The 56124-nt window shown below is 69.7% G+C and carries 54 protein-coding genes, 2 tRNA genes and 1 pseudogene (1 of these 57 only partly in view); 26 read left to right on the top strand and 31 right to left on the bottom strand.

From position 1 onward, the window contains the following. Positions 1-1570, bottom strand: the 5' portion of a protein-coding gene (locus tag ACIBHY_RS20855) for an ABC-F family ATP-binding cassette domain-containing protein (RefSeq protein ID WP_397251803.1). Its footprint begins 239 nt before the window's first position; 1570 of the gene's 1809 nt are visible here — the first part of the coding sequence; it begins with the start codon at positions 1568-1570; its stop codon lies beyond the left edge, outside the window. A gap of 456 nt (positions 1571-2026) precedes the next feature. Beyond that, a complete protein-coding gene (locus tag ACIBHY_RS20850; protein WP_397307492.1) occupies positions 2027-2929 on the bottom strand; it encodes a 4-(cytidine 5'-diphospho)-2-C-methyl-D-erythritol kinase in 903 nt (300 codons plus the stop codon). A 136-nt stretch (positions 2930-3065) separates the two neighbouring features. Between ACIBHY_RS20850 and ACIBHY_RS20845 the strand changes: the two genes are divergently transcribed. Beyond that, positions 3066-3881 carry an arginase family protein gene (locus tag ACIBHY_RS20845; RefSeq protein ID WP_397307491.1) on the top strand — a complete coding sequence of 272 codons (816 nt, stop codon included), beginning with the start codon at positions 3066-3068 and terminating at the stop codon, positions 3879-3881. Positions 3882-4222: 341 nt separating this feature from the next. Here the strand turns inward: ACIBHY_RS20845 and ACIBHY_RS20840 are convergent, their stop codons facing one another. Together ACIBHY_RS20840 and rsmA are read right to left on the bottom strand one after the other, a co-directional pair. After that, positions 4223-5029: an NlpC/P60 family protein gene (locus ACIBHY_RS20840; RefSeq protein WP_397307490.1), complete on the bottom strand. Its 807-nt coding sequence runs from the start codon at positions 5027-5029 to the stop codon at positions 4223-4225. A gap of 252 nt (positions 5030-5281) precedes the next feature. Next, positions 5282-6121 (bottom strand): 16S rRNA (adenine(1518)-N(6)/adenine(1519)-N(6))-dimethyltransferase RsmA, encoded by an 840-nt coding sequence (gene rsmA, locus ACIBHY_RS20835; RefSeq protein ID WP_397307637.1) that lies wholly within the window; start codon positions 6119-6121, stop codon positions 5282-5284. Between the two features lie 92 nt (positions 6122-6213). Between rsmA and ACIBHY_RS20830 the strand changes: the two genes are divergently transcribed. From ACIBHY_RS20830 to ACIBHY_RS20820, 3 genes are all read left to right on the top strand, one after another. Then, positions 6214-7881: a serine/threonine-protein kinase gene (locus tag ACIBHY_RS20830; RefSeq protein WP_397307489.1), complete on the top strand. Its 1668-nt coding sequence runs from the start codon at positions 6214-6216 to the stop codon at positions 7879-7881. Beyond that, on the top strand, positions 7878-9056 hold the full coding sequence (locus tag ACIBHY_RS20825) for a hypothetical protein (RefSeq protein ID WP_397307488.1): 1179 nt from the start codon (positions 7878-7880) through the stop codon (positions 9054-9056). The genes ACIBHY_RS20830 and ACIBHY_RS20825 overlap by 4 nt, the downstream gene beginning before the upstream one ends. 61 nt (positions 9057-9117) lie before the next feature. Continuing rightward, the gene (locus ACIBHY_RS20820) at positions 9118-10176 is read left to right on the top strand and encodes an FG-GAP-like repeat-containing protein (RefSeq protein ID WP_397307487.1); all 1059 of its coding nucleotides are present in this window, start codon (positions 9118-9120) and stop codon (positions 10174-10176) included. A 5-nt stretch (positions 10177-10181) separates the two neighbouring features. Here ACIBHY_RS20820 and ACIBHY_RS20815 read toward each other — a convergent pair whose 3' ends face one another. Both ACIBHY_RS20815 and ACIBHY_RS20810 read right to left on the bottom strand, forming a co-directional pair. Beyond that, positions 10182-11108 carry a ubiquitin-like domain-containing protein gene (locus tag ACIBHY_RS20815; protein WP_397251810.1) on the bottom strand — a complete coding sequence of 309 codons (927 nt, stop codon included), beginning with the start codon at positions 11106-11108 and terminating at the stop codon, positions 10182-10184. A 65-nt stretch (positions 11109-11173) separates the two neighbouring features. Next, positions 11174-12058 carry a TatD family hydrolase gene (locus ACIBHY_RS20810; RefSeq protein ID WP_397251811.1) on the bottom strand — a complete coding sequence of 295 codons (885 nt, stop codon included), beginning with the start codon at positions 12056-12058 and terminating at the stop codon, positions 11174-11176. On the opposite strand from ACIBHY_RS20810, the gene ACIBHY_RS20805 reads away from it, so the two are divergent. After that, entirely contained in the window at positions 12057-15104 is a 3048-nt protein-coding gene (locus ACIBHY_RS20805) for an ATP-binding protein (RefSeq protein ID WP_397307486.1), read from the top strand. The two genes, ACIBHY_RS20810 and ACIBHY_RS20805, sit on opposite strands and share 2 nt — an antisense overlap. Positions 15105-15128: 24 nt before the next feature. After that, on the top strand, positions 15129-16337 hold the full coding sequence (locus ACIBHY_RS20800) for an FAD-dependent monooxygenase (RefSeq protein WP_397251813.1): 1209 nt from the start codon (positions 15129-15131) through the stop codon (positions 16335-16337). On the opposite strand, the gene metG is transcribed toward ACIBHY_RS20800, so the two are convergent. Continuing rightward, a complete protein-coding gene (gene metG / locus ACIBHY_RS20795; protein ID WP_397307485.1) occupies positions 16273-18063 on the bottom strand; it encodes a methionine--tRNA ligase in 1791 nt (596 codons plus the stop codon). The two genes, ACIBHY_RS20800 and metG, sit on opposite strands and share 65 nt — an antisense overlap. Positions 18064-18135: 72 nt before the next feature. Between metG and ACIBHY_RS20790 the strand changes: the two genes are divergently transcribed. Both ACIBHY_RS20790 and ACIBHY_RS20785 read left to right on the top strand, forming a co-directional pair. Further along, positions 18136-18708, top strand: coding sequence for a TetR/AcrR family transcriptional regulator (locus tag ACIBHY_RS20790; protein ID WP_397307484.1), 573 nt, complete (start codon positions 18136-18138; stop codon positions 18706-18708). A 50-nt stretch (positions 18709-18758) separates the two neighbouring features. Beyond that, positions 18759-19925: a Cmx/CmrA family chloramphenicol efflux MFS transporter gene (locus tag ACIBHY_RS20785; RefSeq protein ID WP_397251815.1), complete on the top strand. Its 1167-nt coding sequence runs from the start codon at positions 18759-18761 to the stop codon at positions 19923-19925. 2 nt (positions 19926-19927) lie between these two features. Here ACIBHY_RS20785 and ACIBHY_RS20780 read toward each other — a convergent pair whose 3' ends face one another. The 3 genes from ACIBHY_RS20780 to ACIBHY_RS20770 all read right to left on the bottom strand — a co-directional run bounded on the left by ACIBHY_RS20780 (position 19928) and on the right by ACIBHY_RS20770 (position 23152). Beyond that, the gene (locus ACIBHY_RS20780; RefSeq protein WP_397307483.1) at positions 19928-21124 is read right to left on the bottom strand and encodes an ATP-binding protein; all 1197 of its coding nucleotides are present in this window, start codon (positions 21122-21124) and stop codon (positions 19928-19930) included. Next, positions 21121-21813, bottom strand: a complete 693-nt coding sequence (gene cseB, locus ACIBHY_RS20775) for a two-component system response regulator CseB (protein WP_397307482.1) — start codon at positions 21811-21813, stop codon at positions 21121-21123. The genes ACIBHY_RS20780 and cseB overlap by 4 nt, the downstream gene beginning before the upstream one ends. A gap of 115 nt (positions 21814-21928) precedes the next feature. Beyond that, positions 21929-23152, bottom strand: coding sequence for a glycosyltransferase family 2 protein (locus ACIBHY_RS20770; protein WP_397251905.1), 1224 nt, complete (start codon positions 23150-23152; stop codon positions 21929-21931). 100 nt (positions 23153-23252) lie between these two features. Here ACIBHY_RS20770 and ACIBHY_RS20765 point away from each other — a divergent pair, with 100 nt between their 5' ends. Beyond that, a complete protein-coding gene (locus ACIBHY_RS20765) occupies positions 23253-24773 on the top strand; it encodes a hypothetical protein (protein ID WP_397307481.1) in 1521 nt (506 codons plus the stop codon). Here ACIBHY_RS20765 and ACIBHY_RS20760 read toward each other — a convergent pair. Beyond that, positions 24724-26295, bottom strand: coding sequence for a dolichyl-phosphate-mannose--protein mannosyltransferase (locus tag ACIBHY_RS20760; RefSeq protein WP_397307480.1), 1572 nt, complete (start codon positions 26293-26295; stop codon positions 24724-24726). The genes ACIBHY_RS20765 and ACIBHY_RS20760 overlap by 50 nt on opposite strands. 10 nt (positions 26296-26305) lie before the next feature. Beyond that, complete coding sequence (gene rsmI / locus ACIBHY_RS20755; protein WP_397251820.1) at positions 26306-27154, bottom strand: 16S rRNA (cytidine(1402)-2'-O)-methyltransferase; 849 nt, start codon at positions 27152-27154, stop codon at positions 26306-26308. 78 nt (positions 27155-27232) lie between these two features. On the opposite strand from rsmI, the gene ACIBHY_RS20750 reads away from it, so the two are divergent. Together ACIBHY_RS20750 and ACIBHY_RS20745 are read left to right on the top strand one after the other, a co-directional pair. Further along, positions 27233-28849, top strand: a complete 1617-nt coding sequence (locus ACIBHY_RS20750; RefSeq protein ID WP_397251821.1) for a dolichyl-phosphate-mannose--protein mannosyltransferase — start codon at positions 27233-27235, stop codon at positions 28847-28849. A gap of 114 nt (positions 28850-28963) precedes the next feature. After that, on the top strand, positions 28964-30145 hold the full coding sequence (locus tag ACIBHY_RS20745; protein ID WP_397251822.1) for a hypothetical protein: 1182 nt from the start codon (positions 28964-28966) through the stop codon (positions 30143-30145). A gap of 91 nt (positions 30146-30236) precedes the next feature. Here ACIBHY_RS20745 and ACIBHY_RS20740 read toward each other — a convergent pair whose 3' ends face one another. Continuing rightward, entirely contained in the window at positions 30237-31334 is a 1098-nt protein-coding gene (locus tag ACIBHY_RS20740; RefSeq protein WP_397251823.1) for a winged helix DNA-binding domain-containing protein, read from the bottom strand. 60 nt (positions 31335-31394) lie between these two features. Between ACIBHY_RS20740 and ACIBHY_RS20735 the strand changes: the two genes are divergently transcribed. Further along, positions 31395-32162: an acyl-CoA thioester hydrolase/BAAT C-terminal domain-containing protein gene (locus ACIBHY_RS20735; RefSeq protein ID WP_397307479.1), complete on the top strand. Its 768-nt coding sequence runs from the start codon at positions 31395-31397 to the stop codon at positions 32160-32162. Positions 32163-32346: 184 nt separating this feature from the next. Here the strand turns inward: ACIBHY_RS20735 and ACIBHY_RS20730 are convergent, their stop codons facing one another. The 3 genes from ACIBHY_RS20730 to ACIBHY_RS20720 all read right to left on the bottom strand — a co-directional run bounded on the left by ACIBHY_RS20730 (position 32347) and on the right by ACIBHY_RS20720 (position 35093). Next, positions 32347-32955: a dihydrofolate reductase family protein gene (locus ACIBHY_RS20730; RefSeq protein ID WP_397307478.1), complete on the bottom strand. Its 609-nt coding sequence runs from the start codon at positions 32953-32955 to the stop codon at positions 32347-32349. 99 nt (positions 32956-33054) lie between these two features. Then, a complete protein-coding gene (locus ACIBHY_RS20725; protein WP_397307477.1) occupies positions 33055-34371 on the bottom strand; it encodes an FtsX-like permease family protein in 1317 nt (438 codons plus the stop codon). Further along, complete coding sequence (locus ACIBHY_RS20720) at positions 34368-35093, bottom strand: ABC transporter ATP-binding protein (RefSeq protein ID WP_397307476.1); 726 nt, start codon at positions 35091-35093, stop codon at positions 34368-34370. Before ACIBHY_RS20720 ends, ACIBHY_RS20725 begins: the two co-directional genes overlap by 4 nt. A gap of 237 nt (positions 35094-35330) precedes the next feature. Between ACIBHY_RS20720 and ACIBHY_RS20715 the strand changes: the two genes are divergently transcribed. The 3 genes from ACIBHY_RS20715 to ACIBHY_RS20705 all read left to right on the top strand — a co-directional run bounded on the left by ACIBHY_RS20715 (position 35331) and on the right by ACIBHY_RS20705 (position 36519). Further along, positions 35331-35672: a sigma factor gene (locus tag ACIBHY_RS20715; RefSeq protein WP_397307475.1), complete on the top strand. Its 342-nt coding sequence runs from the start codon at positions 35331-35333 to the stop codon at positions 35670-35672. Then, a complete protein-coding gene (locus tag ACIBHY_RS20710; protein ID WP_397307474.1) occupies positions 35630-35770 on the top strand; it encodes a sigma factor-like helix-turn-helix DNA-binding protein in 141 nt (46 codons plus the stop codon). The genes ACIBHY_RS20715 and ACIBHY_RS20710 overlap by 43 nt, the downstream gene beginning before the upstream one ends. A 263-nt stretch (positions 35771-36033) precedes the next feature. Next, positions 36034-36519: a hypothetical protein gene (locus tag ACIBHY_RS20705; protein WP_397307473.1), complete on the top strand. Its 486-nt coding sequence runs from the start codon at positions 36034-36036 to the stop codon at positions 36517-36519. Here the strand turns inward: ACIBHY_RS20705 and ACIBHY_RS20700 are convergent. After that, complete coding sequence (locus tag ACIBHY_RS20700) at positions 36506-36673, bottom strand: hypothetical protein (protein WP_397307472.1); 168 nt, start codon at positions 36671-36673, stop codon at positions 36506-36508. The two genes, ACIBHY_RS20705 and ACIBHY_RS20700, sit on opposite strands and share 14 nt — an antisense overlap. 383 nt (positions 36674-37056) lie before the next feature. Here ACIBHY_RS20700 and ACIBHY_RS20695 point away from each other — a divergent pair, with 383 nt between their 5' ends. Next, positions 37057-37386 (top strand): tyrosine-type recombinase/integrase, encoded by a 330-nt coding sequence (locus ACIBHY_RS20695; RefSeq protein WP_397307471.1) that lies wholly within the window; start codon positions 37057-37059, stop codon positions 37384-37386. Between the two features lie 318 nt (positions 37387-37704). On the opposite strand, the gene ACIBHY_RS20690 is transcribed toward ACIBHY_RS20695, so the two are convergent. The 7 genes from ACIBHY_RS20690 to galU all read right to left on the bottom strand — a co-directional run bounded on the left by ACIBHY_RS20690 (position 37705) and on the right by galU (position 42280). Next, positions 37705-37778, bottom strand: a tRNA-Ala gene (locus ACIBHY_RS20690). A gap of 49 nt (positions 37779-37827) precedes the next feature. Then, positions 37828-38430: a hypothetical protein gene (locus tag ACIBHY_RS20685; RefSeq protein WP_397251828.1), complete on the bottom strand. Its 603-nt coding sequence runs from the start codon at positions 38428-38430 to the stop codon at positions 37828-37830. Positions 38431-38566: 136 nt separating this feature from the next. Beyond that, positions 38567-39211: a GNAT family N-acetyltransferase gene (locus tag ACIBHY_RS20680; RefSeq protein ID WP_397251829.1), complete on the bottom strand. Its 645-nt coding sequence runs from the start codon at positions 39209-39211 to the stop codon at positions 38567-38569. 40 nt (positions 39212-39251) lie between these two features. Next, complete coding sequence (locus ACIBHY_RS20675) at positions 39252-39743, bottom strand: molybdenum cofactor biosynthesis protein B (RefSeq protein ID WP_397307470.1); 492 nt, start codon at positions 39741-39743, stop codon at positions 39252-39254. Further along, positions 39740-40207: a cyclic pyranopterin monophosphate synthase MoaC gene (gene moaC, locus ACIBHY_RS20670; protein WP_397307469.1), complete on the bottom strand. Its 468-nt coding sequence runs from the start codon at positions 40205-40207 to the stop codon at positions 39740-39742. Before moaC ends, ACIBHY_RS20675 begins: the two co-directional genes overlap by 4 nt. Then, positions 40204-41391 (bottom strand): gephyrin-like molybdotransferase Glp, encoded by a 1188-nt coding sequence (gene glp, locus ACIBHY_RS20665; RefSeq protein ID WP_397251831.1) that lies wholly within the window; start codon positions 41389-41391, stop codon positions 40204-40206. The genes moaC and glp overlap by 4 nt, the downstream gene beginning before the upstream one ends. Continuing rightward, the gene (gene galU / locus ACIBHY_RS20660) at positions 41378-42280 is read right to left on the bottom strand and encodes a UTP--glucose-1-phosphate uridylyltransferase GalU (protein WP_397251832.1); all 903 of its coding nucleotides are present in this window, start codon (positions 42278-42280) and stop codon (positions 41378-41380) included. Before galU ends, glp begins: the two co-directional genes overlap by 14 nt. 24 nt (positions 42281-42304) lie before the next feature. Between galU and ACIBHY_RS20655 the strand changes: the two genes are divergently transcribed. The 3 genes from ACIBHY_RS20655 to ACIBHY_RS20645 all read left to right on the top strand — a co-directional run bounded on the left by ACIBHY_RS20655 (position 42305) and on the right by ACIBHY_RS20645 (position 44766). Beyond that, positions 42305-42874, top strand: coding sequence for a 5-formyltetrahydrofolate cyclo-ligase (locus ACIBHY_RS20655; protein WP_397251833.1), 570 nt, complete (start codon positions 42305-42307; stop codon positions 42872-42874). Positions 42875-42896: 22 nt separating this feature from the next. After that, positions 42897-44402, top strand: coding sequence for a potassium/proton antiporter (locus ACIBHY_RS20650; RefSeq protein WP_397307468.1), 1506 nt, complete (start codon positions 42897-42899; stop codon positions 44400-44402). 67 nt (positions 44403-44469) lie between these two features. Further along, on the top strand, positions 44470-44766 hold the full coding sequence (locus ACIBHY_RS20645) for an FmdB family zinc ribbon protein (protein ID WP_379637789.1): 297 nt from the start codon (positions 44470-44472) through the stop codon (positions 44764-44766). Here ACIBHY_RS20645 and ACIBHY_RS20640 read toward each other — a convergent pair whose 3' ends face one another. Beyond that, positions 44767-46734, bottom strand: a complete 1968-nt coding sequence (locus ACIBHY_RS20640) for an MFS transporter (RefSeq protein ID WP_397307467.1) — start codon at positions 46732-46734, stop codon at positions 44767-44769. Between the two features lie 129 nt (positions 46735-46863). Between ACIBHY_RS20640 and ACIBHY_RS20635 the strand changes: the two genes are divergently transcribed. The 3 genes from ACIBHY_RS20635 to mscL are packed head-to-tail and all read left to right on the top strand — an operon-like array spanning position 46864 to position 48625. Further along, positions 46864-47664 (top strand): S-methyl-5'-thioadenosine phosphorylase, encoded by an 801-nt coding sequence (locus ACIBHY_RS20635; RefSeq protein WP_397251836.1) that lies wholly within the window; start codon positions 46864-46866, stop codon positions 47662-47664. Next, positions 47661-48203 (top strand): flagellar biosynthesis protein FlgA, encoded by a 543-nt coding sequence (locus tag ACIBHY_RS20630; RefSeq protein WP_397307466.1) that lies wholly within the window; start codon positions 47661-47663, stop codon positions 48201-48203. The genes ACIBHY_RS20635 and ACIBHY_RS20630 overlap by 4 nt, the downstream gene beginning before the upstream one ends. Before the next feature lie 23 nt (positions 48204-48226). Next, positions 48227-48625, top strand: coding sequence for a large conductance mechanosensitive channel protein MscL (gene mscL / locus ACIBHY_RS20625; RefSeq protein ID WP_397251838.1), 399 nt, complete (start codon positions 48227-48229; stop codon positions 48623-48625). Here mscL and ACIBHY_RS20620 read toward each other — a convergent pair. Both ACIBHY_RS20620 and ACIBHY_RS20615 read right to left on the bottom strand, forming a co-directional pair. After that, positions 48622-49725: a D-alanyl-D-alanine carboxypeptidase family protein gene (locus ACIBHY_RS20620; protein ID WP_397307465.1), complete on the bottom strand. Its 1104-nt coding sequence runs from the start codon at positions 49723-49725 to the stop codon at positions 48622-48624. The genes mscL and ACIBHY_RS20620 overlap by 4 nt on opposite strands. Positions 49726-50051: 326 nt before the next feature. Further along, positions 50052-50474, bottom strand: a complete 423-nt coding sequence (locus ACIBHY_RS20615) for a hypothetical protein (protein WP_397307464.1) — start codon at positions 50472-50474, stop codon at positions 50052-50054. A gap of 154 nt (positions 50475-50628) precedes the next feature. Between ACIBHY_RS20615 and ACIBHY_RS20610 the strand changes: the two genes are divergently transcribed. Both ACIBHY_RS20610 and ACIBHY_RS20605 read left to right on the top strand, forming a co-directional pair. Further along, a tRNA-Arg gene (locus ACIBHY_RS20610) sits at positions 50629-50701 on the top strand. A gap of 328 nt (positions 50702-51029) precedes the next feature. Continuing rightward, positions 51030-52067 carry a protein NO VEIN domain-containing protein gene (locus ACIBHY_RS20605; protein WP_397307463.1) on the top strand — a complete coding sequence of 346 codons (1038 nt, stop codon included), beginning with the start codon at positions 51030-51032 and terminating at the stop codon, positions 52065-52067. Here the strand turns inward: ACIBHY_RS20605 and ACIBHY_RS20600 are convergent. The 4 genes from ACIBHY_RS20600 to ACIBHY_RS20585 all read right to left on the bottom strand — a co-directional run bounded on the left by ACIBHY_RS20600 (position 52038) and on the right by ACIBHY_RS20585 (position 53499). Next, complete coding sequence (locus tag ACIBHY_RS20600; RefSeq protein WP_397307462.1) at positions 52038-52262, bottom strand: restriction endonuclease; 225 nt, start codon at positions 52260-52262, stop codon at positions 52038-52040. The genes ACIBHY_RS20605 and ACIBHY_RS20600 overlap by 30 nt on opposite strands. Next, positions 52259-52411 (bottom strand): hypothetical protein, encoded by a 153-nt coding sequence (locus ACIBHY_RS20595; RefSeq protein WP_397307461.1) that lies wholly within the window; start codon positions 52409-52411, stop codon positions 52259-52261. Before ACIBHY_RS20595 ends, ACIBHY_RS20600 begins: the two co-directional genes overlap by 4 nt. 72 nt (positions 52412-52483) lie before the next feature. Continuing rightward, positions 52484-52900, bottom strand: a complete 417-nt coding sequence (locus ACIBHY_RS20590) for a hypothetical protein (protein WP_397307460.1) — start codon at positions 52898-52900, stop codon at positions 52484-52486. Then, positions 52891-53499, bottom strand: coding sequence for a hypothetical protein (locus tag ACIBHY_RS20585; RefSeq protein ID WP_397307459.1), 609 nt, complete (start codon positions 53497-53499; stop codon positions 52891-52893). The genes ACIBHY_RS20590 and ACIBHY_RS20585 overlap by 10 nt, the downstream gene beginning before the upstream one ends. A gap of 287 nt (positions 53500-53786) precedes the next feature. Between ACIBHY_RS20585 and ACIBHY_RS20580 the strand changes: the two genes are divergently transcribed. Together ACIBHY_RS20580 and ACIBHY_RS20575 are read left to right on the top strand one after the other, a co-directional pair. Beyond that, on the top strand, positions 53787-54284 hold the full coding sequence (locus ACIBHY_RS20580) for a transposase (RefSeq protein ID WP_397307636.1): 498 nt from the start codon (positions 53787-53789) through the stop codon (positions 54282-54284). A gap of 386 nt (positions 54285-54670) precedes the next feature. Continuing rightward, a pseudogene (locus tag ACIBHY_RS20575) lies at positions 54671-56006 on the top strand (transposase). The last annotated feature ends 118 nt before the right edge of the window (positions 56007-56124 follow it).

Here is a 56124-nt window from a genome sequence, read left to right as displayed (position 1 = left end):
TGGCCGGCGAAGGGGTGGCTGGAGCCGTACCGGACGGGGCGGGGGTGGAGGCGAGGCGGGCGGTCAGGGCGGTGCCGGCCGCGCGGCGCTCCAGGTATTCGTCCACGCCGCCGGGCAGCATCGACAGCCTGCCGTCGCCGAGCAGCGCCACGCAGCGGTCGGCGACGCGCTCCAGGAAGTAGCGGTCGTGGCTGACCAGGATCAGCGTGCCGGGCCAGCCGTCGAGCAGGTCTTCGAGCTCGTTGAGCGTCTCGATGTCGAGGTCGTTGGTGGGCTCGTCGAGCAGCAGCACGTTGGGATCGTCCATGAGCAGGCGCAGCAACTGCAGCCGCCGCCGCTCCCCACCCGACAGCTCGCCGACGACCTTCCACTGCGCCTCGCCCTTGAAGCCGAGGCGTTCGAGCAGCTGGGAGGCGGTCCACTCGCGCTTGCCGACCTGGATGTACTTGCGGATCTCCTCGACCGTCTCCAGCACGCGGCGCGTCGGGTCCAGCTCGGTCAGTTCCTGCGACAGGTGTGCCAGGCGGACCGTCCTGCCGCGCACCACGCGGCCCGTGTCCGGCTGGACCGTGTCCGCGAGCAGCCGCAGCACCGACGACTTACCGGAGCCGTTGACCCCGATCAGCCCGATCCGGTCACCCGGCCCGAACTGCCACGTGCACGCGTCGAGCACCATCGGCCCGCTGCCGGGGCCTCCGGCGTGGAGGGTGACGTCTTCGAGGTCGTACACGGTCTTGCCCAGCCGCGCCGTCGCGAACTTCACCAGCTCCACGCTCTCCCGCGCGGGCGGCTCGTTGGCGATCAGCGCCTGCGCGGCGTCGACGCGGAACTTCGGCTTCGAGGTACGCGCGGGCGGGCCCCGCCGCAGCCAGGCGATCTCCTTGCGCATGAGGTTCTGGCGGCGTTCCTCGGCGGCTTGGGCGATGCGCGCCCGCTCGGCCTTGGCCAGGACGTACGCCGCGTAACCACCCTCATAACGCTCGACCTTGCCGTCGACGACCTCCCACGTCCGCGTGGAGACGGCGTCGAGGAACCACCGGTCGTGCGTCACCACCACGAGCGCGCTCTTACGCGTCGCCAGGTGCCCGGCCAGCCAGGCGATCGCCTCGATGTCCAGGTGGTTCGTGGGCTCGTCGAGCATGATCAGCTCGTGTTCGTCGATGAGCAGCTTGGCCAGCGCCGTACGCCGCCGCTCCCCACCCGACAACTCCGACGCCTTGGACTCCAGGTCAAGGTCACCGATCAGATTGGCCAGAATCTCCCGTACACCCTGGTCACCGGCCCACTCATGCTCAGCCCGCCCACCCAGCACGGTCTCGCGCACACTCAGCCCGGGATCCAACGTGTCCTGCTGCGACAGGACACCGATCCGCAGGCCCCGGTTGTGCGTGACCCGGCCGCTGTCCGGTTTGACCTCACCGGAGATCACCGCCAGCAGGGTGGTCTTGCCACCGCCGTTACGTCCGACCACCCCGATCCGCTCACCGGCCTCCACCCCGAGGGAGAGATCGCTGAGCAACGGCTTGGGGCCGTAGGCATGGGAAACAGACTCAAGATTGACCAGATTCATGGCCGTCCCAGCGTACTGGCAACCCAACGCCACCCCATCCACCCTCCAACCCACCCACCGCGCCGAATCCTTCACAGGCCCACAACCTTGCGAGACGGCCGAACCGACGCGGTGCCCCCCGCCGCCGGTCGCCCCGCCGCCGGTCGCCCCGCCGCCGGTCGCCCTGGCCACGGTGTTCTGCCGCGTGGCCGAGGTGCCCGTGTCTGCCCTGGTCAGGTTGTGTCGTGCCCGACCGGGGTGTACCTGTGTCTTCGGGGGTCAAGGGCGGAGTTGTTACGGCGAGTGCCACGTGAGCCCTCACGGCCATCGCTCGACAGACGTCCACCGGGTACGGCGGGGCGGGTGGGCGGCGGAGCCGTAACGGATGGAGAGCCCGAACGCACAGCGGATCCGTAGCGGATAGCAAGCCCCGACGCGCAGTTGCTCGGACGGAACGTTCGGAGGCCGAGGGCGGAGTTAGATCAGGTGGGCTCCGGGGGCGGGGCCTGTGGTGGGTGCGGCGGTTTGGCAGACGGCGGAGGCGGTGAGGGAGATGGCCAGGTCGCGGGCGTGGTCGGCGTCCGCCGCCAGGAACGCGCAGGTCGGTCCGGAGCCGGAGACGATGGCGCCCAGCGCGCCGAGGTCGCGGCCGGTTTCCAGGGTGCGGGCCAGGCTGCGGCGCAGCATGAGGGCGGCGGGCTGCAGGTCGTTGGTCAGGACGGTGCCCAGGGCCCGCGCGTCGCCGGTGCGCAGGGCGGTCAGCAGGGGTTCGCTGACCTGGGGCCATCCGACCGCCTCGCCGGTGGCCTCGCGCAGGCGGTCGCACTCGGCATACACCTTCGCCGTCGACAGGCCGCCGTCGGCGATGGCGAAGACCCAGTGGAAGGTTCCGCTCGTCTCCAGGCCGGTCAGCTGCTCGCCTCGGCCGGTGCCCACCGCCGTGCCGCCGAGCAGGGAGAACGGTACGTCGCTGCCCAGGTCCGCGGCGATCTCCATGAGGTCCTCGGGCGGCAGGCCGAGCCCCCACAGCTCGTTGCACGCCACCAGCGCGCCCGCGGCGTCGGCGCTGCCTCCGGCCATCCCGCCCGCCACCGGGATCGCCTTCCTGATGACGAGTTCGACGCCATAGCTGCGGCCCGCGTGCTTGGCCAGCGCGCGGGCGGCCTGGATGGCCAGGTTGCCGTCGTCGAGCGGCACCTGGTCGGCCCATTCGCCCACGACGCTGACCTTGACCAGTTCCGACTCCCTGGCCTCGACCTCGTCGAAGATCGATACGGCGTGGAAGACGTTCACGAGGTCGTGGTAGCCGTCGTCACGCAAGGGCCCGACGGAAAGCTGCACATTGACTTTGGCGGGCACCCGTACGGTCACCGAACTCATCGATCTGCTGCCACTTTCATCGCCTCGGAGTCAGGACCCTCGATGGTAGCGGGCCCCCGGCCGCCCCACGCCCCATCCCGAACCCGCACGTCACCCCGGCCACACCTTTCATCCGGAGATGATGCATCGTAGGCAGATGACGTTGATTTCGGTTATCGAGGTGCCGCAGTGGCGGTCGTCGGGATCCCGTACGGCGGAGCGCCTCGTCGAAGGGGCCAGGCTGCTGGCCGAGATGGTGCCCGGCGGGGACCGGGTGCGGGTCGAGGTGGCGGAAGGCTCCACTCCCGCTGAACTCGCGGTCACCGCCTCCCGGGTCCGTGCCGCGCGAGCCGGTGCCCAGGGCTTCCCTGTGACGCTGGGCGGTGACTGCGGGGTCGACCTCGAGCCGATCGCCGCGGCCGTGCGCCGGTACGGGGAACGGCTGGTGGTGCTGTGGTTCGACGCCCACGGGGACCTGAACACGCCCGATACCTCTCCTTCCGGGGCCTTTCACGGGATGGTGCTGCGGGCGCTCACCGGCGAGGGGCATCGTGAACTGCTGCCCGAGGTGAGCCTGGATCCTCGGCGGATCGTCCTCGCCGGGGCGCGGGACCTGGACGCGGCCGAGGCGGCGTTCATCGAGGAGCGCGGGGTTCGTCACCTTCGTGTCGAGGATCTGGCCGGTGCGGATGCTCTTCTGGACGGGGTTTCGCGGGCCGGTGACGGGGAGGTCGCCGTCTACATTCACATCGATCTGGATGTGCTGGATCCTGGGGAGTTCGCTTCGGTGGGGGCACCGGCTCGGGGCGGGTTGGGGGCTGGGCAGTTGCTGGGGCTGGTGGAGGCTGTGACCGGCCGGTTCGAGATCGCCGGGCTCGGGATCACCGAGTACGAGCCCAACGACCCCGACGATCAGGCCACCCTGACACCCCTGGTCTCCGCCCTGGTCAAGACCTGCACCCAAACCCGCTGACCCGACCCCACCCCGACCCCACCCCGAGCCCGCCAACCGCCGAGGCGGACAGCATGCCGGTGGGCCCCAGCCTGGCGAGGGCCCGGGGAGGGAGTGGGCCGAGGTCGAGCGGTAAGGACTGACGCAGGGGTGTGGAGAGGGTCCGGTGCCACGACCCAGGCTTGTGGACGAGAGCCGTGGCACCAAAGCCAGGCGGGGGCCGTGGAGCCGGGCGGACACCCAATGCCAGGCCGGGGCGTGGCGCCAAGCGGACGCCCGGAGCCAGGCGAGGAGCCGTGGAGCCGGGCGGACACCCAGAGCCAAGCCAGGGGCCGTGGAGCCAAGCGGGGTTGTTGGGTGGGTTAGCCGGGGCGGACGGCGCCTCGGTAGGTGGAGCGGTAGTAGGACGACTTCAGGAACTGGGTTTTCCTGACCACGTCGCCGGTCTTGGGGGCGTGGATCATGATGCCGTCGCCCAGGTAGAGGCCCACGTGAGTGGGGTCGCCGTTGCCGCCGCCGAAGAAGACCAGGTCTCCCTTGCGCAGGTCGGACAGCGCCACCCGGCGGCCCTGGCGGAACTGGGTGCCGGTGTAGTGGCCCAGGGTCACGCCTGCCTTCGACCACGCGTAGAGGGTGAGGCCGCTGCAGTCGAAGCCGACGGTGTTCGCGCCTTTGCCGATGCCTCGGGTGGGGCCGGAGGGAGCGCCTCCGCCCCAGGAGAACGGGGTGCCCAGCCTTGCCAGGGCGGCTGTGGCGGCGGCTTCGCCCTTGGTGGGTCTGGGGTTCTTCTTCGTGCTCGGGGTGGGGCGTTCAGGGTCGGGCGCCGGGGTGGGCTTGACGGTGATGATCCGTTCGAGCTTGGGGGTGGTCCACCACGGATGGGGAGGGTGGGAGCGTGACGGCGCAGGTTTGGCGAGTGCGCCGTCACGGCCGATGGAGGTTGGACGCTCCAACCGGGTGCAGGCCGCTGCCGGGAGGGTGATCACTCGCTTCACCTCGCGGGAGCCGGGACTCCGGGAAGGTGCCGCGGATTCTTGGCCGGGCGGCCGCGGGACGACCAGGTGTGCGTAGGCGGCCGGGATGGTGATGACCACCTGGCACTCGGCGGTCGGCGCGGGGACCGTGCTCAGCGTGGCCAGGAAGCCGCCGCCGAGGGTGAGCCACATCATGGTGTTCTCCTGGGCTGGATCGGATGGGAGGCCCAGGATCGTGCGGATCGGGTGGCGGTTTTGGCGGCGAACGCGGTTCTGGGGATGGGGACGCGGGGTCACGCGCGTGGTTGTGGACAACGCCGTGCCAGACCTGGCCGTACGCCTACGCGGACCCGCACGCCAACGCGGAACCCCGCCCAGCCGTACGCCTACGCGATTCCGCCCCGCCGTACACCTACGCGGACGCCCGGCGGGCTACAGGGCGTGAGGTCAGGGGGTGTTCTCGGCGATGCGGGTGAAGGCGGTAATGTCGAGTTGTTCACCTCGGGCCGAGGGGTCGACGCCGGCCGCGCGCAGGGCGGTTTCGGCGGCGGACGGGCTGCCGGCCCACGTTGACAGGGCGGCGCGGAGGGTCTTGCGGCGCTGGGCGAAGGCGGCGTCGATGACGGCGAACACCTGCTCACGCGTGGCGGTGGTCGCGGGCGGGTCCCTGCGGATCAGGGAGACGAGGCCGGAGTCCACGTTGGGGACGGGCCAGAACACGGTACGGCCCACCGGGCCCGCCCTGCGCACGTCGGCGTACCAGGCGGCCTTGACGGACGGCACGCCGTACACCTTGGAGCCGGGCGGCGCGGCGAGCCGGTCGGCCACTTCGGACTGGACCATTACCAGCGACTTGCGCAGCGACGGCAGCGACTCCAGCAGGTGGAGCACGACGGGGACGGCCACGTTGTAGGGCAGGTTCGCCACCAGCGCGGTCGGCACGTGTCCGGCCAGGTCGCCGGGGCCGATCCGCAGCGCGTCGGCGCCCACCACGGTCAGCTTTTCGGACAGGCCGCGGCCTGCCACCGTCTCCGGAAGTTGCGCGGCGAGGACCGGGTCGATCTCCACCGCGACGACGTGCTCGGCCGCCGCGAGCAGCGCCAGCGTCAACGAACCCAGCCCCGGCCCCACCTCGATCACGACGTCGTCCGGCGCGACCTCGGCCACCCGGACGATGCGGCGGACGGTGCCGCCGTCGATCACGAAGTTCTGCCCGAGTCGCTTTGTCGGACGAAGATCGAGCTTCTCCGCCAAATTACGTATTTCTATCGGGCCTAGCAGGTCCATCATCCAACTAGTCTCCCGCACCGAAGAACCTGAGATAGCGGACGGGGGGCACCACAGGGGAGGATGGCGTGAAAGACGAAGGGACATCCCTGATGGAGCCAACGGGCGCCGCGCCGCTTCGCCCCGCGGATCCCCGGGAAATCGGCCCTTACCGGCTGCTGGGGCGGCTCGGCGAGGGCGGCATGGGCACGGTTTTCCTGGCACGGGCGCCAGGCGGGCGATTTGTCGCGCTCAAGGTGGTGAAGTCGGAGTTTGCGAACCAGGAGGGGTTCGCGGCCCGCTTCCACGCGGAAGTGGACAACGCCCGGCGGGTCGCCTCATTCTGCACCGCCCAGGTTCTGGACAACGGCAACAGCGACGAAGGCCGTCCCTACATGGTCACGGAATTCATCGCGGGCACTCCTTTGTCCGAGCAGATCGCGAGATTCGGCGCGCTGGAGGCCGGACCACTCCACGGCGTCGCCCTCGGCGTGGCCGCCGCCCTGGCCGCCATCCACGTCGCCGGGCTCGTGCACCGCGACCTCAAGCCCGCCAACGTCATCCTCAGCCTCTCCGGTCCCCGCGTGATCGACTTCGGCATCGCCCGCGCCCTCGACCGCGAGACCGGCTTCACCCTCTCCGGCGAACTCCTCGGCAGCCCCGGCTGGTGGGCCCCCGAGCAGGTACGCGGCGAACAGGTCACCCCCGCCGCCGACATCTTCTCCTGGGGCTGCCTGGTCGCCTACGCCGGAAGCGGCCGCCACCCGTTCGGGCGCGGCGACGTGATCACGCTGGCCACCCGCGTCCTGAACGGGCCGCCGGAGATCGGCACGCTGCCCGCGCCTCTCGACGATCTGGTACGGCGCGCCACCGCCATGGACCCCGCCCAGCGCCCCACCGCCCAGGACCTCCTCCTCGCCCTGGTCAGCGGCGGCGCCCCGGCACCGGCGGCCGACCCGCCCACGCTGGCGGGCACCGAGTTGCTGCGCGGCTGGCAGCCGCCGCAGAACGTCGTGGACAGCCCGGACATCACCTCCACCTTCTCGATCACCCCCACCCCGCCCCCCAGACTCCCCCTCACCGCCACCCAGGCCCCCACCACCCCGGCCCGCGCCGCGGCGACGCCGGAGACCTACCCGGCGGACCAGAGCACGCCCGTACCGACGGGCCAGACCTTCCGTGACCTCGACCGGCCGGAGGAGCTCCTCCCACCGGTCGAGTACGCCACCGCTCCCCCGGCCGGCTACGTCCCCGACCGCCCCAGGACAAGAGGCACCCGCTGGCTGATCGCGGCGGCGGCGGCCGTACTGGCGCTGGCGCTGACGACGGGTGTGCTGATCTGGCAGGGCTCGCGCAACAGCCCCGCGGTCCAGAACACCCCGCAAGCGGGCGAGCCCGCCGTCACCGACGTGGGCCGCAGGTTCCAGCTCAGCGACGCCTTCGACGGCCCGCAGCTGATCATCGCGACCGCCCCCGAGTGCGGCGTGGCCGGATACCAGGGCGCCACCCCCGCCAACGGCCGGCTCTGCCTGCTGCGCTGGACCCTGCTGAACCCCGGCGGCGAGCTCACCACGGTCGGCACCCCGGCCCTCACCCTGATCGACGACAGGAACGGCCGTCACGATCCGCTGCCGGTCTCCTCCCAGCTCCCTGCCGCGCTGACGGCGGGCGGACGGTTCGACGGGGTGTTCGTGTTCGACCTGCCGCCGGTCAGGAAGGCGGCGCGGCTGTCCGGCACGATGTTCACCGGCGGCAAGCAGATCGAGGTGCGACTGTCATGATCGTCCGGACCATCCTCACGCTCGCCCTCGCCGCCCTGGCCATCTCCCCCGCCCATGCGGCGACGCCGACGGCCTGCAACAACCAGAGCGACTTCGACGGCGACGGCCAGGACGACGCCGCCGTCGGCGACCCGTTCGCCAACGGCGGCAAGGGCGCGGTACACCTGCTCTCCGGCACCAAGGTGGTCAGCCTCCCCCTGCCGTCCCTGGGTGACGGCGACGCGTTCGGCTGGTCGGTGAAGCTGGCCAGGGTCAACGCGGACGCCTGCGCCGACCTGGTGGTGGGCGCGCCGTACGCGGATGTGCAGGGCGTGCGCGACGCGGGCGCGGTCCACATCCTGTACGGCGGAGCCGCCACGCGACCCCAGCTCCTCACCGCCCCGCAACCCCAGCAGGACGCCCATTTCGGCTGGTCCCTGGCCGCCCACGGCAACCTCCTGGCCATAGGCGCACCCCACGAGAACGAAGCCCAGATCGCCGACACCGGATCCGTCTACATCAAGTCCGGCAGCCAACCCCTTAAGCGGATAAGTCAGGAATCGTCCGAAGTCCCCGGCAACGGCGAAGTCGGCGACCAGTTCGGATACTCGGTGGCCCTGTCCAAGGATCGGGCGTTGTTCGTCGGCGTGCCGTACGAGAACGACGACGGGGCGGGCCGCCAGGTCGGCGCCGGCAAGATCCACTCAGGCCAGGTCACCATCATCACGGACGCCACCGCGCCGACCCTCCAGGGCCAGAAGTGGGACTCCCCCACCAAGAAGGCCGGCGACCGGTTCGGCTACGCGGTCGCCTACACCGACGGCGTGGGCCTCGCGGTGAGCGCCCCCGGCCCCGGCTACGTGCAGCTCTACACCCCGGCGCTGCGCCCGGTCAGGACCATCCGCCAGGGCACGCAGGGCTTCGGCTACTCGCTGGCGATCTCGCCCGACGGCCGACTGGCCGCGGGCAGCCCGTACGGCGGGGGCGTCCTGCTCACCTCGTTCCAGTCCTCCGGCCAGGACCGGCGCCTGAACCTGGACGGCCGGGCCTTGGCCTTCAGCGGCAACCGCCTGCTGGCCGGCCAGCCCGACGCGGGCCGCGCGGGCCAGGTCGCCGTCCTGGGCCGCAACACCGAGGAGGTCCAGCGCGCCGAGCCCCCGGCCGGCGCCGACTTCGGCTCCAGCGTCACCGGCTGAACCCCCACGAACAGCAGGGAGGGCGTTGAAGGCATCAAGGCCACTGGCCGTGGCAGCGGTCATGTCCCTGCTGGTCACGGCCTGCACCACGCCGGACGGCGACCATCGCCCGGCGGCCGACTGCGCCAAGGCGAGCCCCCGGGACGTGGACGGCGACGGCCACGACGACCTGGTGGTGGGCGACACCGAACAGTGGCGAGCCGGTCCGGGCGCGCTGTACCTGATCAGCGCGGGCAAGGTGACCAGGCTCCCGGCCCCCGACAAGGACGCCAGGGGCCTGGGCGCCGCCGTGGGCATGGGCGACGTGGACGGCGACGGCTGCGCGGACGTGGTGGCGGGAGCCCCGTACACCGACGTGCGGGGCAACCAGGCCGCGGGCGCCGTCTACATCCTGTACGGCGGCCAGAAGAGGCCCCCCGGAAAGCTGGTCGCGCCAGACCCGAAACCAGGGGCCGGGTTCGGCGAGTCCCTGGCCGTCCGCGGCGACCAGATCGCCGTCGGCGCCCCGCATGACGACGCCGACGGCGTCACCGCCTCCGGCTCCGTACATCTGGCCGGCAAGGGCACGATCCACCGCACGATCACCCAGAACTCACCCGGCATCCCGGGCACCGGCGAACCGTACGACCGGTTCGGCACCGCCCTGGCCCTGGGCCCGGACGCGGTCCTGGTGGGCACGCCGTACGACAGGACGGCGACGCTCGTCGGCGAGCGCGCGATCAGGCTCCAGCCGCCGAAGAGCTGCCGCAACTACGCCGCCGCCGTCGCCTATCACCAGGGCTACGTCGTCAGCGGTTGCGGCCAGGTCAGGCTCTACGCCGACGACGGCACCCCCAGGTCCCACCTCACCAGGAAGGCGAACCCCACCCTGCTGACGGCCTCGCCCCAGGGCTACGCGGCGGTGTGGAGCGACGGCGCCTGGCAGGTGCCGCCCGGAGAGGCCCGCCCCTGGCAGCAGCCGGAGCCCTGGTCGGCGGCCCTCACGGAGACGAGCCTGGCCGTCGGCATGCCGACGGCCAGTCCGGGCGGCGCCGTCGCTGTCCTGGACCTCAAATCCGGAAATATCCAGACCTATCGGGTTCCGGGCAGCACCCAGTTCGGCGACGCCATCTCCGGCTGAGCGTCTCAGCCGAACAAGCGGGCCCCGCAGTGCGGCCACTGGCCCTCCCACCGGGCGCTCACCCGCTGGTACAGCAGCTGCGCCCGGTAGGTCTGCTCCTCTGCCGGCCACATCACCGGCGTCCCCACTCCGCCCACCGACTGCCAGCTGGCCAGGCTGAACTGGTACATGCCGTAGTAGGGCCCGGCCGGATTGAGCGCCTGGGGATTGCCGTGGGACTCGCACTGGGCCAGCCCGGCCCAGTTGAGTCTCGCGACCGCAGCCTGCACCGGCACGGTACGCGGCGGCAGCACCGGCCCCGGCGGCGTCACCCTGATCACGGTGCCCTGGCGCGGAAAGCTGTCCGGCGGCGGCGTGATCCTGTATCCCCGAGGCGTGTCGATCCGCTCCTGCCGCAGCACCTCCCGGACCGTTCCAGCGGTGGTTCTGGTCCACCTCCGGTCCGTCCCGGCGATCACCCGCACGCGCCGCGAGGTGTACATGGTCAGCGACATCCCCGACAGCGGCACCATCCGGTCGGGCGGTGCGGACAGCCGGCCGCCCGCGTGGTCGATCTCCAGCTCGTCGAGCGCGGCGGCGACGTTCGTGGCGGTCACCATGCGGTTGCTGGTGCGCCCGTCGACGGTCAGCCGGAGCGGGCGCGCGTGGCGGACCACGATCGTGGCGCCGTCGACGACCTGGTCGTGCCCGCCCGGCCGCAGGTAGTCGCCGAGCCCCACCGCCACCTCGGCCTCCGTCAGCAGCTCGAACACCGACCCGGCGAAGCTGCGGATCACGACGGTCTCACCGTCCACGACGAGCTTGATGTCCTTGGACATGCTCGCGACGGCCGCCAGTCCGCCCGTGACCGCGACCGCGGCCAGACCGACCACCAGCGTCCACGGCGAGCGCCATGGGACCTGCGGGCGCGGGGCGCGCCTTCTGCCACGCACGGGCGACCTCCGGAGAGACTCGGGCGCCCGACGCTAGCGGCGGGCACCCGCCCGCCTCTACCGGTTCACGAAAAGATGCCGAAGACGGTGGCCCCGTTGGCGGTGATCGCCTCGCACAGCACCTCCGGCTGGACGCCCTTGACCTCGGCCAGGCAGCGCAGGGTGAGCGGGATCAGGTAGGGGGCGTTGGGCTTGCCGCGGTGGGGCACCGGCGGGAGGTAGGGGGCGTCGGTCTCGACCAGCATCAGCTCGGCGGGCGCGACGGCGGCGGCCTCGCGCAGGTAGCCGGCGTTCTTGTAGGTGACCGGACCGGAGAAAGACATGAAATATCCGGCTTCGACGCACTTCGCGGCCATCTCGGCGTCGCCGGAGAAACTGTGGAAGACGACGACGTCCGGCGCCCCCTCCGCGGCCAGCGCCTTCAGCACGTCGTCGTGCGCGTCGCGGTCGTGGATCACCAGCGCCTTGCCGGTGCGCTTGGCGATCTCGATGTGCGCGCGGAAGCTCTCGTGCTGGTCGTCCTTCGAAGCCCAGTCGCGGAAGTAGTCGAGCCCGGTCTCGCCCACGGCCCGCACCTCCGCGCGCCGCGCGAGCCGTTCGATCTCGGCCAGCACCTCGGGCGTGGACGCGTGGGCCTCGTTGGGGTGGATCGCCACGCCCGCGTAGACGCCTCGGTGCTCGGCGGCGACCCGCGCGTTCCACTGCGAGGAGGTCAGGTCGTAGCCGATCGTCACCAGGCTCGTAACCCCCACCGAGCGCGCCTCGGCCAGAATCGTCTCCACCGAGGCCGCCGCCGCCTGCGCGGCCTGCGCCACCGGATCGCCTGATGAGGCCTGCCGGTTGCCGACCATGATGTCCAGGTGGCAGTGGCTGTCGAAGACCTCGGCGCCCAGAGGCTCGGGAACAGCGGGACTCTTGCTCACGTCGCCCAACCCTATAGTGGCTGCCATGCGGTTCGGGGTGCTCGGGGCGGTCCGCGCCTGGCGGGCGGACGGGAGCGAGGTTTCGCTCGGGGGCCCGGCCCGGCGCGCGCTGCTGGCCACGCTCCTGCTGAGCCCCGGCCGCGCGGTCGGCGCCGAGCGCCTCATCGACGAGGTGTACGGCGAGCGCCCCCCGAAGGACGCGCACCACGCCCTGCAGTCCCAGGTGTCCAGGCTGCGCCGCGACGGCATCGCGGTGGAGCGGGTGGCGGCCGGATACGTGCTGAACGTGGACCCGAACGACGTCGACGTGCACCGCTTCCTGCGCCTGGCCGAGCAGGGCCGCGAGGCGCTCGGCTCCGGTGATCCGGATCGGGCCGCCGGGCTGCTGCGGGAGGCGCTCGGGTGGTGGGCGTCGCCGGCGCCGGCCGTACATCTGGAGGAGCGGCACCTCGCCGCCCTGGAGGACCTGGCCGAGTCCGACCTGCGGCGCGGCGACCATCGCGCGGCCCTGGCCGCGCTCGGCGAGCTGGTCGAGAGCCACCCGCTGCGCGAGCGCCCGCGCGCGCAGCTCATGCGCGCCCTGCACGCGGCCGGCCGGCCCGCCGAGGCCCTGGTCGTCTATGAGCGCACCCGTCGGCTTCTGGCCGACGAGCTGGGCGCGGACCCCTCTCCCGAGCTGTCCGCGATCCACCGGGAACTGTTGCGCGGGGAAGATCCTCCCACCCCGCAGGAGGCGCTCCCGCTCACCAGCTTCGTCGGCCGCGAACAGGACGCGGCACGGGTAAGGGCGCTGCTGGCGCGGGCCAGGCTGGTGACGCTGCTCGGGCCCGGCGGGGTCGGCAAGACCAGGCTGGCCACGGAGGTCGTGCGCGAACAGCCGGGCCGGCAGGTGGTCGAGCTGGCCGCCATCCGCGACGGCAGTCAGTTGCCGCAGGTCATGATGGCCGCGCTCGGCGTCCGCGACAGCGGCCTGCATCCGCCGGGAGACCGCGAGGAGCCCGCCGACCCGGCCGTGCGCCTGGTCGCGGCGCTGTCCGGGCGCGAACTGCTGCTCGTGCTGGACAACTGCGAGCAGATCATCGACGACGTCGCCGCGCTCGCCGAACGGCTGCTCACCGCCTGCCCCGGCCTGCGCGTCCTGGCGACCAGCCGCGAGCCGCTGGGGCTGACCGCCGAGCACCTGTGGCCGGTGCGCCCGCTCCCGCTGGCCGACGCGGTCAAGCTGTTCACCGACCGGGCGCGGGCGGTGCGGCCGGACTTCGCCGCGCAGCCGGTCGTGGAGTCGATCTGCCTCGCGCTGGACGGGTTGCCGCTGGCGATCGAGCTGGCCGCCGCCCGCATGCGTACCCACGAGGCCGCCGAGCTGGCCGAGCGCCTGGAGTCCGAGCGGTTCCCGCTGCTGTCGCGCGGCAGCCGTACCGCCGAGGCCAGGCACCGCACGCTGCGCGCGGTCGTCGCGTGGAGCTGGGAGCTGCTGAGCGCCGACGAGCGGGCGATGGCCGCGCGACTGACCGTGTTCGCCGGCGGTGCGAGCGCCGCGGCCGCCGCGCGGGTCAGCGGTCTGCCGGACGCGGAGGCGCTGCTCGACTCGCTCGCCGACAAGTCGTTCGTGGAGGTCTCGGGCGGCCGTTACCGCATGCTCGCCACGATCCGCGCCTTCTGCGCGGAAAAGCTCGACGCCCCCCACGCGGTACGGCAGGCGCACGCGGCCTACTACCTCGACCTGGCCCTGGAGGCCGACCCCCACCTCCGCCGCGGCGAGCAGCTGCGCTGGCTGGACGCGCTGGCCGCCGAGCACGGCAACCTGCGTGAGGCGCTGCGCTTCGCCGTCGAGTCGGGAGCGGTCGAGCTGGGCATGCGGCTGATCGGCGCGCAGGCCCATTACCTGTGGATGCGCGGCATCCGCACCACCGCCATGGCCGAGGCCACGGCGCTGCTGGCGGCGGCGGGCCCGCGACCGGACCCCGCGCTCGGCGACGACTACGCCCTGTGCGCGCTGATCGCGGGCGAGGAGCGCTACCTGCGGCGGGCCTCCGCCCTGATCGACCGGGAGCACGGGCATCCGCTGCTGACGTTCCTGTGGCCGTTGATGACGGCCAACGGCGGCGACCCGGAACTCGTCCTGCGCGTGCTGCGCCGGGCCGAGAGCGGCGGCGATCCGTGGGCGCGGGCGATGTCCCGGATCATCTGGGCCTTCCCCCACATGGCGGCCGGCGAGTACTCCGCCGCGCACGCCGCCCTCACCGCCTCGCTGGAAGGCTTCCAGGAGCTCGGCGACCGCTGGGGCTCGGCGCTGGCCCTCGACTCGCTGGGCTGGCTGGGCGTCAACACCGGCGACCGGGTGGCGGCGCTGGCCCACACCAGCCGGGCGCTGGAGCTGGCCGAGCTGCTGGGCGCCGACGAGGACCACGCCGACCTGCTGTGCAACCGGGGCGACCTGCGCCAGCGCGACGATCCGGCGGCCGCGCGGGCCGACTACGAGCTGGCGGCCGAGGTGGCCAGGCGCTCGGGCATCCCCACCTACCTCGCCGCCGCCCTGCGCGGCCTGGGCGACCTGGCGAGGATGGCGGGCGACCTGCCCGCGGCCCGCGAGCTGTACCAGCAGGCGCTGGCCCGCTCCGACGCCGGATGGATCAAGAGCTCGGGCAACCACACGCGGGTGCTGGTCGGCGTCGGGCGGATGGCCGAGGCGGAAGGCGATCCGGTCGCCGCCGCCGAGGCCTACCGGCAGGCCGTCGAGGTGGCCGTCGCGACCGGGGCCGTCCCGGAGAGCGCGCGGGCCGTGGAGGCGCTGGCCGGGCTGGCCGAACCGGCCGAGGCCGCGAGGCTGCTCGGGGCGGCCGTGGCGCTGCGCGGCAGTGCCGTACCCGGTGATGAGGACCGGCTCGCGGCGGAGGCGCGCGCCCGTGCGGCGCTCGGTGAGCGGGAGTTCGCGGCCGCGCACCGGGCGGGCGCGGAGCTGAGCAGGCAGGCGGCGCTCAGACTCGCGGGCGTCAGCTCCGAGGCCATCAACGCCTCACCGCTGGGCGTGATCGCCGCGATGACCGGTGAGCCTCCGGTGAGGCACCGGTGAGCTCCCCCGGGCACGCTCACGGTCATGGACATTCTGATCTCCGGCGCGAGCATCGCCGGACCCGCCCTGGCCCACTGGCTCAACGCCTACGGCATCAACACGACGATCGTCGAACGCGCCCCCGCGCTGCGTGAAGGCGGCCACGCCGTCGACTTCCGCGGCAAGGCGCACATGAGCGTCCTGCGCAAGATGGGAATCCTCTCCGACATCGAGCGCGAGCAGACCAACATGGGCGCCTTGTGGAACGTCAACGAGGCGGGCAAGAAGCTGGCCAAGATGCCCGACGACATCTTCGCCGGTGACGTCGAGATCCTGCGCGGCGACCTGGGCCGCATCCTGTACGAGCGGACGAGGGAGAAGACGGAGTACATCTTCGACGACTCGATCGCCGAACTCCACGAGGACGCCCACGGCGTGGCCGTCACCTTCCAGCGCGGCGCCACCCGCCGCTTCAACCTGGTCATCGGCGCCGACGGCGTGCACTCCAACGTCCGCTCGCTGACCTTCGGCCCGGAATCGCGCTTCCACACCTACCTCGGGCTGTACAACGCGGTCTTCACCACGCCCAACCACCTCAACCTCAACTACAACGCCCAGGGCCTGAACGTGCCCGGCAAGGTGGCGTCCTCCTACGCCTCGCGGGCCAACACCGAGGCCAAGGCGGTGTTCTTCTTCGGCTCGCCGGAGCTCACCTACGACCGCCACGACGCCGAGGAGCAGAAGCGCCTCCTGGCCGACGCCTTCAAGGACGTCGGCTGGATCGTGCCGCGGCTGCTCGAGGACATGTGGAAGGCCGACGACTTCTACTTCGACTCGATCAGCCAGATCCACATGGACGAGTGGTCACGCGGGCGGATCGCGCTCGTCGGTGACGCGGCCTGGTGCCCGTCCCCGCTGTCGGGAATGGGCACCGGGCTGTCGGTGGTCGGCGCGTACGTGCTGGCCGGGGAGATCGCCACCCACGGCCACGTCGACGGCTTCCCCGCCTACGAGCGGATCATGCGCGAGTACGTGGCCGGAGCGCAGAAGTCGGCCGTAGGGGTCAGCAAGTTCATGGTCCCGGAGAGCAAGTTCATGGCCTGGTTCATCAACCAGAACTACAAGCTTCTCCCCTACATGCCGTGGAAGGGCCTCATGGCCAAGTCGGTCAGGAAGACCGCCGAGGCCATCACTCTGCCGGAGTATCCAGGCGCGCGAGCTCTTCGTCGACGACCTTCGGATCGAGCTTCTTGAACAGCGGTACGGGGGGCGCGAGTGGAGTGCCGGGCTTGATCGGCCGGTGCTCCCACCGCGCGCCGTCCTTGTAGTCGCCGGTGATCACCGGGTACGGCGTGCCGCCGTCCTCGTCGACCTCCCGGATCTCCGGCATCCCCGACCAGACGCCCTCGCCGCCGAGCATGGCATGGACCTTGTTGGACGAGGACGGCAGGAACGGCGTCAGCATCGTCTTGGCGTCGTCGACGACCTGGAGAGCGGTGAACAGGATCGACTTCTGCCGCTCGGCGTCGTCCTTGAGCTTCCACGGCTCCTGCTCGGCCAGGTACTTGTTGGCGTCGCGGACCACGTCGAGCGCCTCGGTGATGGCGTTCTTGAACCGCGAGCGGTTCAGTTCGGCGCCCACCGGCCCGAACGCCGCCCGCGAACGCTCCAGCAGCGCCCGGTCGGCGTCGGTCAGCTCGCCGGCCTCGGGGATGACGCCGAAGTTCTTGGCCGCCATCGAGATCGAGCGGTTGACCAGGTTGCCCCAGGCCGCGACGAGCTCGCCGTTGTTGCGGTTGACGAACTCCTGCCAGGTGAAGTCGGTGTCCTGGTTCTCCGGCCCCGCCACCGCGATGTAGTAGCGCAGCGCGTCGGCGTCGTAGCGGGCCAGGAAGTCGCGTACGTAGATGACGACCTGCCGCGAGGAGGAGAACTTGCGGCCCTCCATCGTCAGGAACTCACTGGAGACCACCTCGGACGGCACGTTCAGCGCGCCCAGGGAGCCCGCCTTGCCGCCCCTGGTGCCGATGCCGCTGTAGCCGAGCAACATCGCCGGCCAGATCTCGGCGTGGAAGACGATGTTGTCCTTGCCCATGAAGTAGTAGCTCTTGGCGTCGGGGTTCTGCCACCACTGGCGCCACGCGTCGGGGTCGCCGCTGCGCCTGGCCCACTCGATGCTCGCGCTGAGGTAGCCGATGACCGCGTCGAACCAGACGTAGAGCCGCTTGTTGGCCTGCTCGCTCCAGCCGTCGAGCGGGATGGGAACGCCCCAGTCGAGGTCGCGGCTGATCGCCCTGGGCTGCAGGTCGCCGAGCAGGTTGAGGGCGAACTTGAGCACGTTGGGCCGCCACTCGCCCTGCTTGGACTGCAGGTAGGTGCCGAGCACCTCGGCGAAGGCGGGCAGGTCGAGCATGAAGTGCTCGGTCTCGGCGAAGACCGGGGTCTCGCCGTTGATGCGGCTCTTGGGGTTGATGAGCTGGATCGGGTCGAGCTGGTTGCCGCAGTTGTCGCACTGGTCGCCGCGCGCGCCGTCGTAGCCGCAGATGGGGCAGGTGCCCTCGATGTAGCGGTCGGGCAGCGTGCGCCCGGTGGACGGGGAGATGGCGCCCATCGTGGTCTTCGGGAAGATGTAGCCGTTGTCGTAGAGGCCCTTGAAGATCTCCTGCGTGACGGCGTAGTGGTTGTTCGTCGTGGTCCGGGTGAACAGGTCGTAGGACAGCCCCAGGCCGGTGAGGTCTTCGGCGATGACCCGGTTGTAGCGGTCGGCCAGCTCGCGCGCCGTGACGCCCTCCTTGTCCGCCTGGACCTGGATCGGGGTGCCGTGCTCGTCGGTGCCGGAGACCATCAGCACCTTGTTGCCCGCCATGCGCTGGTAGCGACTGAAGACGTCGGACGGCACGCCGAACCCGGAAACGTGCCCGATGTGGCGGGGGCCGTTGGCGTAGGGCCACGCGACAGCGGTCAAGATGTGCTGGGACATGCCCTAAGCCTACGGGTTCCCGCCACCCGGAGTAATAGATGGATCAGTCCAAAACGTGCTACCGTCGGTTCCATGGCACGACCGAGGCAGTTCGACGAGGAGCGCGCGGTGGACGCGGCGATGCGCGCGTTCCTGGGCTCCGGGTACGAGGCGACCTCGACCCAGGACCTCTGCACCGCCACCGGCCTGGGCCGCAGCAGCATCTACAACACCTTCACCAGCAAGCACCACCTGTTCAAGAAGTCCCTGCGGCACTACATGGACATCAGGACCGCGGGCATCCTTGACGCGCTGGAGGGCCCGGCGCCCGTCCGCGAGAAGATCGGGACCCTGATGCGCCAGGCCGTCGAGCCCGCCGACGGACTGCCCCGGGGCTGTCTGGTTGTGAACACGATGATCGAACTGGCCCCGCACGACGCCGAGGTGGCCGCGATGCTCAAGCGGGACTACGAGCGGCGACTGGAGGCCCTGCGGGCGGCGATCGAGGCGGGCAAGATCTCGGGAGAGCTCGCGGCGGACAAGGACGCAACCGCGCTCGCGCACTTCGTCATCGCCTCCATCAGCGGGATCCAGGTCTCGTTGCGCGGGGGCGCGGGACCCGCGGCGGCTCAGGCGATCATCCGAACGGCGCTCGGCGCCTTCTGACGTTTGCGTGCCCTCATTTTGAACTGATCAATCTAAAACTAGGGAGACGTATGCCCCTCGCCGTCTATGTCCTCGGACTGGCGATCTTCGCCATGGGGACCTCGGAGTTCATGCTCGCCGGGCTGTTGCCCGCGATGGCCGCCGACCTGGGCGTCTCCGTCCCGGACGCCGGGCTGCTGATCTCGGCGTTCGCGATCGGGATGGTGATCGGGGCGCCGCTCCTGGCCGCGCTCACGTTGCGGTGGCCGCGCCGCCGTACGTTGCTGGCCTTCCTCGCGGTCTTCGTCGCCATGCACGTGGTGGGCGCGCTCGCGCCCGGCTACGGGGTGCTGTTCGCCACCCGCGTCGTCGGCGCCTTCGTCTACGCCGGGTTCTTCGGCGTGGCCGCCGTCGCCGCGACCGACATGGTGCCCGTGGGCTCCCGGGCCAGGGCGCTGGCCGTCGTCGTGGGCGGCATCACCCTGTCCACCGTCCTGGGCGTGCCCGCCGGCACGCTCATCAGCCAGTTCGCCGACTGGCGCGCCGCCTTCTGGACCGTCGCCGTGCTCACCGCGCTGGCCTTCGCCGGAGTCATCGCCCTGGTGCCCGCGGGGCGGGCCGCGGCGGCGGCCGTGCCGCGCCTGCGCGACGAGTTGCGTGCCATGGCCAACCTGCGGCTGTGGATCACCTACGGCGCGGTCTCGCTGAGCTTCAGCTCCATGATGGCCAGCTTCGGCTACCTCGGCGCGCTCCTGACCGACACGACCGGCCTGTCCGAAGGATGGGTCTCACTGGTCCTCGCCCTGTTCGGGCTCGGCAGCCTCATCGGCATCACCATCGGCGGCCGTACGGCCGACGCCCGGCCGTTCACCACCTTCTACATCGGCATGGCCGGAGTGCTCGTCACCTCGGCCGGCGTCGCGCTCCTGGCCTCATCCCCGGTGGCCATGGTCGTCACCGTCTTCCTGATGGGCGTCGCCGGCATGGCCACCAACCCGGCGGTCAGCGTCCGCGTGTACGCCCTGGCCGGCTCCGCCGCGACGCTGGCCGGATCCACGAACGTCTCGGCGTTCAACGTCGGCAACACCCTCGCCCCCTGGCTGGCTGGACTGGGCATCAGCGCCGGGTTCGGCTATTCGTCCGTGGGCTGGGTGGGCGCCGCCATGGCCGCGGGCGCGCTGGGACTGGGCGCGCTGGGCCACGCGCTGCACCGCCGCGCCGTCCCCGTCGCCGTGTGAGCTCACCCTGCCGGGGGCGGCAGGCGAAGGGTGGCGACGGCGCCGCCGTCCGGGGCATTGGCCAGGACGAGGGCGGCGCCGATGACGCGGGCCTGGCCCGTCGCGATCGTCAGGCCCAGGCCGTGCCCCCGGCCGCGCTCCGCGGCTCCGGTGCGGAAGCGCTGCGGGCCGTCGGCCAGCAGGCCGGCGGGGAAGCCCGGACCGTGGTCGCGGACCACGATCGTCGTGCCGTCCACCGTCACCTCCACGGGGGCGCCGCCGTGGCGGTGGGCGTTGATGACCAGATTGGCCAGGATGCGATCGAGGCGGCGGGGGTCGGTCTCGGCGGTGCCCGGGGCGGTGACGGCCAGCCGTACCGGGAGGGCGGTCCGCTCCAGGGACGCCCTGACGACGTCGGCGAGCGCCACCGGCCTGAGGTCGGCGTGCTCGGCGCCCGCGTCCAGGCGAGAGATCTCCAGCAGGTCCTCGACGAGGGCGCGGAGCACGCGCACCCGGTCGCGGACCAGGTCGGTCGCCTCCCCTTCCGGCAGCAGCTCGGCTGAGGTGACCAGGCCCATGAGCGGGGTGCGCAGTTCGTGGGCGACGTCGGCGGTGAAGCGCTGCTCGTTCTGGAGACGGATCTGGAGGCTGTCGGCCATCGAGTCGACGGCCGTGGAGATCTCGGCGATCTCGTCGCCGCGGCGGGCGGGGCCGGCGATGCGCGCGTCCAGGTCGCCCTCCGCGATACGCCGCGCGGTCCCCGCCACCCGCCGAAGCCGGCGGTTGGGCAGCTCGGCCAGCAGCAACGACAGCGGGACGATCACGGCGAGCGCGCCGAGCGAGGCCTGGGCGACGTCCCGGTCGAAGGCCACCAAAGCCCGCATGTGTACGCCCATGTCCACTTGCACGGTCAGCAACTGGTCGCCTTCGCGCAGGCCGCCCCACATCCAGGGACTCTCCGGTTCGCGGTCGTCGAACCAGTAGACCGGTTCGTCCGACAGGCGCATCTGGGTCAGGAGAGGCGGCGGGATCTCCTCGGCCGGCTTGTCCTGCCCCGCCCCCTCCTTCCGCATGTCGGTCAGCGCGTTGTACGCGCGCTCCCTGCCCACCTGCAAGGAGCGTTCGAGCGTGTCCCGGTGGACCAGCACGCCGACGACCACGGCCACCGCGCAGCAGGCCAGGGCCACCAGGGCGGCGATCCGCCAGCGAAGGGACCTCACCGGCGCAGCTTGTAGCCGAAGCCGCGCACGGTCTCGATCCGGTCGGCGCCGATCTTCTTACGCAGGCGCTGCACGCACAGGTCGACGACGCGGCTGTCGCCGTTCCAGCCGTAGTCCCAGACGTTGCTGAGCAGTGTCTGGCGGTCCAGGACGATCCCGGGGTTGGCCGCGAACTCCAGCAGCAGCCGCAGCTCGGTGGGAGCCAGCGCGACCGGCCGCCCGGCCCTGGTCACTTCCAGCCCGTCCCGGTCGATGGACAGATCGCCGAAGACGAGCGCCCCGGCCCCCGCGGACTCCGGGGCCGGGGCGGCACGCCGCAGCAGCGACCGGATCCTCGCCACGAGCACGGCGGTGTCGACCGGCTTCACCACGTAATCGTCGGCACCCGCCTCCAGCCCGGAGACCACGTCGAGCGAGTCGCCGCGGGCCGACATCATCAGGATCGGCGCGAGGCTCGTCTCCCTGACCTTCCTGCACAGGCCGATGCCGTCGAGGCCGGGCAGCATGACGTCGAGAAGCAGCAGGTCGTGGCCGCCTTCCCGGGACATCTCCAGTCCGGTGAGGCCGTCTTGGGCGGTGCTCACGCGGTAGCCGTAGCGCTCCAGCGCCATGGCGACCGCCTTGCGGATCACCTCGTCGTCCTCGACGAGCAGCACCCTGACGGGAGGCTCCTCCCGAAAATCAGACATTTCACCCCTTACGTCGACACACCCATGGTGCCGTACGCGCGCGTCCGCTTCGCCTCGGGCATGTATCAGCCGTGAATCAGCCCGAGGCCGGAAGCGCCCGCGCGGCGGGGATGCCTCAGTGGGTGGTGGAGTCCTCGCGGGTGACCGCTTCGGCGGCCTCCTCGGCGGCCTTGGCCGCGTAGTCGACCGGGGTCTCGCGGCTGCGCCTGATGCCCAGGATGCTGATGAACAGCGAGGCGAAGATGGTCTGGAAGCTCATGATGAACGCCGTCGCCGCCGGCACCACGAGGCGCAGGGACTCACGCGGGTCCAGTTCGCCGAAGCTGCGCACCTGCCAGTGCACCAGCGACATGACCAGCCCGATCAGACCGGCCAGGGCCAGCAGGCCACCGACCACGAGACCCTTTTCCAGGGTCACGATGCTGATCAGCTTGCGGACCCGTGGCGATTCGGGCAGGAAGCCCTCCTCCGCCGCGTACACCTTCGTGAACAGCGCGAACAACGCCGCCTGGAAGCCGATCACCACCATGGCCGACGCCCCGACCAGGGTGTCGACGTCGAAGGCGAGCTCGCCGATCCGGACGGGGCCGAAGGTCAGCGCGGTGCCGGCGACGAGGCCGACGAGCATGAGCGCGAGCCCGGGGATGAAGAACAGCCACTTCGGGCTGTAGAGGAGCAGGAAGCGCAGGTGGCGCCAGCCGTCGCGCCAGGAGCGCAGGTGCGGCGGGCGGGAGCGGCCGTCGGGCGAGAGCGTGGTCGGGACCTCGCGCACGTCGAGTCCCTGGAGCGTGGACTTGACGACCATCTCGCTGGCGAACTCCATGCCGCCGGTCTGCAGCCCGAGGCGCAGGATCGACTCGCGGCGGAAGCCGCGCAGGCCGCAGTGGAAGTCGCCGATGGCGCTCGGGAAGAACAGCCTGCCGACGAACGACAGGACGGGGTTGCCGAGGTAGCGGTGGAGCGGGGGCATGGCGCCGGGGGCGATGCCGCCCTTGAACCGGTTGCCCATGACGAGGTCGGCGCCCTCGCGCAGCTGCTCGACGAAAGGCAGCAGACCGGTGAAGTCATAGGAGTCGTCGGCGTCGCCCATGATGACGTACTTGCCACGCGCGGCCCTGATGCCGCCCATCAACGCGTTGCCGTAGCCCTTCGCGTCAACGTGGACCACACGGGCGCCCGCGTCCCTGGCCAGTTGCTGGGAACCGTCGGTGCTGCCGTTGTCGGCGATGAGCACCTCGCCCTCGATCCCGTGCTCCTCCATGCACGCAAGCGCCTTGCGGACACAGACTTCCACGGTCTCCGCCTCGTTGAGGCAAGGCATGACCACCGTCAGTTCCACGTCGTAGCCCTTCCAGTCACGGCACATCCAGCACACCATCATGCCGTCTGCCCACCCATGCTCGGGTCAAGTCCGAAAAACGCCTGGCATTCTTGTTGCCATGGTGAGCGTCGCGGAGATAACCCCAGTGGACGACTCCGCCCGTGGCCGAACCGCGCGTCTGCGCTCGTTCCTGCGCCGTCATCGGGTGTTCGCCGCAGCGCTCGCCGTGGGCGGGTTGCTGCGGCTCGTGACCATGCTCGGGTACGGCCCGGCGATGTGGTTCAACGACTCCTACGAGTACGTCTCGGTCGCCCTGCACCCGAGGCCCCACCCGATCAGGCCGGACGGCTACGGATTCTGGCTGCTGGCGCTGAAGCCGTTCCACAGCTTCGCCCTGGTCACCTTCACGCAGCACGTCATGGGCCTGGCCACGGCCGCGTTGATCTACGCGCTGCTCCGGCGCAGGTTCGGCCTGCCGACGTGGGGCGCGACGCTGGCGGCGGCGCCGGTGCTGTTCGACGCCTACCAGATCCAGCTCGAGCAGCTGATCATGTCGGACGCCATGTTCACACTGCTGGTCGTGGGCGTGATCACGCTGGTGCTGTGGAACCGGCGGATGTCGTGGAAGATCGGCGCGCTGGTGGGGGTGCTGCTGGCGCTGACCTGGCTGACGCGTTCGATCGGGTTGCCGATCCTGGCGCTGGTCGTGGCGTACCTGCTGGTGAAGCGGGTGGGCTGGCGGCCGATTGTCGCGATGATCACCGCGTGCGCGGTTCCTGTGCTCTGCTACATGGCGTGGTTCTCCACAAGCTTCGGCAAATTCGCGATGACCAACAGCGACGGGCTCATCCTCTACATGCGCACCGCCATCTTCGCCGACTGCTCGAAGATGAACATCGATCCGCGCAAGGAACTCGACATCGCTCTGCTGTGCATCGAGGAGCCCGTGAGCCAGCGGCCCGAGTACGCGCAGTGGTACCTGTGGCGCTCCGAGTACGGCCAGCCGCTGCACCGCCTGGGCGGCAAGACGTTCGAGTCGGTCAAGAACGACGCGGCCAGCAAGTTCGCCGTGCGCGCGATCCTGTCCCAGCCCGGCGACTACCTCCAGGTCGTGGGCCGTGACTTCCTGCGCTCCTTCCACTGGGGCCGCCCGCGCTTCCCCGACGCCTCCACCTACAACATGTACGAGTTCCGGCCCTATTACGAGCTCGTCAACGGCAAGCCGAAACGCCTGCCCACCTGGCCCTCCCACGCGCAGGGCCGTACCGACACCGACGCCTACTCCTACGAGCAGGGCCCGCCGGAGACCCGCATCGTCAGCCCCTGGGCCGACATCATGAGCGGCTACCAGAAGGTGTTCTACCTGCGCGGCATCATGCTCGGCGGCATCCTCCTGATCGGCCTGTACGGCGTGGCCGTCCGCTGGCGCACCTGGGGCGGCCCGGTGGCGCTGCCGTGGCTGGCCGCGTTCGGGCTGCTCCTGGCCCCGGCCGCCACGGCCGAGTTCGACTACCGGTACGTGCTGCCGGCCGTACCCCTCGCGTGCGTCGCGGCGGCGATCACCCTGCGAAACGGCATCAAGCGGAAAGTCACACCCACGAGCGCATCAGCATCCGAGCCCACCACTGAGCGTGCGTGATCGTCTCCGACGACAGGACCGGATACAGCCACCAGAAGTTGATCAGCACGACCAGCGTGAACGCCCCGACGGCGGCGCCGCCCCCGGCCCGCCGCATGGGCGGCGCGTTCTGCTTGCCGAGCACCAGCCCGCCGACCAGCGCGAGCGCCATGGCCATGAACGGCACGAGCGGCACCATGTAGAAGAGGTACATGGTGCGCTTGTCGGCCAGCCAGTAGTACACCCACGGCAGCCACCCGGCGGCGTACGCCAGCAACACCGCCCCCGCCCGCCAGTCACGCGTGGCCACGTACCAGACGACGAGCGCGACGAGCGCGAACAGCGCCGCGTACCAGAGCGCGGGCGTGCCGACCCCGAGCACGGCCTGCGAGCACTTGTCGGCCCCGCACCCCGTCGGCGGCAGATCGCCCTCGTAGTGGAAGGAGACGGGCCGTTTGAGCACCAGCCACTCCCACGGCTTCGACTGGTAGGGATGCCCCTCGACCAGCCCGGTGTGGTAGCCGAGCACCTGCAGCTGGTACTTCACCCACGACCGCACCGAGTCCAGCACGAAGAAGACGGGCCCTGACGAGGTCGCCTGCTCCCAGTTGCGCCCCCACCCGTGCGCCGAGACGAACCAGCCCGTCCACGAGAGCGTGAAGACCGCCGCCGGCACCGCGGCGAGCGCGCCCATCGCGGGCGCGAGATCGAGCGAGAAGGCTCCCTTGTACGGCTGCCGCAGCCCGACCGCCCGCCTGGCCCCCATGTCCCACACGAGCGACAGCAGGAAGAACGCCAGCAGGAACGGCAGCCCCGACCACTTGACCGCGCAGGCCGCGCCCATGCAGACTCCGGCGGCCAGCCGCCAGGGCCGCCACCCGAGCCGCGGCCCCTGGTCCGACAGCCGTGAGCGCTCGTACCAGTCGGCCAGCCGCCGCCGCGCGTGGTCCCGGTCGGTCACCAGGCAGGCGAACCCGGCCAGCACCCAGAACATCACGAAGATGTCCAGCAGCGCGGTGCGCGAGAGCACCAGGTGCAGCCCGTCCAGCGCCAGCAGGAGCCCGGCCAGGCAGCCCAGCAGCGTCGAGCGGGTCATCCGGCGGGTGACGCGGGCCAGGATCAGGATGGACAGCGTGCCGACGACGGCGGCCATGAAGCGCCAGCCGAACGGGGTCATGCCGAACATCCACTCGCCGACGGCGATCATCCACTTGCCGAGCGGCGGGTGCGCGACGTAGCTGGCGCACTCCGCCGACTCCGCGCACTGCTTGAAGATGTCCAGGTTGCCGGTGACCAGGCGCTGGTCGGCGATGGGGTTCTTGGAGTCGCCGAGGAAGGTCCGCTCGACGCCGTACTTGAGGAGTGAGTAGGCGTCCTTGATGTAGTACGTCTCGTCGAAGACCACGGCATGCGGCTCGCCCAGCCGGAAGAACCGCAGGATCGCGCCGAAGGCGGCGACGAGGGCGGGGCCGAGCCACCCCCACAGTGCGCCTTCCTGCATCGGCGGAACCAGCCGCTGTGCGGAAACCCCCCAGTTCTTCACGATGCGCACCCTATGGCGTCGGAGATCTCCTGTGAACCGCGTCGTACAGCTCTCGTTTGGGAATCCCGGCCTCCTTGGCCACGTCAGCGACGGCCTGCTTACGCTGGGTTCCCGCCTCGGCCCTGCGGTCGACCTCGGCGACGAGCGCCTCGATGTCCTGCTCGCCCGCCCCGGCCACATGACCTGCCACGACGACCGTGATCTCGCCCTTGACTCCGGCCTCGGCCCAGGCCGCCAGCTCGGCCAGGCCGCCGCGCCGTACCTCCTCATAGGTCTTGGTGAGCTCGCGGCAGACCGCGGCGGGACGGTCGGCGCCGAAGGCGGCGGCCATCGCGGCCAGTGAGCCGGCCAGGCGGTGCGGCGCCTCGAAGAAGACCATCGTGCGCTCCTCCGCGGCCAGCGCGCCCAGGCGGCGCGCCCGCTCGCCGCCCTTGCGCGGAGGGAAACCCTCGAAGCAGAAGCGGTCGCTGGGCAGGCCGGAGATCGCCAGCGCGGTCGTGACCGCGGACGGGCCGGGCAGCGCGGTGACCGTGACGCCCGCCTCGACGGCCAGGAGCGTCAGGCGGTAGCCGGGGTCGGACACGCCCGGCATCCCCGCGTCGGTGATCACGACGACGGTGCGCCCCTCCTTGAGCGTCTCGACGAGCTCCTGGGCGCGCCCGGCCTCGTTGGCGTCGTAGTACGACACCACGCGGCCGGTGATCTCCGCGCCGATGTCATGCGCCAGCCTGCGCAGCCTTCTGGTGTCCTCGGCCGCGATCACGTCCGCGCTTTCGAGCGCCTGTCTCAGCCGGGGGGAGACATCTCCCGCTTGCCCGATCGGGGCTCCTGCCAGCACCAACTTGCCGTCTTGTGTCACCCGGCCATTGTCGCAGGGCACCCCAATTGCACCGTGTTTCTTATCTATTCCACGGCTTGGGGCCCGTACGATGTCCGAATGGCCGTGACCGATTTCCAGTACCAGGCCGTGGACGATCCGAACAAGCCGCAGCCGCGATCGGTGCGTGACCGGCTGGTCCCGCCGATGGGCGGCAGCGTGCTCTGGGGCTGGGTGGGCCCGCTTCTGATCGCGGTGTTCGGCGGGGTGCTGCGTTTCGTCAACCTCGGCCATCCGAAGGCCGTCGTCTTCGACGAGACCTATTACGCCAAGGACTCCTTCTCGCTGATCACCTGGGGCGTCGAGAAGGTCGCGATCAAGGACGCCGACAAGGCGCTGCTCGCCGGCAACACCGACATCTGGCAGAAATGCACCCAGGACGCACTCGACAAATGCGCCTCCTACGTCGTGCACCCCCCGCTCGGCAAATGGATGATCGGCTTCGGCGAGTGGCTGTTCGGCATGAACCCGTACGGCTGGCGCGTCGCCGCCGCCATCGTCGGCACGCTCTCGATCCTGGTCATCGCCAGGCTGGCGCGCCGGATGACGCGTTCGACGCTGCTCGGCTGCTTCGCCGGCCTGCTGCTGGCACTCGACGGCCTGCACTTCGTGCTCTCGCGCACCGCGCTGCTGGACATCTTCCTCATGTTCTGGGTGCTGGCCGGGTTCGCCTGCCTGGTGGTCGACCGGGACAGGATGCGCGGGCGGCTGGTCGACTGGTACGAGACCTCGCCGATGACGCCGGAGGGCCCGTGGCTCGGGTGGCGGCCGTGGCGGATCGCCGCCGGCGTGTGCCTGGGCGCCGCGTGCGCGGTCAAGTGGTCGGGCATCTTCTTCCTCATCGCGTTCGGGATCATGTCGCTGATCTGGGACATGGGGGCGCGCCGGGCGGTCGGGCTGCGCAAGCCGTACGCGGGGGCCTTCGGCAAGGACGCGCCGACCTGGCTGGGCGCGGTGGCGCTGGTGCCCGCGCTCACGTACGTCGCCACCTGGGCGGGCTGGTTCGCCAGCGCCGACGGCTACGGCCGCAACTGGGCGCAGGCGACCTCGTCAGGACCGCTCTACTTCGTCATCGACTCGGCCAAGTCGTGGTTCAACTACCAGGTGCAGGTGCTCGGCTTCCACACCGGCCTGGAGTCCACGCACCCCTACCAGTCGGAGCCGTGGCAGTGGCCGCTGCTGCTGCGCCCGGTCGCCTTCTACTACGAGGGCAAGCAGACCGGCTGCGGCGTCAAGGACTGCTCGGAGGCGGTGCTCGGGGTGGGCACGCCGGTGATCTGGTTCGGGGCGCTGGCCGCGCTGGTGGCGTTGATCGCCTGGTATGTCGCCTCGCGGGACTGGCGGGCGGGCGCGGTGCTGCTGGCGTACGCGGTGGGCTGGCTGCCGTGGTTCTACTACGCGATCGCGGACAACCGGACGATGTTCCTGTTCTACGCGATCCCTATGATTCCCTTCATGGTGCTGGCCATCACGCTCTGTGCCGGTTTGCTGATCGGCCCCGCGGCGCCTCCGGGCGGTCCGCTGCCGATGCGGCGTACCGTCGGGGCCGCCGCGGTCGGCGCGTTCGCCCTGCTGGCTCTGGTGAATTTCTGGTGGTTGCACCCCATCCTGACCGCCGATCTGATCCCCTACGCGGAGTGGAAGGCACGCATGCTCTTCGACAAACGCTGGATCTGACCCGCATCACAAGCCGCAATAGGATGAATTCATAGGGTAGCCACTGTGCACGACCCAATACGCACCGGATTCGGTCATCGTCAGGCCTGGGGTCCATACGGCAAACTTCGAGGCATGAGTGCACCGGATGTCACAGCGCTTCTCACGGAGTTGGAGCGCTCCGAGCCGGACCTGGCCGAGGATGCCAGGACCGCAGTCGAGTGGCTGACGGGCGGGGAGCCGTTGGAGACGGTGACCCAGCTCGATGTATGCGAGTTTCTCTGGTACACGCTTCCGCTGAAGGTGGGCGGCGACCACGAGCGGCTGGCCCGCTCCCTCGGCAGGCTCCTGGCCATCGGCGGCCTGGAGCGCTACGCCGCCCTGTGCGAGTCCCCCACGACCACCCAGATCCTGCGCACCTACGCCCGCGACGGCGAGGACGCCGGCACCGCCGCCTACCAGGAGGCGCTCGAAGCCACGGGCGTGCTCCCTCCCGACGTCCCGGACCTGCGCTGGAGCATGATCATGGGCCCGGAGGAGCTGGGCGCCCACGTGGCCTGCTCCGCCGCGCTCGAACTGGCCATCCTGTCCGGTGAGGAGATCGACCGCGTCGCGCTCACCCGCCGCTGGCTCACCGAGCCGCGTACCGAGCTCGGCGGCGACAGCTGGCTCAACCGCGTGCACGGCGAGCGCCTCAACCGCTGGGTCCTGGGCCGCGGCCCGGCCAGGCGCGAGCTGGCGCAGCCGTTCGAGGTGCGCCTGCACGCCCCCATTCCCCACCAGCCGCTGCCCGCGCTGCACCGGCTGCTCACCCTGGCCTCCTCGGAAAGCCTCCCGCTGCGCCTGGCGCCATCGCCCGAGGCGCTGCGCCTGCGCGAGGTGGCCGAGCACGACCTCGGGGCGCTGCTGCGCGACGGTTCCAAGCTGACCATCACCGAGGAGGGCCGGCGCCTGCTGCGCTCACCGGAGCAGATGTGGGCGACCGCCACCGGGCTGCTGCTGTCCCGCGTGGACCACGAGTTCGACCTCTCGGTCCGGGAGGCCGCGCTCATGCTGCTCGCCGACGGCAGCGTGATGTCGCCTCAGGAACTGAACACCCGCGTGGCCGAGATCGTCGGGGGCGAGGGCTGGCACCCGGCGACCGGCCGCGAGGACATCTCCCGCCCGCTGTCCGACCTCGTCGGACAACTCACCGCGCTCGACCTCGCCTTCGGCGACGAGTTGGTGGTACGGCTGACGCCCACCGGCCACCTGGCCGCCCTGGCCGCGCTACGGGCGCACGCGCTCCGCCCACGCCAATACGTCAGCCCAGGATGACCTTCGCCCCCCGACGTAAGCCCTGGATGACCCGCACTTCCATGCACCCGCGTCAGCCCTGGACGACCTTCGCCTCCACGCACCCCCCGCGTCAGCCCTGGATGACCTGTACTTCCGTGCACCCGCGGAACTCCGCGTAGGGCGCGGCCTCGGCCGCGACCGTGTCCCGATCGACGTCCCCCTCGACCGTGATCATCAGCTTGGCGCCCTTCTTCTGCTGCCGCCACAACCCCGCCGTCTCGCCGTCCAGAAGGATCACCCCGGGGTTGCCGGTCTTCCTCCAGATCCGCGGCCGCAGCCCCGGGTCAGGCGCCAGCGTGCCCCGGTCTCGCAACTGCAGAAACGGCTCGTACGGCGGCAGCAGCCGCATCCCCTTGGGCCGCTCCGCCCCCTTGAGCTCGGCCAGATCCTCGGCCAGCACGAACCCCCCGCCCGCCTCGGCCATCTCCCCCGCGACCTTCGCCCAGGAGCGCGCCGCGTAGTGGACGCTGACCCCCGCCCAGGAGGCGAAGTCGTCAGCCGTACTGGGCCCGTAGAGCCGCAGATACCGCCGCACCAGCCCCGCCCGCGCGTCCTTGTCCGCCGGCACCCCGGCCAGCCACTGATCCACCCGCATCAACGACGCCTCGTTGCCGACCCGGGGCGCGATCGCGAACTCCCCCGTCAGCGAAGCCGCCCGCGTGAGAATGGCGCTGAACGACGAGAACATGTCCGGCTCCATCCACGGCGCGAACTCCGCCGGCAGCCGCGGAGCCAGCGCGCTGCCCAGCTCCCGCTTGGTGAGCGTACGCCCGTCCAGCGCGTCCCTGGTGGCCTCGATCACCCGCTCCATGGTCGCGCTGGCGCTCCTGCCCATCTGATCGAGCATCGGCAGAAACCCGGCCATCTGCGCCCGCCACGACTCCTCGTCGTCGGGCAGCAGCCCACGGGTGAACAGCGGCAGCTCCGCACTGCTCACCAGGCACGGCGAACCGCGCAGGCTCCACGTCTGGATCAACGTGCGCCGCTTGGCGATCGCCGCCTCGACCTCCGCGACGCCCACCTCGGCCCGGGCCCGCAGCGCCAGTTGCGCCGACCCGGGCGGCGTGTTCTGCGGCGCCGTGGCCGCGGCGTCGGCCAGCGTGCCCCGCTCGTCCAACTGGTGCCGGCGCAGCCGGAAGGCGATGACCTGCTCTCGTTCGACGTTCATGAACCCGCCCGCGTCCTCTCTGCCCGAACCGACACTATCCACCTCATAAGATCCATGACCATGGAAAGTCACCTGGCCGGTGCGGGCGAGATCGGCGTCCTCGTCCTGGCCGGATCCAGCGGCCGGATCGACTCCGCCCGATGCGACCTGCTGGCCGCACACGGTCTGACGGCTCTGTCCATCCGCTGGTTCGGCGGACCGGGACAGTCGCCCGGAATCTGCGAGATTCCGCTGGAGACATTCGTCACCGGACTCGACATGCTGACCGAGGCGGGCGCGCGCCGGCTGACCATTCTCGGGCTGTCCAAGGGCGCTGAGGCGGCCCTCTCGCTCGCCTGTGTGGAGCCGCGGGTGGAGACCGTGGTGGCGCTGTCGCCGTCCTCGGTGGTCTGGGCCGGTTTCGGCGTGGCGGGGCCGTACCGGTCCTCGTGGACCTGGCGCGGCCGCCCACTCCCCTTCGCCCCCTATCCCCCGGAATGGCCGGCCGACGGCCCGCCCACCTCCTTCCGCGCGTTCTACGAGCGTGGCCTCGCGGCGGCTCCCGCCGAGTCCGCCATTCCCCTGGAACGCTCCCGCGCCGACGTGGTCCTCGTGGCCGGCGGCGACGACCAGATGTGGCCATCCCTGACGTTCGCGCACGCCCTGACCGCGCGGCGCGAGGTCCGCCTCGTCTCCCACCCGCGGGCCGGCCACCGCCCGCGCCTGCCCGGCGAGCCCGCCCCCGCGCCGTCCGCCTCCTATGTGTACGGCGGAAGCCCGCACGCCGACGCCGAACTCGGGGAAAGGGCGTGGCCCGAGATCCTCAGGGCACTTCGGGGGCGGACATGAAGAAGGGCCCACGCCGAGGCGTAGGCCCTTCTTCAGTAGACGGTGCGCAGGTCGCCTATCGGCGAAATGCACAACGCGGCTCCAGCCGAACGGTAGTCCGCGAAGGCGGTAAATGAGGCCCTGGGACACTGGACACACCGGCTACGGGTTGTGTAACCACCCCCCAGCCAAGAACATTCCCGGGCTAGGCGACCGTCCCGTAGAGCGGCGCCCCGGCCCACTCGTACACCAGATGCACCACCCCGGTGCTGGTCACCCGCGACGCGGCCAGCTTGAGCCCCGCGGGCACCGTCCCCTCGGAGAACAGCCGCTTGCCCTCCCCGACCACGACGGGGAAGACCAGCAGGTGATATTCGTCCACCAGCTCGGCCTCCTGAAGGGTGCGCAGCAGGTCGCTGCTCCCCTGCACGAGAATGGCCCCGTCGGTGCTCTTCTTGAGCTCGGCCACCGTCTGCGCGGCCTCGCCCTGAAGCACGTGGCTGTTGTTCCACGTCACCTCCTTGGGCGAGCGGGTGGTGACGTACTTGGCCATGCTGTTGATCTTGGCGCCGCCGTCCTCATCCGACACGTCCGGCCAGTACGAGGCCAGAATGTCGTAGGACTTGCGCCCCAGCAGCATCCCGTCCGCCCGCTCGAGCACGTCCGCCATGATCTCGTTGAAGTCCTGGTCGACGTGAGCCGGCAACCACCCACCCCGCGTGAACCCGTTGGACTCGTCCTCGGTCGGGCCACCGGGCCCCTGCATGACGCCGTCCAGCGACACGAACGTCCCGACGATCAGCTTGCTCGCCATCTTCCCGCTCCCTCTGTTTCTTCCTGCTCTCTGTCTGTGCCCACAGCGTGCCGGGAGCGGCTTAAGGTCTCCCTACGATTCCCCTACGAGCCCTCAAGGTCAGTCTTCGGGCCGGAGCGACCCGCGCCGTGCCTTCCGCGTGGAGGCCAGCGCTCCGGCCAGGCCACTCACCACGCAGACCAGCACCAGCCCCGCGTACTGCGGGACGGAGTAGGCGAACCCCGCCCGGCCGGTCGCGGCCTTGCCGAGCGCGGCGAGCGATGCGGCGGCGATGCCCGTCCCGAGCAGCGTCCCGGCGCACGTCACGGTCAACGTCTCCCAGCACACCATCCTGGTGAGCTGCCGCGGCTTGGTCCCCAGGGTGCGCAGCAGCCGGATCTCCTCGGTCCGCTCGGCCATCGTCATCGCCGTCGCGTTGAGCACCGAGATCACGGTGTAGGCCACCGCAGATCCCACCAGCACCGGCGCCGCCCACGCCGCCGGCCCCGTGCGGGTGATGTCCACCGCCGCGTCGGTGGTCGCCACGGCGAACAAGAAGGTGCAGGCGAGCGCGATCGTCAGCATCACCGGGGACGCGGCCGCCATCGCCCGGCGCGGCTGGGTGATCAGCGAGGACCTGGCCAGCATCCCTGCGCCCGGGTCGAGCCGGGCCGCCACCGCCCCGAACAGCCAGCCCATCCCCCGCAGCGCGACAGGGCCCAGCGCGGACGCGCCCACGCAGAGCGCCATCGTCGCCCCCAGCCCGGTCGGCACCGCGGCCGACTCCTTCACCTGCGGCACCAGGTACAGCAGCACGATGCCCCCGGCCAGCGCCGCCACTCCGAAGACCGCCCTGGGCCAAGGCAGCAGCCGCCGCTGCGCCGCGCTCTCCCGCAGCACTTCAAGCGGCCCCACGCCCACCGCCTTGCGCGCCGCGGCCCGAGCCGCCAGCAGCGTCACCACCAACCCCACCACCAGCGCCAGGATGAACGGCCCCGCCGTGACCTTCACCGGGACACCCATCGGCGCCAGCCCGGTCATCCTCATGAACGCCGCCATCGCCGCCGCGTAAGGGACGGCCAGCAGGCAGCCCGCCACGCTCGCCAGCGCGGCCACCACCATCGCCTCCGCTGTGACGAGCCGGCTCACCTGCCGCGGCGTCATGCCGATCGACCGCAGCAGCGCCCAGGTCCTGCGCTGGCGCAGCACGTACAGGCTCAGCATGCCCGCGACCACGAAGACCGACACGAACCCCGACACCGCGGCCGACAGCACCAGCAATCCCATGACGCCGCTCAGCTCGTCGCGCGCTCCGGCGCCGGATACCACCATGCCGCTGCCGCCCACCAGCATCACGGCCAGCAGCACCGCCGCGAACGAAGCGGCGAAGCCCATCCGGTTGGTACGGACGTTGTTCCAGGCGAGTACGAGTGTCACCGCCGGCCGCCCAGCCGCATGCCGATCTGGTCGGCGGAGGGCTTGTTCAGGATGTCGACGATCCGCCCGTCGGTCAGGAACAGCACGCTGTCGGCCCCGGCCGCCGCCTCCGGATCGTGCGTGACCATCACCACCGTCTGCCCGAACTCGTCAACCGCCTCCCGCAGCAAGGCCAGCACCTCGTGCCCGCTACGGCGGTCCAGCGCCCCCGTCGGCTCGTCGGCGAACAGCACCTCCGGCCTGCCCAGCAGGGCGCGGGCGATCGCCACCCGCTGCTGCTGTCCACCGGACAACTGCGAGGGACGATGCCCTTCCCGCCCGGCCAGCCCGACGCGGTGCAGCAGTTCCCGCACGCGTGACGGGTCGGGCCGCCGCCTGGCCAGCCTGGTGGGCAGGATCACGTTCTGCCAGGCGGTCAATGACTGCACCAGGTTGAAGGCCTGGAAGATGACGCCGATCCGGTCGCGGCGCAGCACCGCCAGGTCCTTCTCCCCCAGACGGGTGATGTCCTGCCCGGCGATCCGAACCGCGCCCGAGTCCGGCCGGTCCAGCCCTGCCGCGCACTGCAGCAGCGTGCTCTTCCCCGACCCCGACGGGCCCATCACGGCCGTGAAACTGCCACGCGGAAACCCGACACTGACCTGACCGAGCGCCGCCACCTCGGTGGCGCCCTTCCCATATGTCCTGGTCACTTCCTCAAGGACAACTGCATGATCACGCATGACCAGCAGCGTGCCGGACCAGACCCGTCACCGCCCATCAGGCATCACCCCGGTCGGCCCCTGACCTCACAACCCTGAGCGCGACCGGGGCACCACCAACATCCCCGCAGGTAGCCGCCCCACACCGACCAGAAGTCCAGCCACTGCGCTCCCTCACCGGGCCCGAGCCGATGCGGCCCCCGGACACCTGTCTTCCGAACGTGCCTCCCACCCAGTAGTCGTCGACGGAGATGACTGATGGCCGACGGGTTCGCCGAGTACGTGGCGCACCGCCATCTACGGCTGTGCCGGATGGCGTACCTCCTCGCCCGGGACTGGGGCACGGCCGAGGACCTGGTGCAGACAGCGCTGGTCAAGGCTTGGGCGGCCTGGCGGCGGATCGAGGGCAACCCCGATCCGTACGTCTATCGCATCATCGTGAACACCCACGCCTCGTGGTGGCGCCGGCTGTGGCGGGGCGAGGTGCCGGTCAAGACCCTGCCCGAGACGGCCGACCCGCATGACCAGACCACCGCGGTGGACGACCAGGTGGCGCTGTGGAAGGCCATCGCACCCTGTCGCCACGCCAGCGGGCGGTGATCGTTCTGCACTACTTCGAGGGGCGGACGCTCACCCAGGTCGCCGACATCCTCGCTGCTCGCTGGGCGCGGTCAAAAGCCAGCTCGGCAGGGCCCTGACCCGTCTCCGGCTCGATCCGGACATCCGCACCATGAACCTGGAGGAGCTCCAGCGATGAGGCATACGGAAAGCAATCTGCGCGCTCCTGGAGAAGCACGCCCACGACCCGACCTTTGGGGAACCGGTCCCCCACCTCGACGCGATCATCCGGCGAGGCCGCCGGACCCGCCGGTCCCGGCGCGCGCTGAGCGTCGGGGCAGCGCTGGCCGTCGCCGCCACCGCCGCCGTCCTGCTGACGGGCACCGTCCGGACGGACCGGGCCGTGGTGGCCCAGCCGCCCAGCTCGGCGCGGGTCGAGGCGCGCCCGGAACTGCCCGAGACGTTCCCCGTGGTGCTGGGAGCCGAGAGGTTCACCCTTTCCCTCATCCACTCCCAGCGCTTCGGTACGATAGACGTCCGCCGGACCGTCACGTTCACACCGACAAGTGTCTCCGCGGTACAGGTGTGGGTCTTCCCCGCGGACGCCCCCGTCGTCAAGGTCGCCGAGGAGCTCGGCCGCTGCCGGCAGTTCTCCAAGTCGGTGACGTGCGACGAGCGGGCGGCCATTGTCGCGCTTCTCCATCAGGACGTGCGCGAACGTCTCTTGGCGGAGGTCGGCGAGCGGCTCGGCGAGTGGGCGGTCGGCGTCTACGACCGCCCTGCCGCCGGAACCCCTGAGACTCCCAAGCCCCTTCGGAGCCGTCGAACGCGGCCAGAGCCCTCCGTGACCGCGGACGGCCAGGCTCCTGAGGAGATCAATGATCTTTGAGCCAGGATTCCAAGGCGTTCAGCTCGCGCAAGGGGAAGGTCTCGCCGCTCCACTGCCGGGCGTACTCCTCCTCCCCCAGGTCGAAGAGCAGTCGCCTGACCGATCGGACCACCGCCCCAACGAGCGGACGCACCTCGCCCAGAAGCGTGAACACCTCCCGCCCCACCTCATCCGGCTCAGGCCGCATCCGGTCCGGGAACGTGAGGATGCGTACGCTCGCCGAAGCCGCCCGCAAGCCGACGACGAACCTACGTATCCGCGGATACAGCCGTATCCCTGGCTATCTCCCATTGTCATCGTGCCCCGTCAGCGCGTGGCGGCTTAGCTGAACGTGATGATTCCTTCACGAATTCCTACGGTCGACGATCCGGGACTGCGCTTGATGCAGCAGCTTCGCGCGGAGCTTGAACGTCTCGGGATCGCCGCTGATCTACATCACGGGTATGGGGTGGCTCTGCTCAGCGTGTAGGTGGAGCTGGTCGTCTGGCCGAACGGTGCGTGACCGCACTGAAAGCCCACCGCGCACGCCAAGAGGTGATGCGCACCGACGCCGGAGACCGGTGGAAGGATCACAACCTGGTCTTCGTCGCCTCCGCGGTCGGCACGCCACTCGACGCGCACAACGTCAGGCGCTCCTTCCGCGCCATCCTCAAGAAGGCGGGCCTGGACGATAAGGAGTGGACCCCTCGGGAGATGCGGCACAGCTTTGTCTCTCTGCTCTCGGACTCAGGCGTCCCTCTGGAGAACATCTCCCGCCTCGTGGGCCACAGCAACACGACGGTCACCGAGACGGTCTACCGCAAGCAGCTCCGCCCGGTGCTCCTGGAGGGCGCCGAAGCGATGGATCGACTCTTTCCAGACGGATGATGCATGATCATCACACAGCTTCACACGACGAAGGGTGATCATTGAAGCGCGTAAGAGAAGCCCGTCGCGGCGGAGCTCGTGGTTTCGTCCTCGTCGGCTGGTTGTTCCTCATTTTGGGCGTCGGTATGGGAACGGGGAGCGACGCGACCTCAGCGGTAATCGCGTTGGTAGGTGTGGGCCTGGGATGTCTCGTCACAGCCGTCGTGCTGGCGATTGAGGACCTTCACCGCCGCTGATCAGAACCCGTAGTCACTCAGTTGGTCACCCAGCAACGCAGAAGGCCGCCTCCGATCTCTCGGAAGCGGCCTTTGACCTGGGTGGAGATGAGGGGATTCGAACCCCTGACCCCTTCGATGCGAACGAAGTGCGCTACCGGACTGCGCTACATCCCCAAGGACTCGACCAGATTAGCAAACTCCCTGGGGTCCTCGCGCCACCGATTCAGTCCCCGACCGCCCGCCGAGGCGGTTCCGCGTACTGGTCGAACAGGACGTCCGGCTGTCGTGCCGTGAACTCGATGATCTCGGCTTCCCGCTCGGCCTCCAGCCGCCGCTGCTCCCGGACCCGCCGCCGCCGTTCGGCACGGGACTGGGCGGCGCGGCGCCGCCGTTCCTGATCCACCTGTACGGCGATGCGCAGGAACCCAAGATAAGCCGCCATCACCACGATTGAGGGAGCAACCCCCCACCACGGCATCATCCGCACCGCCGCCGTCACCAGCGACGCGATCACCAGCAACGACGTGAAGAACAGCAACCGCCGCCGCCGGGCCACGATGATCGCCCGTCGCCGCGCGCGGAACTGCCGAGGGTCCACGACGGGCGCGGCGGGTTCCTCGATGGAGTACTCGCCGGTGTCCGGCTGGTCCATCAGCGAGGCGCCCTGCACCTGCTCCAGGTCCGGCAGCTGGTGCTCGCCCGTGTAGTACTCCTCTTCGAGCTCGGCCAGCTCGGCGAGGTTCGTCTTGTCCCTGCGCAGCCACATCGGGACAAGGACGCACAACCACATGACGACGATGGCGAGATAGAGGAGGACGCTGCTCACGACCACCTCCGGACACGATTAAGGGCAGCATGAAAACGCCTGTGCGTTCTTGGCGTCTTCGATGTGCTCACGTCACGCACCGTAAGACCGCGTGTCACTAATTGACGAGCATTCGATGCGGTGTGTCGCGAGATCGTCAAACCTCTTCTACCGGAGACCCACCGTGAGCCGCTGACTCACGCGCGCGACGCCACTGCACGAGTAGACCGCCGGGAACGTCCTCGACGGTCAACGCGTAGCAGATGTGGTCGCGCCAGGCTCCGTCGATGTGGAGTTGGCGACGCCGAATGCCTTCTTCCCTGAAACCGAGCTTCTCAACCACTCTTCTGCTCGCGTGATTTTCCGGCCGGATGTTGGCTTCGATGCGGTGCAGCCCGGTGGTGAAGAAGCAGTGGTCGACGGCCAGGGCGAGCGCCGTCGGCGTGATGCCGCGCCCGGCGAGCGCGCCGTCGACCCAGTAGCCGACCTGCGCGGAACGGGCGGATCCCCACACGATCGCGCCGACGGTGAGTTGTCCGGCGAAATGCCCCTGATAGGTGACGACCCAGGGCAGCGCCATGCCTTGGCGGGCTTCTCTGCGCAGCGTGCCGACCATGGACACGTACGGTCCGAGACCGGTCCTGAACAGCGGCGTCTCCGGGTTGCTCGGCTCCCATGGGCGCAGCCATTCGGCGTTGCGCAGGCGCGTCTCGCGCCACACCCGGACGTCTCCCAGCCGCAACGGCCGCAGACCCACTGGCCCTTCGCTCAGAGTCGCCGGCCAGCCACGAAGTCGATCCACACCCTCATCATCCCCCCATCGGACGTCATGTCGCCACGCATCAGCGCGGGTGATCGCCGCCGCGGATCTGCTCGACCGCGTGCTGAAGGATGGGCGCGAGTACGGCCACGCCGTCGCGCACGCCACCGCTGGAACCGGGCAGGTTGACGATGAGGGTGTCGCCCGCCTGGCCGGCCAGACCTCGCGACAGAATCGAGGTCGGCACTTTTTCGCGATTCGCCTGCCGGATGGCCTCCGCAATACCCGGAATTTCCCGGGAAATTACCCGGGCGGTCATTTCCGGAGTGAGATCCATTGGCGTGAGCCCGGTGCCGCCGGTCGTGATGATCACTTCGTATCCGCCCGCGATGCCGTCGCGCAGCGCGGCCTCGACCGGATCGCCGTCGGGAACCACCACAGGACCGTCCACTTCACACCCCGCCTCACCCAGCAGCGAAACCAGAAGAGGTCCGGATTTATCGGCGTAAATCCCGGCGGAGGCGCGGTTGGAGACCGTGATCACCAATGCCCGGATCACCCATGCGCGGATCATGGCCGTGTCCAATGGCCGGTCTTGCCGCCGGTCTTCTCCTCCACCCGTACGCCGGTGATCACCGCGGCCGGATCGACCGCCTTCACCATGTCGATCAGAGCCAGCGCCGCCACCGACACCGCGGTGAGCGCCTCCATCTCCACGCCCGTGCGGTCGGCCGTCTTGACGACGCAGATGATGTCCACGCCCTCGTCGACGATGTCGAGCGTGACCTTCACCCCGTGCAGCGCGATCGGATGACACAGCGGGATGAGGTCGGGCGTGCGCTTGGCGCCCATGATGCCGGCGATCCTGGCCACGCCCAGCGCGTCGCCCTTCGGCACCTCCCCGGAGCGCAGCAGCGCCACGGCCTCCTCCGACAGCAGGACGCGGCCGGTCGCGGTCGCGGTGCGCGCGCCGACGTCCTTGGCGGAGACGTCGACCATGCGGGCGGCGCCGGATTCGTCGAGATGGGTGAAACTCACAGTCTGATCACCTGCACAGCAGCGCCCGCCGGTACGTCGGTGACGTCCTCGGGCACCAGGATGAGGGCGTTGGCCGAGGCCAGCGCCGCGAGCTGGTGGGAACCCTGGCCGCGTACCGGAGTCACGGTGCCGTCCTCCGACAGCACGCCGCGCAGGTAGGAACGCCGGCCCGCGGGCGAACGCAGCGGCCCGACGACATAGGCCGTCGACGTCTCCGGGGCTCCGGCCGGCAGTCCGCGCATCTGACGCAGCGCCGGCCGTACGAACAACATGAACGAGACGAAGGACGAGACCGGATTGCCGGGCAGCGCGAAGATCGGCACCTGGTCCTCGCCGACCACGCCGAAACCCTGCGGCATGCCCGGCTGCATCGCGACCTTCTCGAAGCGGACCGTGCCGAGCGGCGCGAGCGCCTCCTTGACCGGCTCGTAGGCGCCCATCGAGACACCGCCGCTGGTGATGATGGCGTCGGCCCGCACGAGCTGGGCGTCGAGCTGCTCCAGGAACGTGGCCGGGTCGTCGCCCACGGTCGCGGCGCGGTAGCCGTCGCCGCCACTCTCGCGGACGGCGGCGGTGAGGGTGAAGCTGTTGGAGTCCCAGATCTGGCCGGGGCCGAGCGGGAGTCCGGGTTCGACCAGTTCGGCGCCGGTGGAGAGCACGACCACGCGCGGGCGCGGGCGCACCCACACCCGGCGGCGGCCGACGCCGGCCACGATGCCGAGCTGGGCGGGGCCGATCACCGTGCCGGGGCGGAGCACGACCTCGCCCGCCCGCACGTCCTCACCCGCCCGGCGGATGGCGTTGCCCAGGGGCGCGGCCTGGTTGATCGTGACCGTGACGGTGCCGCCGTCGGTCCACTCCACCGGCACGACGGTGTCGGCGCCGGCCGGAACGGGCGCACCGGTCATAATGCGTACCGCGTGACCCTGCCCGACGGCACGCAGCTCGTCGGATCCGGCCGCCACGTCGTCGATCACCGGCAACGTGACGGGAACCGCCGCGAGGTCGGCCGCGCGTACGGCATAGCCGTCCATGGCCGAGTTGTCGAACGGCGGCAACGGCACCGGGGAGCCGACCTCCTCGGCCAGCGTGGTGCCCAGCGACCGCTCAAGCTCGAGCTCGAGCGGCGCCAGCGTACGCACCGTGGCCAGGATCTCGGCCAGGTGCGCGTCAACCGATTTCACGAAGGAACTCCCGCAGCCACGGAACGAACTCGGGGGCCAGGTCGGGCCGGTCGGCGGCGAACTTCACCACGGTGCGCAGATAGTCGAGCTTGTCGCCGGTGTCGTAGCGGCGCCCCCGGAACAGCACGCCGTGCACCGGCCCGCCCTCCGAGCTCGGCCGCCCGGCCAGCGTACGCAGGGCGTCGGTCAGCTGGATCTCGCCGCCGCGGCCCGGCGGCGTGTTCTCCAGCACCTCGAAGACGGCCGGGTCGATGACGTAGCGGCCGATGATCGCCCAGTTGGACGGCGCCTCCTCGACCGGGGGCTTCTCGACCAGGTCGGTCACCCTGACCACGTCGTCCTCGCCGGTGGCCTGGATGGTGGCGACGCCGTACAGGGAGACCTGCTCCTTGGGGACCTCCATGAGCGCGATCACGCTGCCGCCATAGGTGCCGCGCACCTCGATCATGCGTTTGAGCAGCTCGTCGCGGTAGTCGATCAGGTCGTCGCCCAGCAGGCAGGCGAAGGGGTGGTCGCCGACGTGCTGCTTGGCGCAGAGCACGGCGTGGCCGAGCCCCTTCGGCTGGCCCTGCCGCACGTAGTGCAGGGTCGCCAGCGCGGCGGGCTCGCGGACCTGGGACAGCTTGTGCTCGTCGCCCTTGGCTTCGAGCACCTCCTCCAGTTCGAAGGCGCGGTCGAAGTGATCCTCTATCGACCGCTTGTTCTTCCCCGTGACCATGAGGACGTCGAGGAGCCCGGCGGAGGCGGCCTCCTCGACGACATACTGGATCGCGGGCTTGTCGACGATGGGCAGCATCTCTTTGGGTGTCGCCTTGGTCGCCGGGAGGAACCGGGTGCCCAGACCCGCGGCGGGCACGACGGCTTTCGTCACAGGGTCGAAGTCAGCCATGAGTAGACCCTAGTGGAGGTACCTGTGGACAAGATGAAGCTGCGCCGGGACCTGATCGAGGCGCGTACCTCGCTCTCGCCCGAGCAACGCAGGGCAAACGCGACAAGCATCCGGGAAACCCTCCTTGATCAGCCGTGGGTCCAGATGGCGGGGCTGGTGGCGTGCTACTGGTCTATCGGAAGCGAGCCGGAGACGCACGGGCTTGTCTTCGCCCTGTGGAAACACGGGGCCACAGTGATCTTGCCTGTGCACAAAGATGATGACGATCTGGACTGGGCGGTATACGACGGGCCAGATACCCTCGCACCTGGACGATCCGGGATCATGGAGCCCATCGACACCCGGCGCGGCGTGGACGCGATCCGTACCGCCGCACTGGTGATCGTCCCGGCCCTCGCCGTCGACGCCCGCACCGGCGTCCGGCTCGGGCGCGGCGGCGGTTCCTACGACCGGGCCCTGTCCAGGGTCGGTCCGAACGTCCCCGTGGTCGCCTTGCTGCACGACGGCGAGCTGATCGACGGCGTCCCCGCCGAGTCCCACGACGAGCGGGTCCGTTATGCGGTGACTCCTATGGGACTCACTAGGCTTATGTGACTGCAAAGAGAGAGGGGGCCAGGTGACCGTCGAGTTCTGGCTCCTTCTTGGTGGCGCGGTCTTCATCGCCGCCATCGCCTCCGTCCGCATCGCCCACCGCAGCGGGCTTCCGAGCCTGCTTCTGTTCCTCGGCTTCGGGCTGTTGCTGGGCGAGAGCGGCTTCGGCATCCAGTTCGACGACCCGAACCTGGCCAAGCACATCGGCCTCACGGCGCTGGCGGTGATCCTGGCCGAAGGTGGCCTGACCACCAACTGGAACCACGTTCGCCGGGCCGTGCCGCTCGCGCTGATCCTGGCCACGGTGGGCGTGGCCGTGAGCATCCTGGTCGTCGCGCTCGCCGTCGCCGGCCTGCTCGGCTACGAGTGGCGGGCCGCGCTGATCCTCGGCGCCGTCCTGGCCTCCACCGACGCGGCCGCGGTCTTCTCCGTCCTGCGCCGCCTGCCCCTGCCACCGCGCCTGGCGGGCATCCTGGAGGCCGAGTCCGGCTTCAACGACGCACCCACGGTCATCGCGGTCGTCCTGCTGAGCAGCGTCGCCGACCCCATCCCCGGCCTCGGCGAGTTCGTCATGAAGACCGGCGCCGAACTGCTCATCGGCGCCGTCGTGGCGCTGGCCGTCGGCCCGCTCGGGGCCTTGGCGCTGCGCCACGTCGCGCTGGCCGCCTCCGGCCTCTATCCGCTCGCGGTCCTCTCCCTCACCTTCCTGGCGTACGGCGGCGCCGTACACCTGCATGGTTCCGGGTTTTTGGCCGTCTACCTGACGGCGCTGATCCTCGGCAACGCCCGCCTCCCCCACCGGGCCGCCACCAGGGGCTTCGCGGAGGGCGCGGCGTGGCTGGCGCAGATTCTGCTGTTCGTCATGCTCGGGCTGCTGGCCAGCCCCGGCGAGATGCCCAAGGCGGTGATCCCCGGCCTCATCGCGGGAACGGTCCTCGTGCTGCTGGCCAGGCCGATCTCGGTCATGGTCTCGGCGCTTCTGGCCCGGATGGCCCGCATGGGCAGGACGGGTCTGCGCGAACAGGCCTTCCTGTCCTGGGCGGGACTGCGCGGGGCGGTGCCGATCGTGCTCGCGACCATCCCTTGGGCGGCCGAGGTGAAGGGGTCGGAGGACATCTTCAACCAGGTGTTCGTCATCGTGATGGTGTTCACGCTGCTGCAGGGACCCACGCTGCCGTTCGTGGCCAGGCTTCTGGGCGTGAGCGCGCCGGGCGAGGTGCACGACCTGGAGGTGGAGGCGGCCCCGCTGGAGGAGCTCAACGCCGACCTTCTGCAGGTCAAGGTGCCGCCGGGCTCGCAGCTGCACGGCGTGGAGATCTTCGAGCTGCGGCTGCCCGCCGGGGCGAACGTCACGCTGATCGTGCGCGAGGGCAGATCGTTCGTTCCGGCCACGACCACCCGGATCAGGGCGGAAGATCAGTTGCTTGTCGTGACCACCGCGAGTTGCCGCGAACAGGTCGAGCTGCGGCTGCGGGCGGTCAGCCGCCGTGGCAAGCTGGCCGGATGGTACGGCGAGCGGGGTCTGGAATGAAAGTTTGACCCCATCGGTTAGCATTAGCAGTCGCCACGGTCGAGTGCCAACCCCTGAGGAGGAATGCGTGCCCACGTACCAGTACGTCTGCAACGACTGCGGGCAGCCTCTCGAGGTCGTTCAGAAGTTCTCCGATGACGCGCTGACCGTCTGCCCAAGTTGTGAGGGCAAACTGCGCAAGGTGTTCTCGGCCGCAGCGATCGTGTTCAAGGGGTCGGGCTTCTACAAGACCGACAACCGTTCGTCGTCCACGAGCGCCACCACGACGCCCGCGTCCTCCACTCCGGAGAAGACCGCCACCCCATCGACGACCTCGTCTTCGTCGTCGGAGAAGTCCTCCACCCCCGCCGCGGCCTCCAGCTGATTAGCCCGGCCGGTCGGCGTCCGCGCCGAGCAGCTCGGGCGCGATCCGCTCACACAGGCGCACCAGCTGCGGGCTCGGCCCCCAATCCGCCACCAGCCTGCCCAGCCCGGCCTTGGCCTGCTCCAGGAGCCGCTCGGCCGCCGCGTCGCCCTGCTCGGTCAGCCGTAGCGAGTCGCCGTCGGGCGAGCGCGTGACGAGTCCGCGCTCGGTGAGCCTGTCCACGTACGGCCGGCCCTCCTGTCTGCTGACGTTGGCCCGTTCCGCCAGGTCGGCGGCCTTGACCCAGCCCTCCCCGCCCAGCCTGGCGATGACCCAGACGCTCTGGGGAGGCAGGCCGGACAGGCCCGCGAGCTGGCCCAGGCGTACGTAATAGTCCTTGCGCAGGTCGGCGTCGGCCAGCCGTACCAGACCTCTTTCCACCTCCGCGAGCGAGGAGCGCTCGGCGGAGGTCGCGCCCAGGCCCTCGCCGTAGTCCATGGCCTTGGTGGTCTCGCGCAGGCGTTGTTCCGGGATGAACCAGGACAGCAGGAACGCGACGAACAGGATGGGCGTGCCCACCAGGAAGACGGTGGCGATCGCGTCGGCGTAGACGTGGAGAAAGTCCTGGGCGAGGGGCCCCGGGAGCTTCTGGATGAGTGTGGGGTCCTTCTGGATGTTCGCGGGGTCGACGCCGGGCGGGATAGGGGTTTTGGCCACCAGTTCCGCCATGTCGGCGTTGAGCCTGCCGGTGAAGACCGCGCCCAGCGTGGCGACGCCGAAGGAGCCGCCGATCGAGCGGAAGAACGTGGCGCCCGAGGTGGCCACGCCGAGATCCTCGAAGTCGACGGCGTTCTGTACCACGATGACCAGGACCTGCATGGTCATGCCCAGGCCGACGCCCAGGACGAGCAGGTCGATGCTCATGACCAGGGTGCTGCTCGTCTCCGTCAGGCGGGAGAGCATGAACATGCCGACGGTGGCGATGAAGGTACCCGCGATCGGGAAAAATCTGTACTTGCCGGTGCGGGAGATGATCTGCCCGCTGACGATGGACATGGTCAGCATGCCCGCCATCATCGGGAGCAGATGGACGCCGGACAGCGTGGCGCTGACGCCATGGACCGTCTGCAGGTAGAGCGGCAGATAGGTGAGGGCGCCGAACATGCCGAAACCCACCACGAAGCCCACGATCGACGTCATCGAGAACGCTCTGAGCCTGAACAGCTTGAGGGGCATGATGGGCTCGGCCGCCCGCCGTTCCGCGAAATATGCCGCGATGAGGAGCGCCACGGCGGCGAGCCCGAGTCCGACGATCTGCGGACTCGTCCACGCGTACATGGTGCCTGCCCACGTGGCGATCAGGACCAGACAGCTGGTGGCACCGCCGATCGTCACCACGCCCGCGTAGTCGATCTTGTGCGAGGTCCTGCTCTCGTGGCCGGGCAGGACCGCGATGATCACGAACAGCGCCACCGCGCCGACCGGCAGGTTGATGTAGAAGACCCAGTGCCAGGACAGATGGTCCACGAACAGGCCGCCGAGCAGGGGCCCGACGATGCTGGAGACGGCGAAGACGGCCCCGAAGAAGCCCTGGTACCTGCCGCGCTCGCGGGCCGGCACGACGTCGCCCACGATCGCCTGGGCCAGCACCATGAGCCCGCCGCCGCCGAGCCCCTGAAGGGAACGGAACAGGATGAGCTGGCCCATGTTCTGACTGAGCCCGCAGAGCGCCGATCCGATGAGGAAGATGACGATCGCCCCGATGAACAGTCCTCTGCGGCCGTACTGATCGCCGAGCTTGCCCCACAGCGGCGTGGAGACCGTGCTGGCCAGCAGGTACCCCGTGACCACCCACGACAGCTGCTCCAGCCCGCCGAGGTCGCTCACGATCGTCGGCAGCGCGGTGGACACGATCGTCTGGTCGAGCGCCGCCAGCAGCATGCCCAGCATGAGCGCGACGATGATGAGGCCCAGCCCTTTTTGCCGCATATCGAGATCGTACTGTGTGTAGTCTTTCGACTACTTTTCGGAGTGGCCTCTGTCCACAGCCACCCCACTGTCCACAGAACGCCGCTCTGCCCCACCCGCCCCCCAACCCCTCCCGCTAATCTCTGCGGCATGCGTGCAGACATCGGCGTCATCGGCGGTTCCGGCTTCTACTCCCTGCTCGACGACGCGGAGGAGATCACCCTCACCACCCCCTACGGGCCACCCAGCGACGTCGTCACCATCGGCCGCATCGGCTCGCGATCGGTCGCGTTCATCCCCAGACACGGGCGCGACCACCGCTTCCCGCCGCACCGCATCCCGTACCGCGCCAACCTCTGGGCGTTGCGCTCGCTCGGGGTGCGCCAGGTCCTCGCGCCGAGCGCGGTCGGCTCCCTGAAGGCCGAGCACGGGCCGGGGACGATCGTCGTCCCCGACCAGATCGTCGACCGGACCTCCGGCCGCGTGCAGACGTATTACGACATGGGCGGGGCCGTCCACGTCTCCTTCGCCGACCCCTACTGCCCGTCCGGCCGCGCGGTCGCGGTGTCCTCCGCCCGCGCCGGCGAGTGGAACGCCGTCGACGGCGGCACGCTCGTCGTCATCGAGGGGCCGCGCTTCTCCTCACGCGCCGAGTCTCAGTGGTTCGCCGCCAACGGCTGGACGATCGTCGGCATGACAGGCTTCCCCGAATCCATCCTGGCCAGAGAGCTCGCCCTCTGCTACACCTCGCTGTCGCTGGTCACCGACCTCGACGCCGGCGTGGAGGCGGGCGCGGGCGTCACCCATGACGAGGTCCTGGCCTTCTTCGCGCAGAACGTCGCCCGCATGCGCACGCTGGTGGCCGACACGGTGAAGGCCCTGCCCGCGGAGCGCACCTGCCCCTGCGGCTCCACCCTCGACGGCATCAAACTCCCCTTCGACCTGCCATGAAACGCCGCCTGATCGCGGCCGTCCTGGCCGCCACCGCGACCCTCGCCGCGCTGCTGGCCGTACTCCCCGAGCCCGGCACCCCCGTGGTCGTGGCCGCCCGCGACCTGACCCCCGGCACACTGCGCCCAGGCGACCTGCGCCTGGCCCCGCTCAACGCGCCTCCCGACGGCGCCCTGCGCGCGCCGCCCGCGAGCGGCGTGCTCGCCGCGCCGATGCGCCGGGGCGAGCCCCTCACGGACGTCCGCCCCCTCCATCCGGTACGGCTGGCGCCCGGCCTCGTGGCCGCGCCCGTCCGCATCGCCGACCCGGACGCCGCGAAGCTCATCGAACCCGGCTCGACGATCGGCGTACTGGCGGCGTGGGAGAGCCAGTCCGCCCAGCTCGTGGCCGACGACGTCACGGTCCTTTCGACCCCCAGGACAGAGGACGACCAGGGCGCCCTCATCGTGCTGGCCACCACGACGACACAGGCCGCCCAGCTCGCCGCGGCCCAGTCCGGCGGGCGGCTCTCCGTTATCCTTAAGCCTCACCCTGCGTAATCATTAGGCTACGATCCCTGCACATGAGTGGATTCAAGAAGTTCCTCATGCAGGGGAACGTGATCGACCTGGCCGTCGCGGTCGTCATCGGCGCGGCCTTCACCGCCATCGTCAACTCGTTCGTGGCCGACCTGCTGACCCCGCTGATCTCCGCCTTCGGCGGCATGCCCGACTTCTCCTCGCTGAAGTTCATGATCGGGCGGTCCAGCTTCAACTACGGCAACTTCATCAACGCGCTGATCTCGTTCCTGCTGGTCGCCGGGGTCGTCTACTTCCTGATCGTCCGGCCGTACACCTCGTACAAGGACCGCCTGGCCGCCGGTGAGGAGGCGACGCACCACGAGTGCCCGCAGTGCCTCACGGAGATCCCGAAGGCCGCCACGCGCTGCCCGGCCTGCACCTCGGAGCTCACCCCTGCCTAGATGAGCGAGTCGATCTTGGGATCGTACTCCCAGTGCCAGGGCTCGAACGGACTGCTGTAAGCCCAGTCGGGGTGGAACCACCCGTATCGCTTGCCGTTCTTCTCCAGCCAGTTGAACTCGGCCGACCGGAAGCGCTCCACCCCTCCGCACAGGTCGACCGCCAGCCCGAACCCGTGGTTGCTCCGCCCCGGCACCGCCGCGAACCCCGGCCGCCGATAGTAGACGGACTGCTGCTCGGAAAGGCTGCGATAGGCGTCCGTCACGCAGATCTGGCGCCCGAACTGCTTGCGATAGGCCTCGTTGAGGCTGACGAACGCGATGGCCGCGTCCGCCCGCAACATGTGCCCGCGCTGCTGCAGCGGGCAGAGCAGCGTACGAGGAATGAGCCCGTTCGGATAGGCGTCGGCCGCGGTGATCCGCAGCGGGTTACAGGCCAGGGCCGCCCGCCCCACCTTGTCAATCTTGATGCCCATCTTCACGAGCGCCGCGGTCAACGACTTCACGATCTTGTCCGAGCGCAGGCGCAGGGTGTCGATCTCCGCCGCCATCTGCGCCTCGGCCAGGAGGTTCCCGGCCCGCAGTTCCTGAGCCTCGGACGCCAGCCGTTCCGTCTCCTTGTAGAGCCGGCTGGTCTGCTCAACGGCCAGCTGCCGGACGGCGACGATCTGACTGGCGTCGCTCATGGCCCGAAGCGTCCCGACCCCGGCGTCCCCCGACAGGAACGGGATGATCCCGTCGCCACCGATGGGCTGCTGATAGAACAGCTCGGCCAGCCGCGAGACCGGCTTGCGGATCTCCGCCAGCTGGCTCTCGGCCTCATCGAGGGCGCGCAGCTTGGTCTTGAGCTCCTTCTCCTGGGCAGCGACCTTCGAACGCCGCTGCTCCAGCGCCTTGGTGGCGTCCTCAAGCTCCTTGGCCGACTTCTCGGCCTCCTTGCGAAGCTCCGTAAGACTGCCGGGATCCACGACGACAGCGGCAGGAGGAACGTTGGTCGGAGCCTCGGCACGAACCGGGGGTGCGAACAGTGAAGTCATCGCCACGACGACCGCGATCAGACCCGCTGATCGAGGAGTTGGCACGCTCGACTCCTCCGTTTGCACACTCGTTACCTTGGTCAGGCACGCACGTTACTACAGCCCCCCGAGTGCCCGGACCCAACTCCGGAGAGCCGCTATATCCCGTTTAGGGTTTTTAACCCGCATCCCCACCCCGCCCCTCACAGTTCACTAGCCGTCCACCCAGCGCCTCAACCCGCTTGACCCAACCACCTACCAAACCTGGAGCCCCCCACTCCCGCCCATTGCCCACCCACGCACCCCACCCGGCCCCTCACACCCCGGAACCGCACCGCCAGCCCGTGCGGCCGTCAGTCTCGTCAGGCCGTCAGCGTCGTCGGGCCGCCAGTGTCGTCAGGCCGTCGGTGTCGTCAGGCAGGAGGCTGCTCCCGCTCCCGGCACAACTCCCAGAGCCAGGTCTCCTCCCACTCCCCCGGACACCCACTCCTCTGCTCCTGCTCCCGCTCCCCCCGAACCGGCTCCGGCGCCTCCCGCCGCACCACCGATTCCCCGGCAGGAGGAACCGCAGGCACATCCACCACCCGCACCCTCACCTCCTCCGGCTTCCGAGGCGCCGGCAGGCTCCCCTCGTAGACCAGATCCGCCCGAGCCGGCGCAGGCACATAAACCGGCTCAAACGCCAACCCCACCCCCGGCGGCACCCTGTCCACGGCGACCCGCTCCCCGTCGTACCCGACGCCCTCCCCCACCATCAGCCCGCCGGCGAGAATCGCCGGCGCGAGCAACGCGGCCACCAGCACCGTTGGCCTCTGTTTACGTCCCCTGTTCGTCACCCGCCCGACGCTATCCACGCACCATGATCGGTTAGGGGATCGCTGGCGATCCCTTTACCCCACCCCATCCCAGTACTGACCCCGCCAGCCCCGGCAACTCACCCCCGCCCGGGCGACCCATGCGCTCCCAGACTTCGCTAGGCTTGTCGCGTCCGCCTCCGTAGCTCAGGGGATAGAGCACCGCTCTCCTAAAGCGGGTGCCGCAGGTTCGAATCCTGCCGGGGGCACGCTTCTCGACCAGGCAATTTGGCCTCTGACCTGCGGCTTTCCTGCCTCAGATCTCTTGCGTTCCAGCCCCTTGATAGGTCGCCGAGAGCACCCGTATGCAGCCGTAGGATCTTGATCACGGGATATATGCGGGATGATCTTCAGTGCGTTTCCCCAGCTCAGCGAAACAGTTCGGCTTCAGTGCGGCGGTGGAGAAGCTGCGGCAAGGACGGAAGCCGAGACAGCACATATGGTCGCACGGGAAGGCAAGGCTGCAGGAGGGCTGAGCTCGGTAGCCCACGCATGGACCTCTGGAGTCCAAGATCCAGCTGCGGCAGGATGAGGTCCATGGTCGCGTACTGGTGGTCGCAGCGGTCCGATGAGACCTTTTTCATGGAGATCACGCGACGAGACGACATCGGCAGCGATGTGAAAGCGCCCATCGCCGCTCGGGGCGGTGTGAGCACGCCAGGCTACGCACTGGTCAGTGCCGTCCAGGCCAACAATCTCGTCATTCACTACGACAGCGCCGCAGAGCAGATCGTGGGCGTCAGCCGCGCGACAGGTGAGCGGTACAACGAGCCGATCTGGTGGGTCGCACGTGGCTCCTACGCGAGACAAGCCGGCGCCAAGCCCGAATGGCTCCCTGGCCTCGTCGTTGCGCTCGCGGACTATCGCCCACTGGCCGAACCACTGCCCTTGGCGGTACTCCGGCAACGCCGATTAGCCCTGTTCGCCGTCCGAGACGCCTTACAGGCAGACTTCCCACGACAGCGGCTCTACTTCCCGTGGATTCAGTACCAGGATTCCCTACGGACCTGGCAGACGTACCTCGCCAAATTCCCGAACGCGGTGCTCGATGTGCTCCCTGAGGTGAAGGAAGCCGTGGAGGCACTCGTCGAAAAGCAGCCCCCTACGGTCCTCACTCGGAGCGACGTTGAGGAGGCCGAACGTCGGGTCGCCGCTGCCGCCGGCCGCCCGCGGACGCCTCGCAAAGGCCAAGGCTTCGCCACCGACCAGTGGGTGAAGGTAGCGGTCGAGACGCACGCCATGAACGAGGCTCTCCTCCACTACAGCAAGCTGGGCAAGGCTACGGACACCTCTCGTACCGGGAGCTTCGACTATGTGGTCGAGATCAACGGCGTCTCTTGGCATGTCGAGGTGAAGGGGACGACGGGCGATCCACAGGAGATCCTCCTTACGCCGAATGAAGTCCGGCACGCCAAGGAGTACCCGCACGTGGCCCTGTTCGTGCTGAGCAACATCACCGTGAACCGCGACGACCAGGGTGAGATCTCTACGAGCGGAGGCAAAGCCTCGATATTTCACCCCTGGTCTCTAGATCAAGCTCGGCTGTCACCCATCGGCTACAAGTACGACCCATGAAGTCGTGACCAGAATCCACTTGCAGGCCCGCATGTCCTCAATCGACCCGGCCAGAGCACGCACATCGTTCGGCGACACCGGACCCTTGTACCGCTTCGCCTGGATGATACAGACGCCACCCATGACAGGATCCTCGTTGACCACGACGCCGTCCACGCCGTCGTCTCTGGACGACTGCGTCACCCAGGACTTCATGCCGCGCTTTCGGACAACGGCAGGATCAGATGCTCGAACTTCAGGGGATCCATCTCAACGATGTTCGGCCGCCCGTCGAGCCCTGAGGCGGCATAGACCTCGTCGATGAACTTACAGCGCGACAGGTCGAAGTCGACGACTGGTTCCACCGCGACAAGGTCATAGGGGTTGTGGGGAGACGAGCGCGTTCAGGTGCTGCCTAATACGGCAGCCGCCATTCGTTAGTTGAGCTGGATATATGCGGTGGCCAGGCGGGCGCGGCCGTGGAACCAGCGGGCGCGTGCTTGATGGCGGCGTCGCCAGGCTGACCAATGTGCAGCCTGTTCCAGGGTCGGCGTCTGGCCGGTGACGGTGCTGAACAGTCGCTTGATCTCTGCGACCGTCAGCGGGATCAGGCCGGAGATCTCGGGCGGCGTTTCGTCGAGACAGGCAAGGCGCGTGGCCTGGGTGTCGGTGCGGTGCCGGGCCGGGGCGGTGGTGACCGCGCAGACCGCCAAGGCGGCAATGACCAGCACGAGGTGCCGCAGGAGCGCCTCGTGGAGGCGGCCCTGGGACTCGTCCGGGCCGAACAGGTCCTGTCCGGCTTGGAAGCTCTCCTCAACCGGCCATCTCAGCCCGACCCCAGAGACTAAAAGCACCCCGCCAGCCTATGCCCCTCTGGGTGAAGCTCTACCGTCGTAACTACGGGGAGAGAACTGCCTTGATAGAAGCTACGGGCAAACGCCTGATCCTCAGCCTCGCGACGCCAGGCGCCAGACTGACTCTTCGTCCACACTTTTCCTTCGGCATCCACAAAGTGCATCAATAATTGGGATACATATCTAGCTTGAGAAGCCTCGCGTGCACTAGGGATATCACCTACCTCACTTTTTGCAGCCCAGCGTTTGATGACCTCTTCAGCCTCCGGGACTTTTATTTTTGCTTCCCTGCACGCATCCAAGACAAAATGGAACTGCACTTCGACTACAACCTCAGAGTTGTACTGGATGAACACCTCTCCAAGAATCGTCGCCTCGCTTCGATTGGCATTTATTACTTTGACGTTCTTATTGTCATAGGTAACACCAACTCGGCCAATGAACTCCTCATCAGCCAAGTCGCGTTGTCGAGCTAACTGGTCCTGGGCAATTCGGAGCTGCTGTGCCGCAACCTTCGTCTGTTGAGCTGCAAAGTAGACGGCCAGGACAGCTCCAAGGCCAGCGAGCAAGGTCCCAGCACCAACCAGAAAAGGACTCATTTCGTTGAGGATTGCGATGAGGCCCCGTCGCTTCTCAGTTCGCCAGCTTCGCCTTGACTCCATGTTGCGAGAACGTAGAACCGCTACCGCAAGTTCCCGCCCATTTTAGACTCATCTGCGTACAAGTCTGTCGATACAGTACGTATTGTAGACAACGAAGCGCGAAGTTCTGATTTGTCTAGTACGACAGCCGCAATTCACTGTGTGACCTGGCATAACGCACGACTGACCGATGCGATCTTTCGATGGGATAGCCGTACAGCGAGAGCAGCCGCTCGTGATCATGTCTGTGTGACGAGAACAAGATCCAAAGCGGCTGCCCTCATCGTAGAGGCCACGCGCGTGCAACGGAACCTCGACGACCTCTTGACCGCGCTGGGCACCGATTTTCCAAGATCGAACCACGGCTGCAGGCCGCCAAGTACGTCCGAGCCGTCATGTCCGTGTCGCCCAGACGCAACGGCTGGACGATCGCCGAATGGATCGGCGACCGCCGTCCGGATGCTACCCAGCGGCTGTTGAACCGAGCCAGCTGGGACACCCGGGGCACGATGAGCGCCATCCGCCGCTTCGCGGTGGCCTGCCTGGACGTTGCCGCCCGGCCGGGCAGCCTGACCGTGGGAGCGCTGGATGAGTCCTGCCAGGAGAAGAAGGCCACGGCGACGGCCAGCGTCAAGCGCCAGCACATGGGCTGCCCGGGCGGCATCGACAATGGCATCAACCTCGTCCACCTGGCCTACGTCCGCGCCGGCGCGGGACGCACGCTGATCGGCTCGCGGCAGTAGATCCCCGCCGAACAGATCAGCGACTCGGTCAAGGCGATCGCCACGGGCCTGCCCCTGGAGCTGACCTTCGCCACCAAGGGGGAGCTGGCCATCGATCTGTTCACCGACGCTTACGCCGACGGCGTGCGCCTGGACGCACTGCGTATCTTATTGGAAGAGCACGGCCAGGCCTTCGTGCTGCGCGTGCGCGCCACCTTTACTCTCACGCTCGGCGGTGGCACCTGCCTGACCTGTGACCTGACTTTTATCACTCTGGCGTTTCTGGCCCTTCTGCAGGGCTGTGACCTTTGGTTTCAGTTCGCAAGGTGCGCACTAACGGGTCCTTCTAAGCTGTCGGCGTGTCTCCCTACGTGCGCACGGTGAAGACCGCGTCAGGCGCGAGTGCGGTGCAGATCGTGCACTCCTCCCACCGGGGCTCGCGGGATATCGAGCACATCGGATCCGCGCATGACGACGCCGAGCTCGAGTTGCTGAAGGCGGTGGCGCGGCAGTGGATCGCCGCCGGTAAGACCGAGCTGGATCTCGGGCTGGACGACAGCCCGCAAGCGGGCGGCCCGCTGGAGATCATCGGCTCCCGGATGGGCCACTTGCACGAGGCGTATCCCGGGCCTATGACCAGCTGGGCTTCGGCGAAGCGACCGGGGAAGACGAGCTGTTCCGCGCGCTGGTGATGGCGCGGATCACCGAGCCGACCAGCAAACAGGACAGCCTGCGGGTCCTGGAGGAGGCCGGCATCGATCCGCCGTCCTATCCGACGGTCAATCGCCGCCTGCCCGCCTACGCTGAGTCCGAATGGCGCGCCAGCCTGGCCGCGGCGTGTGCCGCGCATGCCCGGCTGGGACCTGCCTCCCTGGTGCTGTACGACGTCTCCACGCTGTACTTCGAGACCGGCGCCGGCGGGTTCCCGCTGATGGTGGAGGCCTTCGAGAGCAACAAGGCCGAGACGCACACCATGCTTCCAGTGACTCAGGCGTTCATGACCGCCCACCGGCTCGCCGACGTCACCATCGTCGCGGACGCCGGGATGATCTCCGAGACGAACAAGCAGGCCATCGAACAAGCAGGCCTGTCGTTCATCCTCGGCATGAAGATCCCCGAGGTCCCCTACGTGGTCCAACAGTGGCGTCGCGAGCACCCGGACACGCCGATCCCCGACGGGCGCATCTTCATCCAGCCCTGGCCCGCTGCGGCCGGCCCGTCCCGCCGAGACCAGACGATCTACTACCAGTATCGGGCCGACCGGGCTCGGCGCACCCTGCGTGGGATCGACGAGCAGGTCGCCAAGGCCGAACGCGCCGTCGCCGGCCGGTCAAGCGCAACAGGTTCATCCGGCTCGACGGCGCACTCAGGAGCGTCAACCGGGACCTGGAGGCCACGGCCCGGGAACTGGCCGGGCTCAAGGACTACATCACCAACCTGCCGGGCGCCACGCCCGAGTTCGTGATCGACGCCTACCACCGGCTCTTCCAGATCGAAAAGTCTTTCAGGATGAGTAGCCACGACCTGAAGGCCCGGCCGATCTACCACCACAAACGCGAGTCCATCGACGCCCACCTGACCATCGTGTTCGCCGCCCTGGCCCTCTCCCGGTGGATCGAGAACACCACTGGCTGGTCCATCAAGAAGTTCGTCCGAACCACCCGCCGCTACCGCACCATCACCATCAGCGTCGGCCAGCACACCCTCACCGCCGCGGACCCGCTACAGAGGATGAAAGCCTGAGGTGACACGGCGTGGTTGCGTGTTCATCGGCTGGTTCGGGAGTATGCCGGTGGGATGCGTTATCCGGATGGTGGTGGTCTGACCCCGGCGGCGCGAGCCAGGCGTGAACAGATCCGCT

It is taken from the genome of Nonomuraea sp. NPDC050547 (assembly GCF_044457345.1).
GTDB lineage: Bacteria > Actinomycetota > Actinomycetes > Streptosporangiales > Streptosporangiaceae > Nonomuraea.
Note: the sequence above shows the minus strand (reverse complement) of the source record. Positions and strands in the feature narration are given on the sequence as shown.

Coding starts and splice junctions, on each gene's coding strand:
- ACIBHY_RS20585 (WP_397307459.1), bottom strand. CDS start 53,499: ATGAGTCCTTTTCTGGTTGGTGCTGGGACCTTGCTCGCTGGCCTTGGA.
- ACIBHY_RS20830 (WP_397307489.1), top strand. CDS start 6,214: ATGGAGCCAACGGGCGCCGCGCCGCTTCGCCCCGCGGATCCCCGGGAA.
- metG (WP_397307485.1), bottom strand. CDS start 18,063: ATGTCCCAGCACATCTTGACCGCTGTCGCGTGGCCCTACGCCAACGGC.
- ACIBHY_RS20600 (WP_397307462.1), bottom strand. CDS start 52,262: ATGAAGTCCTGGGTGACGCAGTCGTCCAGAGACGACGGCGTGGACGGC.
- ACIBHY_RS20715 (WP_397307475.1), top strand. CDS start 35,331: ATGGCCGACGGGTTCGCCGAGTACGTGGCGCACCGCCATCTACGGCTG.
- ACIBHY_RS20840 (WP_397307490.1), bottom strand. CDS start 5,029: ATGATGTGGCTCACCCTCGGCGGCGGCTTCCTGGCCACGCTGAGCACG.
- ACIBHY_RS20605 (WP_397307463.1), top strand. CDS start 51,030: ATGGTCGCGTACTGGTGGTCGCAGCGGTCCGATGAGACCTTTTTCATG.
- mscL (WP_397251838.1), top strand. CDS start 48,227: ATGAGTGGATTCAAGAAGTTCCTCATGCAGGGGAACGTGATCGACCTG.
- ACIBHY_RS20695 (WP_397307471.1), top strand. CDS start 37,057: ATGCGCACCGACGCCGGAGACCGGTGGAAGGATCACAACCTGGTCTTC.
- cseB (WP_397307482.1), bottom strand. CDS start 21,813: ATGTCTGATTTTCGGGAGGAGCCTCCCGTCAGGGTGCTGCTCGTCGAG.
- galU (WP_397251832.1), bottom strand. CDS start 42,280: ATGGCTGACTTCGACCCTGTGACGAAAGCCGTCGTGCCCGCCGCGGGT.
- ACIBHY_RS20640 (WP_397307467.1), bottom strand. CDS start 46,734: ATGCGGCAAAAAGGGCTGGGCCTCATCATCGTCGCGCTCATGCTGGGC.
- ACIBHY_RS20850 (WP_397307492.1), bottom strand. CDS start 2,929: ATGAGTTCGGTGACCGTACGGGTGCCCGCCAAAGTCAATGTGCAGCTT.
- rsmA (WP_397307637.1), bottom strand. CDS start 6,121: ATGGACCTGCTAGGCCCGATAGAAATACGTAATTTGGCGGAGAAGCTC.
- ACIBHY_RS20800 (WP_397251813.1), top strand. CDS start 15,129: ATGGACATTCTGATCTCCGGCGCGAGCATCGCCGGACCCGCCCTGGCC.
- ACIBHY_RS20745 (WP_397251822.1), top strand. CDS start 28,964: ATGAGTGCACCGGATGTCACAGCGCTTCTCACGGAGTTGGAGCGCTCC.
- ACIBHY_RS20720 (WP_397307476.1), bottom strand. CDS start 35,093: ATGCGTGATCATGCAGTTGTCCTTGAGGAAGTGACCAGGACATATGGG.
- ACIBHY_RS20820 (WP_397307487.1), top strand. CDS start 9,118: ATGTCCCTGCTGGTCACGGCCTGCACCACGCCGGACGGCGACCATCGC.
- ACIBHY_RS20675 (WP_397307470.1), bottom strand. CDS start 39,743: ATGATCCGCGCATGGGTGATCCGGGCATTGGTGATCACGGTCTCCAAC.
- ACIBHY_RS20735 (WP_397307479.1), top strand. CDS start 31,395: ATGGAAAGTCACCTGGCCGGTGCGGGCGAGATCGGCGTCCTCGTCCTG.
- ACIBHY_RS20630 (WP_397307466.1), top strand. CDS start 47,661: ATGAAACGCCGCCTGATCGCGGCCGTCCTGGCCGCCACCGCGACCCTC.
- ACIBHY_RS20785 (WP_397251815.1), top strand. CDS start 18,759: ATGCCCCTCGCCGTCTATGTCCTCGGACTGGCGATCTTCGCCATGGGG.
- ACIBHY_RS20790 (WP_397307484.1), top strand. CDS start 18,136: ATGGCACGACCGAGGCAGTTCGACGAGGAGCGCGCGGTGGACGCGGCG.
- ACIBHY_RS20825 (WP_397307488.1), top strand. CDS start 7,878: ATGATCGTCCGGACCATCCTCACGCTCGCCCTCGCCGCCCTGGCCATC.
- ACIBHY_RS20805 (WP_397307486.1), top strand. CDS start 12,057: ATGCGGTTCGGGGTGCTCGGGGCGGTCCGCGCCTGGCGGGCGGACGGG.
- ACIBHY_RS20750 (WP_397251821.1), top strand. CDS start 27,233: ATGGCCGTGACCGATTTCCAGTACCAGGCCGTGGACGATCCGAACAAG.
- ACIBHY_RS20635 (WP_397251836.1), top strand. CDS start 46,864: ATGCGTGCAGACATCGGCGTCATCGGCGGTTCCGGCTTCTACTCCCTG.
- ACIBHY_RS20765 (WP_397307481.1), top strand. CDS start 23,253: ATGGTGAGCGTCGCGGAGATAACCCCAGTGGACGACTCCGCCCGTGGC.
- ACIBHY_RS20730 (WP_397307478.1), bottom strand. CDS start 32,955: ATGGCGAGCAAGCTGATCGTCGGGACGTTCGTGTCGCTGGACGGCGTC.
- ACIBHY_RS20740 (WP_397251823.1), bottom strand. CDS start 31,334: ATGAACGTCGAACGAGAGCAGGTCATCGCCTTCCGGCTGCGCCGGCAC.
- ACIBHY_RS20810 (WP_397251811.1), bottom strand. CDS start 12,058: ATGGCAGCCACTATAGGGTTGGGCGACGTGAGCAAGAGTCCCGCTGTT.
- ACIBHY_RS20845 (WP_397307491.1), top strand. CDS start 3,066: ATGACGTTGATTTCGGTTATCGAGGTGCCGCAGTGGCGGTCGTCGGGA.